The organism is Thalassolituus hydrocarboniclasticus (genome assembly GCF_025345565.1).
GTDB classification, from domain to species: domain Bacteria; phylum Pseudomonadota; class Gammaproteobacteria; order Pseudomonadales; family Oceanobacteraceae; genus Venatoribacter; species Venatoribacter hydrocarboniclasticus.
Genome location: NZ_CP054475.1, coordinates 2,825,314 through 2,882,984, shown reverse-complemented (window position 1 = coordinate 2,882,984; position 57,671 = coordinate 2,825,314). Strand labels below are relative to the sequence as shown.

Here is a 57,671-nt window from a genome sequence, read left to right as displayed (position 1 = left end):
GCCGCCGATCTTAATGCTGATCACCGCCGGGCACTGGAGGCAACGCTGACAGCCTGCCGGCCTTTACCCGGCCATCCGGTGCAGCGAATTGCCAGCTTCGAGGTGGTGAGCGCAACCGGCTGGAATCCGGCCAGTGCTGCTTTTAACCCCAATTGCTATATCGCACTGAGTGAGCAGGACTGGAATAAAAAACAGGAAGCTCTGCAGTGTTACGATGCGGAAATGCGGGCATATCCTCATTATCGTTCCTATCAGGCGGTCGATGCGCTGGCGCAGATGCGCGGAGCCAGTGCGGGGGTTGAGCGGGCAGAGGCATTAACTATTTTACGTTGGCTGGAGAACTGAGTATGACGGATCAAAAAACTATCTGCCCGGTGTGTGCCGGCGAACAGTCAGAAACTCTGTTAACACTGAAAAAATTTCCGGTGTATCAGCACCCGGTTCCGGTCGGTGCAACACTGCAGCCACCTTTTGAGGTCGATATTGAATATGGATTATGCTGTGATTGCGGTCAGGCTTATCAGCGGCATTACGATAAATCTGTGCTGGAAAATCTGTATAAACAGCATTACTACACGCCACGACCAGGCCATATAGGAACAAAATTTACTCAGGATTTTGTCGGCTTTTTTAAGGAATTTGTCACCGGGCAGGAGCAACGCTTTCAGAGCGTGCTGGAAATCGGTTGTTCTGCTGCAGAGGTGCTGAGTGAGATTCGCACACTGTATCCGCAGATGGAGTATCTGGGGATCGAGCCAAATGATGAAACACGGGAACAAGCCGAGGGGCAGGGGTTTTGCGTTTATAACAGCTTTTTCAATCGCTCATTTGCAGAAGCGCTGGGGCGGAAAGTGGATATTATTTACAGCCGCCATGTGATCGAACACGTCTTTGACTTTGATGACTATATCGCTGCGGCGTCCATGCTGCTGAATCCCGACGGTGCAATGTTTATTGAAACCCCGGGTCTGGACTGGGCAATCGAACATGAAAGCCGGGCGCCTTTTCATGTTGAGCATGTAAGTCTGTTTTGCAAGCATTCGCTGCAGGTTCTGCTGGCCCGGCATGGCTGGTTTATTCAGAAATATCAGGTATCCGATGTTGGCAACCTTATTGCCTTCTGTACCCGTGACCGTGAGCAGGCACTGAGTTTTTCGGTACCAGAGAATATTGGTCATTTTCAGCAGGGTATTGATGCGCAGAAGCAACGGCTGGCTGAGCAGATTTCCGGACGGAAGATTGCAATGTGGGGAGCGGGTGCCGGCGGCCGGGCATTAATGAGTTTTCTGGATTTTGTCCCGGACGTTATTCTTGATGGTAACCCGAATAAATCAGAAAGAATTTTTGCCGGTTATGAACAATGCCGGATTCAGCCGGCGGAAGAATGGATTGCTCAGAATAAAGACGACGCCAGCCAGTGGATTATGGTGGTCGCGTCGTCCTTCTATGATGAAATTGCACAGTCATTACAGGCTTATGGCTGGCATGGCGATGCAACTTATCCTTATCGTTATTAATACTTATGCTGGAATAGTTCAGCTGTGAACCATAGCCCGGTGGCTATGGTTCATATTCCGGACAATCCGGATCATCAATCGCGGTATGAATCCATGGATCTGAGTCGTTAAATTCTTTGCTGACGACGTTATGTACATGATCCGGAACGGTATTAATAAAGTGGCGGAAATTGGTTTCCCAAAGCTCTATATATTGCGCCATTTTTTCCGGTGAATCCTGAAGTTTAAGTGCAACTGAAGCACCGGCATGCAGGTAATGCCAGATGGCTCCGCGGATCAGGAACTGCAGAGCACCATAGCGGCTCAGGCCAAACGACAGATACTGACCGACGATATGCAGATTCTGATAATGCTGCGTCAGGTTTTTCTGGCCGCTGCCCATCATATTCAGAATGTCATCGGCGATCTTTCTCAGATTGCTTTCCAGCTCGTCAGTCCGTTGCTGCAGGAATTCTGGTGAAAAGACAGCTCTTTTCTTGTTTTCCATAAGCTGAAGATCGCTTTCTTTTTGCGCGCTCGATGATTCCATCAGTGAACAGAAGTGAGATTTTTCCATATGCTGGGCGTTTTCGATCTTTGCACCGTTCGCACAGTTATAAACCTCGATGGTTCTGTTTTTCAGAAAATAACTGATATCGGACTCAAGCCGGCGCCTGGAAGCGTTATAAATCATGGTTGTCTGCATTGGTGAGCCATCAACCGATTCAATCTCAATCAGATCCTGTTGCTGGTAATTGGTGGATTGCTTCACCAGATCAGAGCGCTGCTCACTGTAATAAATCGAATTCTTGGAGTGGTGTGAACCGGTATTACGGAAACCGTAGTCAGTGCCAAACAGGAATACCTGTTGGTGGTTCAGGTGATAACAGATGGCCAGTGCAGCGTTGGTACAGGTCGGGGTTGTGCCACGGATCTGGTCGGTTAAGTCTTTGGTCAGCTCATGAATGGCGGTGGAGTCTTTGGTAAAAAGCATTACCTTGCCAAACATCGGCGGAATTTTCGGCGTTGTCTGAGCCGAGCAGATCAGGGTGATGTCCTGCAGGTATTCCGGGTCATTTATTTCACTGATCACCCGGAAAGGCTCATAGTGTGATTCAATTTCGATATGGAAATCCGGTTTAATACCCTGTTTGTATAATGCGCGCAGTGCCGTCCCGGCCGAATAGAGCACGGCTTTGCCCTGATATTTGCGGATATCTTCGATGCGGTCATCGAGGGATGGGCCGGAGCCGATGATAAATGCCGGGCAATTCATGGCTTGCTCGTCTGCCAGCGGCAGCAGTTCGTTCCCTGCGCGGAAATTATGCAGGGCATTATTCATCTGATTGATTTCATCGTCGTAATAACCCCAGAGCGAGAGATACACCTTCAGATCTTTCTGGATTTTTTTGATGACCTTGCGGTACTTATCCTGGTTGCGGTGATTATATAAATAGGTACACAGGGAAAAACTGGGCGGATGATCAATCAGCTGATTCCAGAGTACCGCATACTGGTCGGTGGCCAGCTTAAAGTCGCCAATCACCAGCTGGATGGATTTTCCGCGCTCGCTGAATTTCAGGAAAATGGCTTCCCAGTCGATGCAGTACAGGGAGGTGACAAATTCTTCCGGATCGGTTTCATAGATAATCAGGGCGAGTATTTCCCGCCGGTTGACCAGCTCTTCTATATGGAATCCGGCGCCAATCCCCATGATGGCCACCAGGGCGAGAAAGTCCGGGATCTGGTAATCCTCGGTCTGATCAACCGGCGTGTCCTGGTACAGGCGGGTGATTGAGCGGGAGAAATAGCGTTGTGCCTTAAAGGCGTTCGCGCCATGGGGCCTGAGGCCATGGATGGCATTGCCCGGAGCGACGATCGTGTTGAACTGTTCGGCTTCTTGCCGGGCGAATGCTCTGGCATCACCGTTATAAAAGTAAGCATTACCGCTGTGAATATCGACCCGGCCATGATCGTCCATATCCAGTGTCAGCTTCCGCAGGGGCGTGTTCTGCGCCAGATTGTAGAGATAGGGGTAGTGCTGCTGCAGGTAAGCGATGTTCTTGTTGAATCGGATTTCGGCAGGGTGCGTCATAAAAGCCTCTCTTTTCATTGAACAAAGCAATATACATGCCTGTGAAGCCCCGGGAGCCATCGCTGCGGGAGTGATGTGTCGCGGTTTTTATTCTGGCTGATTTTTTGTCGTTTTTTTGACATTCGGAATAATTTTCAATGGTTTCAAGCGCTTAAGAATTCCGTGCTGGTTGGAATTGTGTCGTGATATTGGCGCAAAAAAAATTCTAAAGATCCTGCCGGGTGTGCCGTTAAAAGGTATGACAAAGACAGAGGGAGTGCAGCAACGTTGCTACTACAGCACAGCGCTGGCTCTGTAACGCAGGTACAGGAGAAACACCATGCCTCAAATTATTAATACCAACATTGCCTCTATTAACGCGCAGCGCAATCTGGATAAATCCCAGTCTGCCAACCAACAGGCTCTGCAACGTTTATCTTCTGGTCTGCGTATTAACAGTGCCAAAGATGACGCCGCGGGTCTGGCGATTTCTACCCGTTTCACATCTCAGATCAAAGGTCTGAATGTGGCCGTGCGTAACGCCGGTGACGGTATCGCACTGGCTCAGACGGCTGAAGGTGCGCTGGGTTCTATGAACGACAACCTGCAGCGTATCCGTGAACTGGCGGTACAGTCTGCTAACGCCACCAACTCTGACGTTGACCGTGAAGCCCTTCAGGCTGAGGTTGATCAGCTGGTTGCTGAAATTTCACGTACTGCTGATGAAACCGACTTCAACGGCCGTAAGCTGCTGGACGGTTCTTTCAAAGCAACCTTCCAGATCGGTGCTAACGCTGGTCAGACAGTGGACGTATCCATTGCCGAACTGACAGCCAGCAAGCTGGGTTCCAGCAAAGAAAGCGGTATCAGTGCCATCGGTACTGACAACGCGCTGGCTAACGGCGACCTGATCATCAACGGTGTGGCGATTACCGCTTCCCGTGCAGAAGACGATTCTGCTTCCACCAGTGGTGCGGATGCTTCCGCTATCTCCAAAGCGGCAGCCGTAAACCGTCACTCCGCAGAGACCGGTGTGTCTGCGCAGGTGAATGAAAACACTGTTTCCGGTTCTGAAATGACGGCTTCTGCTGCCAGCGGAACCATCAGCCTGAACGGTGTGAACATTGATATTCAGACCTCTAACGATGGCTCTACTACCCGTGCCTCGGTACTGGAAGCGATTAACGCTGTGTCTGATCAGACCGGTGTTGTTGCGGTTGATACCGGTTTCGATAAAGGTGGTGTGCAGCTGGTTGCCGCTGATGGCCGTAACGTTGACATCAACCTGGGTACTCTGAGTGCCGCTCAGACTGGTCTGGCTGCTACCGGCGTGTACGAAGGTGGTTTCACCCTGATCGCTGACGGTGACGTAAAAGAAATCGTGATCGAAGGTGGTAACGGTACCGGTAACGGCGACCTGTCCAATGCTGGTCTGGTTGCAGGTACTTATGAGTCAGGTCAGGCCAGTGTGGTCAGTGACGCCCAGACTCAGGATATCTCTGCCTCGAACGCAACCCCTGCCGGTACCTTCGTCAGTGTTGCCAGCGCAGCAGCATCCGGTTTCGATACCACCACTTCTATTGGCTATGAAGTAACCGTTAACGGTGCTACTTCCATCGGTACTATGGCCAGTGGTGGTTTCGTGAACAACCTGGCAGCAGCCATCTCCAATGTGGCTGGTGTAACCGCTTATGAAAGCGTGAAACTGACTGTCACCATGGCCACTACCGCAACTGCTATTGAGCTGGGTACCGGTGCCAGTGGTTCTATGGTCAGCTTCACTGCGGGTTCAACCGCAACCGTTGCAGCGCAGAATGCTGCCGATGCGATCAACGCCCGTGACTTCTCTGCTGAGAATCTGGATGTAAGCGCTACCGTAAACTCTTCCGGTGAACTGGTTCTGGATGTGAAGAACTTCTCCACAACCACAGCAGGTTCTGCGGGTCTGGTGGTGTTCGATACTTCAGGCGCGATTGGTAACGTTGCGGTGGGCACTAACGCTGCGGCAGCCTTCCAGGCTTCAGGTACCAATAACTATGTTCAGGGTTCTCTGGCCTTCCAGTCTGACGACGGTACCAAAGTCACTGTTGCTCTGTCTGATCCGGATGATGCCGGCCAGTTACTGGCATCGGGCACCACCAGTGTGACCACTGCTTATGATGGTGTGAATGGTCTGAAAGATGGTGACCTGACCATTAACGGCGTCAGTATCAAAGCGGCAGAAACCAGCGAAGATAAGGCCAGTGCCGAGTTCGCATCTGATGGTTCCCGTATCCTGTCGTCCAACAAAACCTTGTCCGGTATCGCTGTCGCCGCCGCGATCAATGAAGTATCGGATGAGACTGGTGTGCAGGCGACTGTGAATCCAACCGAAGTTGTTGGTGGTACCGCTGTGACCCAGGCAGAGGCGAATGCCTTCGAGAATGGTGACCAGGCTGGTATCTACATCAACGGTGTGTCTCTTGGTTCGGTGACTCTGCAGGCAGATTCCGGCGGTAACATCGATTATGCCAAGTCCCGTGCTGATGCGATCGCACTGATTAACCAGAGCTCAGGTCAGACCGGTGTGACTGCAATCGATAACGGTGAGTCTATCTCTCTGACCGCTGCCGATGGCCGTAACATCTCGATCGCGATTGATGATAAGTCTGGTTCTTCATCTTCAATCGGTCGTGTATTCGGTCTGGACGCTGCGGTAGAGGGTATCGGTGAAGCGACTTTCGGTCAGGGTGGTACAAGTACTAAGTCTTCTGTTGAAGCAGATACTTACGAAACTACTTACTCAACCGTGAAACTGACTTCTGCGAAAGAAATTGAAGTCAACGTCGGCAGCAACGGTAATACCGAGCTTGAAGCTCTGGGCTTCAACACCGGTACTTACGGTGGTGGCGAAAACGGTCAGTTCCTGACAGAGATCGATATTTCGACCTTCGAAGGTGCGACTGCTGCGATCACTGCGATCGACAACGCGATTGGCCAGGTGGCCAGCCAGCGTGCCGACCTCGGTGCGATCCAGAACCGTATGAGCTCTACTGTAAGCAACCTGCAGGTGACCTCTGAGAACCTGAACTCCGCGAACTCACGGATTCAGGATGCGGACTTCGCGGCTGAAACCGCCGAGCTGTCCCGTACTCAGGTACTGCAACAGGCAGGTATCTCGGTTCTGGCTCAGGCGAACGCTGCCGGTCAGCAGGTTCTGTCTCTTCTGGGATAATAGCGGACTGATGGGGAAGGCCAGCCTTCCCCTGGCTGCTTAACCAAGAACCTGAGAGGTGACTTATGAACGAGCTGAAACTGAATGTGGTAGATCATACAGCTGTATCACCCTCAGCTACCGCCGGCAGAAAAGCTTACGCCAAGGCGGCAAGTGATCCGGTTGCAGGTTCCGACAGCGGCAAGTCATTGCCGGTTGGAACTGAGAAAGTTGCGGAACTGAATAAAGATCAGGTCAGAGAAGCAATTTCCCGTATCAATGAGTATGTACAGCAAACAGAAAGAACACTGGATTTCCAGCTGGACGAAGATAGCGGTAAAACCATTATCCGCGTCTATGACCGGGCATCATCGGAACTGATCCGACAGATTCCCAGTGAGCTGGCTCTGGAACTGGCGCAGAAATTGAATGATGAGGAACCATCTTTATTGTTCAGCGCGCAAGTTTAGGTGATCAGTGTATGGGTTAGGTAAACAACCCTTCAGAAAACCCTGCATTGGCCGATAAAGCCAGTACAGGGTTTTTTGTTTCAGGGCCATCTAAGCTTGATACAGACCGGATGGTTCGGTAACACGGGGGAACAGGTATGGCGTCGATAGAATCACTGGGATTAGGGTCAGGAGTTCTGACTACGGATCTGGTGGAAAAAATCATCAGTGCAGAGAAAGAGGCAACATCGCTGCGTCTGGATAGCCGTCAGCAGCTGGTGGAAGCCAAAATCACCGCCTATGGTGAAATTCAGTCGATGATGGCGAAGGTACAGTCTGCGGCTAACAATTTGTCCAGCCCGAGTCTGGTAAGCTCAACCACGGCGACGTCGTCTGATGAAGATATTCTGACCGCAACAACCTCCAGCCTGTCCGAGCCGGGCACCTATAATGTCGAAGTGCTGAACACGGCTAAATCCCATTCCCTGGCAACACAAACCTACAGCAGCTTTGACGAAATTATTGGTATCGGAAAACTGGTATTTACCTTTGGTGATATCACCTATGGCGCCGGCGGCAATTTTGTCAGCCAAGACCTGAATCCGGATCGTCTCGGCAAAACCATTACTATCGACGACTCCAACCGCACCCTCAGCGGTATCCGCGACGCGATCAATAATGCCGATATGGGTGTAACCGCCAGTATCATCAACGATGGCAGCGGCTATCGTCTGCTGATGACCTCGGAAGAAACCGGGGCTGAAAATGCCATGCGTATTGTCGCGCTGGACGAGTCCGGCGCGATGCTCAGTGGCGGGCTGGGTGCACTGGCCTTTAATGAAAACCAGAATACTGCCGCCAATATGAGCCAGACCAGCCGCGGCGAAGACGCGCAGCTGAATGTTAACGGCCTGACCATCACCCGCAGCAGTAACTCCGTAGATGAAGTGATTAAAGGGGTGACCCTTAATCTTAAAAATGCCGATGTCGGTAAAAACATCAGCGTTACAGTCAGTGCCGATACCGACAAACTGTCGGAAAGTATTCAGGGTTTTGTCGATGCCTATAATGAGCTGAAAACCTTTGTTGATGATCTGTCCGGTTATGACGTGGACAAGCAACAGGCGGGCCTGTTACTGGGTGACTCTACCATCCGTACGATGATGTCGCAGATCCGCGCGATGATCAGCGAACCTATCGTTGGCTTAACCGGTAAATACCGCTCACTGACCGAGCTGGGGGTTGATACCAACCGGGATAATGACTACCAGCTGGATTTTAATACGGCCAAATTCAAAAAAGCGATGACAGAAGACCGGGCGTCTATTGTGGGCCTGCTGGCTAAATCCGGTACCACCACCGACAGCCAGATTACTTATGTCAACGACTCGATTAATACCAAGCCGGGCACCTATGACGTCAATATTACTCAATTAGCGAGTCAGGCTAAATACGTTGGTGGATCACTGTCTTCGCTGGATTTTTCTTCGCCGGTTGTGATTGATGAAAGCAACGATAATTTCCGTATTAACGTAAATGGTCAGACCGCCAGTATTGAGCTGACCCATGGCAGTTACAGCTCTGGTGAGGATCTGGCCAAGCAATTGGCGCTGCAGATTAACAGCAGTGAAACCCTGTCTAAATATGGGCACAGTGTTTCGGTTGATTACAGTGCTACGGATAAAAACTTTTCCATTACCTCAAACAAATACGGCTCCGAGTCACAGGTGTATTTTGCGGCTGTCGATCCTAATCTGGCCAACACGCTGGGCTTTAATAAGCTTGGTCAGGGTACCTATCAAGGCGTCGAGCTGACCACGCTGAATGCCGAAGCTTTTAATGGTAAAGGTGCGACTACTCAGATTGGTAATACCTCAGTTTCTGCCAGTACCGGAATCAATTTTTCGGTCAGTAACGCGAGCTTTTCTCTCGACGTTGATGGTAATGGTCCGGTAGCTGTTGTGGTTAATCAGAATGCCAATGGCCAGGATCTGAATGGTGATGGGGTATTTGGTGACAGGAAAGATACCCTGCAGGCTATCCAGACTGCTATTGATGCAACCGCACTGAATGGCCAGGTAACGGCGTCCTTTGATGACAACGGCTATCTGATTTTTGAAACCGTGGCCGAAGGCACGGCGCGCAGTATTGAGCTGACTGCGGTTGGCACTAATACTTCGGATGTGCAGCTGGGCCTTAATGGTACTCAGGGCGTACAGACTAACGGTAAAGATCCGGGGCTGACCTTTGGCTCACCGGTAGAATTTAACGTACAGGTCGATGGTATCGAAAGTGCCACCAAGGTATCTGTTCCGGCCGGTACTTATGCAACAGGCGATGCGTTAGCGGCAGAGATTCAGAATCAGTTAAATATTACGCTGGCCGCTGATGCTAATTTTGCCGGTGCGGTTAAAGGCGCGGAAACTGCAACGGCAACCCGTGATATCAGCACCAACATTGATTTTTCGGCGACTAATGCCGGCTTCCGCCTGAATGTGTCGGGTGTGGAAAAAGATGTGCTGGTGAACAGCGACTCCGGTGACAACATCGTCGATATTCAGACCGCCCTGGATAATGCTTTTGGTGCAGGTGTGGTCAGCGCCAGTCTGGACGGAACCGGGTTGAAATTAACTACGGTAGCAACCGGACACGAAGAATATATTGAAGTTGTCAGCGACGGCCGTGGTGCACAAAGCAGCAGTTTTGCCGATATTTCTGCCGGTATTGATTTCAGTGGCGGGCAGAATGCAACCTTCACCCTGACACTGGATGGCGTCGACATCAATGTGGATGTAAGCGGTGATGGCACAACGGGCAGTAATAATGCCGATTCTAATCTGATTGTTATTCAGCAGGCGCTGGATACGGCACTGGCTGCGACCGGGCAATTTGCTGCCGGAGATGTGAAAGCCCGCGTTGATGACAGCGGTCAGCTGTACTTTGAAACCCAGAGTAAAGACGGTGTTAAAACCGCTGCGACCTTTGGCTCCGGTGCCGCTCTGGAAATTAAAAACCTTGGCGGTACAGCGCTAAGCTCGCTGGGCCTTGCGGCTGAAACCGTCAGTAATGGTTACGACGGACTCGGCCTGACCGACACCTCCAGAACCTTTGGCTACGATCTGGATGCCGTGGTTGATTATGTTTACGATCCGGAATCAGATCTGGGCTCCCTGAATATCACCATTGGTGGTCAGGGCACAGCTGTTGGTTTTACCGGACTGGACAGCTCATCCATCGCTTTCCTCGGCCTGCAGGATGTCAGTCAGTACTCGCCATCAACGGCTAAAGGCAAAGACGTTGCCGGTACCATCAACGGTATTGAAGCAACGGGTAGCGGCCAGTTCCTGCGAGCGGTAGATGGTAATGTGAAAGCCAGTAATGGCTATTACATCGGTAATGAAGCGGCGGACTTTTCGACCCCGGTGAATATCGATGCAACCAATAACACCTTTAAAATTAAGATCGATGGTGTTGAAGCCGAAGTAACATTAAATCAGCCTGCGACCTACAACAGTGGTGCAACTCTGGCTCAGGCACTGCAGCAGGCGATTAATGATACCGCAGCATTTAAAGATGAAAGTATTGCTGTAAAAGTAGAATTTACAGATGACCCTGCATCCTTTGCCAATAATAAATTCGGCATTATTTCTGCTTCAACCGGTGCGTCATCGTCTGTTGAAATAATGGATTTTTCCAATGAAGCCGCTGCTGTTTTTGGTTTTGTCCGGGGCGCGGGTGATGGCGAGCCGGGTAAAGACCAGGTGGGTACGATCGATGATGCTTCCGGTCTGCGTCTGAAAGTGACCGGTGGCAATGTCGGCGAGCGTGGCAGTGTGACCTATATCACCGGCTTCGGCGATCAACTGAAAGATATTATGGACAGTTTCCTTAATGGCCAGAAGAGTGTCATCGGGGTTAAACAGTCGGGGCTGGATGATGAACTGGAAGCGGTTGATGAAGATCGCAGCCGTATGGAAGCGCGGATTTCTGCGCAGGAGGCGCGGCTTAAAGCCCAGTTCCTGTACAACGACTCCATTATTTCCACTCTTAATACTACTCTGGATTATGTGAAGCAGCAGTTTGAAGCAATGAATAACTCCAAGAAATAAACCGTGATCACTCCATAGCGGGGTGATCGCGCATTGTTGTGCGAGATATCTTACAAAATATTAGAGTGGAAAATTACGTCACTGTGACCCAGAATGTCCGAGACATAGATAAGCAGGCTGACAGTGGCTTGTTTAAAGGAATGTTCACTGTGTAAGGCAAGGATCCGCCATGTCAGAGCGCAACAAACAACTCGTCGAACACTTTATTAATCTGTCCTGGAATACCGGCCGTTTCAATTTGCTGCGTCAGATTGCGACTCCCGATTTTGTTTACCACACGACCTTTGCCGAAGGTTTTAAAGACATTGATACCTTCGTTGAATACGTCAAACAAATCCGCACTTCGATTGCCGATCTTGATGTGTCGGTTGAAGACATCATGGCTGAAGATGATCGCGTTATAACGATATCGACATTCAGCGGCTCCTTTCAGAAACCCCTGTTCGGTTTTCCTCCCAATAATAAAGTGATTAGCTTCAGCGCAGTGTCTACCTGGGAAATCCGCCGGGGCAGAGTCTGCAGCCAGAATACACTGGTCGATCTGGCCGGGCTGCAGCGTCAGATGGCTCAGGACTGGGGAAATGGTCCGGTACGGGCAGCCGGATAAAGGCTCAGTGTTGTCCTTGTCAGCCAATAAAAAAGAGCGCCCAGGGCGCTCTTTTTTTGCATCTGAATGTCAGTTTTCTCAGCTGGCTACTGCGAACTCGCAGGGCGGCAGGCGGGATGTATGCTCACGGATCATCTGCTTGGCGCTCTGGCCACAGCAGCCGCAGTCAGTACCAACACCCAGCTTCTGACGGATCTGGGCGTAGCTGTCGCCTTGCTCGACGGCCTGCTCAATCTGTTGTTGGGTAACGGCTTTGCACAAACATACGTACATGGTAATCAAATCCGGATGCGAATCAGTTTGATTTGCAATGTAATCTTAATGCGAAGGATTTGCAATAGCCTTATTGTATATTTCCTGTCTGTTCCATAAACGGTGGCAACATCCACAGCGGGATGGTCAATCATTGCCTGTAGCCGCTGTGTTCTTCAGGCCCCGGCTGAGCCGTCTTGCTGCGCTGACTCCCCCCGAAACACACTCGCATCCGGCGCCTGACTTCTGTAAAATGCTGCCTCTTTTTTGTCGTCAGCGCCCTGAGTGCTGGCCGTACTGACTCCGACCGGCCTGTCTGCCGGATGACAACAGGGTATTACATTGGAAATTAATCCGATCCTCGAAACCATCAAAGACCTGACAGCGCGCACCGACGTGCTTAGGGGGTATCTTTGACTACGCCAACAAGCTTGAGCGTCTGGAAGAAGTAGAACAGGAACTGTCACAGGGCGACGTCTGGGATAACCCGGAACGCGCGCAGGAGCTGGGCAAAGAACGCTCTGCTCTGGAAAATGTGGTCAAAACCATTGATACCCTGGATACCGGCCTGAGTGACGCCCGTGACCTGCTGGACATGGCCGTTGAGGAAGAAGACGAAAACTCGGTAGAAGATATCCGCGCCGAACTGGCTGCCCTGCAGAAAGAACTGGAAGTGCTGGAATTCCGCCGTATGTTCTCCGGCGAACTGGACCCGAACAACTGCTACGTTGAAATCCAGTCCGGCTCCGGCGGCACTGAAGCCCAGGACTGGGCGAACATGATGCTGCGTATGTACCTGCGCTGGATCGAAGCGCATGGCTTCAAAGGCGAGCTGATGGAAGTGTCTGAAGGCGAAGTCGCGGGCATCAAAGGCGCTACTATCCGCGTCGAGGGTGAATATGCCTATGGCTGGTTACGTACCGAAACCGGTGTACACCGTCTGGTACGTAAGAGCCCGTTTGACTCCGGCAACCGTCGCCATACGTCATTCTCATCGGTGTTCGTATCGCCGGAAGTGGACGACAATATCGATATCGAGATTAACCCGGCCGACCTGCGTATCGACGTTTACCGCGCCTCCGGTGCCGGTGGTCAGCACGTTAACCGGACCGAATCGGCGGTGCGTATTACCCACATGCCGTCCGGTATCGTGACTCAGTGCCAGAATGACCGTTCGCAGCACAAGAACAAAGACCAGGCGATGAAGCAGCTGAAAGCCAAGCTGTATGAGCTGGAAATGCAGAAGCGTAATGCTGAGGCTCAGGCGCTGGAAGATACCAAGTCGGATATCGGCTGGGGCAGCCAGATCCGTTCTTACGTGCTTGACGATGCCCGTATCAAAGACCTGCGTACCGGGGTTGAAACCCGTAATACCCAGGCGGTACTGGACGGCGATCTTGACCAGTTTATCGAAGCCAGCCTGAAAAAAGGCCTGTAACCACACGCTTCGTATCATCTAATTTTTAGGGTAACACCATGACAGACAACAAAGTGACCGAGCAGCCAGCTCAGGATGAGAACAAACTGATCGCCGAGCGCCGTGCCAAGCTTGAACAGCTGCGCAGCAACTGTAAATCAAATGCTCACCCGAACGATTTCCGTCGTGAACATCTGGCCGGTGAACTGAAAGCCGAACACGGCAGCAAGAGTCAGGAAGAACTGGCTGCTGCCGGTATCCGTGTTGCTGTTGCCGGACGTGTGATGCGTCGCGGTGGTCCTTTTGTGGGTATTCAGGACAGCACCGGCTCGATCCAGATTTACATGGCCAAAGGCATGCAGAAAGAAAGCGAAGCCTGGCAGATGCTCGATCTGGGTGACATCGTTGCCGGCTCCGGTACGTTACACCTGTCCGGCAAGGGCGAGCTGTATGTCGATATCGACGAGCTCAGCAACTTCCGCATCCTGACCAAGGCACTGCGTCCGCTGCCGGATAAATTCCACGGTCTGGCCGACCAGGAAATGAAATACCGTCAGCGCTACGTTGACCTGATCATTAACGAAGATACCCGCCGTACCTTCCTGATCCGCTCAAAAATTATTGAAGGTATCCGTTACTTCCTGTCGCAGCGCGGCTTTATGGAAGTGGAAACCCCGATGCTGCAAACTATTCCCGGTGGTGCATCGGCCAAGCCGTTTGAAACCCACCACAATGCACTGGGCATCGATATGTTCCTGCGCATTGCACCGGAGCTGTACCTGAAGCGTCTGGTGGTGGGCGGTTTTGACCGCGTGTTCGAGATTAACCGTAACTTCCGTAACGAAGGTCTGAGCACCCGTCACAATCCTGAATTCACCATGATCGAGTTCTATCAGGCCTATGCCGATTACCGCGATATGATGGATACCACGGAAGCCATGCTGCGCTTCCTGGCGGAAAGCGTACTGGGTACCACTACGCTGGAATACGGCGATGCGACCTACGACTTTGCCCAGCCATTTACCCGTATGAGCATGGTCGATGCCATCCTCAAATATAATCCGGAAATGGACGCGGCTGTTCTGCGCGATGCTGAAAACAACATCGAAACCCTGAAAGAGTATGCCCGCAGCGTGGGTATTCATCTGGGGCCGAAAGAAGCAGGCTGGGGTGCCGGTAAGCTGGTGTGTGAAATCTTTGAAGCCACCGCCGAAGAGAAGCTGGATCAGCCGACCTTTATTACCGAATATCCGTGGGAAGTGTCACCACTGGCGCGCCGCAATGACGACAACCCGTTTGTGACCGACCGCTTTGAATTCTTTGTCGGCGGGCGTGAGCTGGCCAATGGCTTCTCTGAGCTTAATGATGCCGAAGATCAGGCTGCCCGTTTCCGTAAGCAGGTTGAAGAAAAAGACGCCGGCGATGATGAAGCGATGCACTACGACGAAGACTACGTGCGCGCGCTGGAATACGGTCTGCCACCAACTGCTGGTGAAGGTATTGGTATCGACCGTCTGGTGATGCTGTTTACCAACAGCCACACCATTAAAGACGTTATTCTGTTCCCGCACATGAAGCCTCTGGTGGATTAAGCGCTGAGCAGACGATAACAACAGGCAGCTTCGGCTGCCTGTTTTGTTAGGGCCTGTTGCCACAGACAACCCGGACAGTTAACAGACAGTTTTTAAGGATATTCATCATGGGAAAAGCCGGAGAATTACATCCATCCTGGCAGGCAGTGCTTGGTTCTGAACTGGAGCAGCCTTATATGCATAATCTGCGCGAATTTCTCAAGGCAGAGAAGGCGGCGGGTAAGGTTATTTTTCCACCGGGTCCGCAGATTTTTAATGCCTTTAATCACACGCCCTTTCAGCAGGTGCGTGTGGTGATTATTGGTCAGGACCCGTACCACGGTCCGGGGCAGGCTCATGGTTTAAGTTTTTCGGTGCAGCCTGGGGTAAAAATTCCACCGTCGCTGGTGAATATTTTTAAAGAAATTGAAGGTGACCTTGGTCTGCATATGAGTGGCAGTGGTGATCTGACCCCGTGGGCTGATCAGGGCGTTTTATTATTGAATGCAACGCTGACGGTGGAACAGGCCAATGCCGGATCACATCAGGGCAAAGGCTGGGAGCAATTTACCGATGCGGCTATCCGTGCACTGAATGAACAGCGAGAAGGGTTGGTATTTGTACTCTGGGGCAGTTATGCGCAGAAAAAAGGTGCCGTCATTGATCCGCAGAAACACCTGGTGCTGAAGTCGGTGCATCCTTCACCGTTATCCGCGCACCGCGGATTTTTCGGGAATCACCAGTTTTCACGTATTAACGATTACCTTATTTCCCGTGGTGAAGCACCGATACAGTGGCAGCTGTAATTCCTGTTGCTGCAGAGAAATTAAGGCTTACGTGCATAAAACTGGTACATGCCGGCAAAGAGTTGCGGGTTGTTCTGTTCCAGCGTGTGCCATTCTTCGGGGCTAATCCGGCTGCTGTGTTTACCTGTAAGGCTGAGTAATTCCTGCGAGTCGGGCGGTGGCAACATGCCAATCCATTCCAGTCCGGCTCCGGCCAGAAAGTCTTCTAATTCCAGTACATCAAACACATGCTCCTGCTCATGAAACAGCAGATCACGACAGGCGCTCAGGCTGTAAAAATCCGGTGAATTATAGATCTCTTTCCAATCACCTTCGATAGACCCCTGCAGCAGAGCTTCCCTTATCAGACGCATTTCTGCAGGTTTCCCTGGTAGTTTATTTCCCCAGAGTTTACGCAGCTCACTGATTTTCTGGCGCGCAGTGGCACTGTAAAGCGCAATTTTGATTACGCCGCCGGATTTCAGCTGTTGTGCTAATGCCCGCAGACCGGTGATGGGGGAGTGCATATGATGTAAAACACCTGAGCACTCTATTACGTCAAAAGTTTCACGCAGATTATCAAGTTGCAGAATATCACCCTGCATAAAGTGAATATTATGGCAGTGGCGTTTCTCCGCCTGATATTTGGCATAAGCCAGTGCGCTATGGCTCAGGTCCAGAGCGCTGACTTTTACCTGCGTGAAATATTGCGCAAGGCGAATAGCATGGCGGCCTGTGCCGCAGCCTGCTACCAGAATGTTCAGGGTTCCATTGTCTGTTTGGGGCAGAAGTTCATGTTGTGGAAAAGCAGACTGTAGCGCAGTTTTATAATTGCCCGGCTGGCTGTAACCGATATCGGTCCAGCGTGGATAAGGATTCTGATTATACTGTTGCTGAACTTTCTTTGAGGTACTGTCGGCGCAGATGCCAATCGTTGGAATGGTATCAAGAAGGCGACTCAGGTTCTGCTGTTCAGTGACTGCCGAACGAACCAGACTATCCATCATTTTTGGCCATTGCAGTTTCTTCTGAGTCAGTGCCTGAAAAAACTCACAATGAATTAGCGGCTTGTACATTTGCACCAGCAGCATAGCCGGATAAATATCGGTTGCCTGTAATTCATCGATGTTCAGCATTTTACTGCACAGCATTTCCAACTGCTGTACCAGAGCTTCTTCCTGAGTAGTTGTATACCATACGGACTCATTCAGCGAACACTGGTGCGCCAGCGAAGTTACCAGAGGTAGCAGGTCTTTTTTTATTGCAAGATTGCTGCTGCAGGATAATAACAATGATTTTCTCAGCGTCAGCAGCAGACGTTCAATCAGCGGGTCGCAAAAATAAAAACGGGTCAGGGATTTTAACAGCAGGTTATCGCTGGCAATGGTTTCCAGCTCAAGCGGACATCCGGCTTCAGATAGCCGTAATTTATGTTTCAGCAGTGAGGTGGTCAGGCTGCGTAACTGGCTGTGATCGGTATCAGTAAAGTCGAGGTAGCGTAACAGATCCTGTTCCAGCTCTTCCGAATAAAAATCTGCAATAACCTGTGAGGCGGATTCAAATAATTTACTGCGGATCTGTTTGTCGCGTGACTGGGTTTTGACCAGTTCACGATAATGACGGAATGCTTCAACATAATCGCCCTGTAATAATTTAACGTGGGCAAGAAAGTTGGCTGCTTTAGTGGCCACCCGTGAGATACGGCTGGAGCGGGTGAAATAATCCTCGGCTTTATCCAGCTGTTGCTGGCTCAGCGCAATATGGCCTGCACTGTACAGCAGGCTGGCGCTGTCTGGTTTAAGTGCCAGACCACGGTTTACCCAGTATTCCGCGGCCGCCAGATGGTGCTGCTGTAATTCAATCCGGGCAAGAAGATTTAATCCGGCAAGGTTGTCGGGGCGCAGCTGCTGTGCTGCTTCTGCCAGCGCACAGGCTTCCTGCAGCAGGTGTTCATCCTGCTGTGCGACCGCATCGCTGTACAGCTTGCTCGCCAGTTCATACAGGTGGCGGTATTCACCTGTACCGTTGCGGGCGACGGTCTGTAGTTGTGCGCTAGCCATAATTGAAGCCTCATTAAAAAATGCACTGACAATCCGGCTATCAGCACAATGCGTGCCATTTCCTAACTCATTGAATACTAAGGACTTTGAGAATATCTATAGCGGCAATCGGGGGTGTTACAGGTTGCCGTCCGGCGAGGTCTTGCCGTTTTTATGGAATACTGGGCATGGCCGTCTGTTAAATCAGAGGCTAAAGAAATTCTCCGTACGGCCGTAATACTGGTAACAGGCCTTTGTGAATTCAGGAGACGTGACATGTATAAGAGCGGTGCGCAGCAATATCAGCAGGTAAACGTGACTTCCGAGGTGTTGGATGCCGATCCTCATCGCCTGATTCAATTGTTAATGGAGGCAGCGCTGACGCGTATGTCACAGGCGAAAGGAGCCATCGAACGCAAAGAGATGGACACCAAGGCCAATCTGCTGGGACGGGTAATGGAAATTATCCAGACATTGCAGGGCAGTCTGGATCATTCGGCGGGTGGTGAGTTGTCGCAAAACCTTGACCGTCTTTACGACTATATGAACCGGCGTCTGCTGGAAGCCACCAGTCAGAATGATCTGGCCATGATTGATGAGGTCATGAGTTTATTGCTGGAAGTTAAACAGGGCTGGGATGGTATCCGTCAGGAATATCTGCAAGGTCTGAATGGCAGCGCATCATCGCCTTCTGTTACAGCTGTCAGCGATGCCCGTCTGGAAAGTCATATTTCTGTCTGAAAATTAATCATTTCCCTCCAGAATTCCGGCACAATTTGTCATGGATAGACGGATTGTGCCTTGTCTTTTGACGACACATTCAGCTATAAATGCCCCCGGCGTGAGCGCTTAACAACAAATTATTATTTAACGTCAGAAGTTTGACTTGCTTGTGGATTGCTACTTAACTTACGTAGTTCCAGTCAATCTTATGACGTTATAAAAAGAAGAATTGACCGATAGTCACATTGGGAAGGAAAGGCTGACCACCATGTGGAGAGAAATTAAAGTACTGCTGGTAGACGATGATGCGCAGCGGCGACACGACATGAAAGTCATTCTTGATTTTCTTGGCGAAGAGGCCATTGTTGCTCAGACCACCGACTGGCGCAGGGAGGTGGAAGGTAAAATTGAAGACAGTACAGAAATCAGCGCCGTCCTTCTTGGTGACAGCAACTCTGTTGCGCTGGAAGATGTTATTGAAGGTTTGCTGAGCTGGGATAAAGGAATTCCGATTCTTTTTATGGGTGACAGCTCACTGCCCGATAGCATGCCAGAACATATTCACCGTGCGTTGTTGGCTAATGTGGAAATGCCACCGAGTTATAACAAGCTGCTCGATAGTCTGCACCGCTGTCAGGTGTACCGCGAACAATACACACATAACCGCAGTCGTGGAGAGCGCCGTGAAGTGCAGCTTTTCCGCAGTCTGGTCGGAACCAGTCGTCAGGTTCAGCATGTTCGTGAGCTGATTATGCAGGTTGCCGATAAAGATGTCAGCGTGATGATTCAGGGTGAATCCGGCACCGGTAAAGAAGTGGTTGCGCGCAACCTGCATTACCATTCCCACCGCCGGAACAAGCCTTTTGTACCGGTGAACTGTGGTGCTATTCCTGCCGAATTACTCGAAAGCGAATTGTTCGGACATGAAAAAGGTGCCTTTACCGGAGCCATTAACAGCCGTCCCGGCCGTTTCGAAATGGCTGAAGGTGGTACGTTGTTTCTCGATGAAATCGGCGATATGCCGCTGAATATGCAGGTGAAAATACTGCGTGTTCTGCAGGAGCATACGTTCGAGCGTGTGGGCAGCAATAAAACCATTGAGACGAATGTGCGCATCATTGCGGCGACCCATAAAAACCTTGAGCAGATGATTGAAGACGGTACGTTCCGGGAAGACTTGTACTATCGTCTCAATGTTTTCCCGATTGATATGCCCTCCCTGCGGGAGCGCGTCGAAGATCTGCCGTTATTACTGAATGAGCTGATCTCCCGCCTGGAAAATGAGAAGCGTGGTTCTATCCGCTTTAATTCTGCCGCTATTATGTCGCTGTGCCGCCATGACTGGCATGGAAACGTGCGGGAACTGGCCAATCTGGTGGAGCGACTGGCGATTCTGCATCCTTATGGCGTGATAGGGGTGAATGAACTGCCGAAGAAATTCCGTCATGTGGACGATAATGACGAAAGCCTGTCGGCGCCGGTTATTGCCGATGTAACTCAGAATGATGGCCGTCTGGCGGGTATCGACTCTCCCGCATTACTGCCGGTTAATGGTCTGGACTTACGTGAATATCTGCAGGATCTGGAGTGTTCATTAATTCAGCAGGCGCTGGATGATGCGAACGGCATCGTGGCCCGTGCTGCTGAGAAATTAAATATCCGGCGTACGACTTTGGTCGAGAAAATGCGCAAATATAATCTGCAGCGTAAAGAAAAAGATTTTGCCTGAAGGTGTCTTCTTTTTTGAATAGTCCGCAGATACGCCGCGCTTTGCGCGGCGTTTCTCTTTCCTTCTGTACCCCCATCCTCCGAATCTTCTTATTTTATTGACGCTTTTCTTTATGAATCGCGCTAAAAAAACGGCACGCTAATTGCTCAACCCATGTTCAGACTGTTTTTTTGTCGGTTTTTCGACAAGCAACTGAGGTGGATATGGCAAATGCAGCGTTGAGTCAGGTGAGAGAGCATCTTTCGCCAGCGTCAGGACATATGGATCAGGCAGAGTTACGCCAGGCCTTTGTGCTGTTCAGTGAAATGTCTCAGCAACTGACGGACTCCTACAGTTTTCTGGAAAATAAAGTTGAGCAGCTCAGTGGTGAGTTAGCCAATGTCTCGGCGCAGCGTATGCAGGAGCTCGCGGAAAAAGAGCGGCTCGCGCACCGCCTGGAAAGTCTGCTGCAATTATTACCGGCCGGCGTTCTGCTGTTGGATAAAAACGGTTATGTCCGCCAGAGCAATCCGGCCGCAGACGAGCTGCTGTTAGCTGCTTCCGGAGCTGCATCTTTGTGTGGCCAGCGCTGGCGCACGTTAATTCAGAAATGTTTTAAGCCGCGCCGCGATGATGGCCATGAAATTTCTCTGGTTGACGGTCGCCGTGTACACCTGCGTACAGCCCCGATGGCCAATGAGCCGGGGCAATTAATTCTGTTAACCGATATGACCGAAACCCGTGCCCTGCAGGCGCAGCTGAGTCAGCACGAACGCTTGTCAGCGATGGGCAAAATGGTCGCATCGCTGGCCCATCAGATCCGTACACCACTGGCGGCAGCCACGTTGTACGCCGGACATCTGGCCGGTGAACAGATCGCCGAAGATACCCGTATCCGCTTTGCCGGAAAACTGCAGGAACGTTTGCGTCACCTGGAAAATCAGGTGCGCGACATGCTGATTTTTGCCCGTGGTGAAGCGCCATTAAATGATGAAGTGACCCTCGAACAATTAATGCAGGGTGTGGCCGCAGCGATGGAGGTGCCGCTGGCGAATTTTGCCGCGACCTGTCATATCGACAATCAGATTCCGCATGTCCGTATTGTCTGTAACCGTGATGCACTGATCAGTTCGCTGATGAACCTTGTGAATAACGCGCTGGAATCCAGCAGCAACCCTGTGCATCTGGAAATTCTGGTCAGTGCCACCCGCGAAGGCCGTGTCCGTATTCAGGTAATGGATAACGGTCCGGGTATGAGTGCGGAGCAGAAACAGAAAATCATGGAGCCTTTTTATACCACTAAAGCCAATGGTACAGGTCTTGGTCTGGCTGTCGTTCAGGCAGTTGCCCGTGCTCATCGGGCAGACTTTTTATTAACAGACAGTCCGGCCGGTGGCGTGTCGGCGGAATTAATTTTGCCGGTTTAAGCCGTCAGAACGGAGGAAATGATTATGCGTTTATTGGTAGTGGAAGATGATCCGCGTCTGCGCGAAGCTATTGTTGATACCCTGATGCTGAAAGGCCATGAGGTGTGTGAAGCGCCGAATGGTGTCGAGGCGATTGCCATTGTCCGCAGCCAGAATCTTGATCTGGTTCTGTCGGATATCAATATGCCGGGCATGGACGGGCTGGAATTACTGCAGACCATTAAGCAGGAGCATCCCTGGCTGCCGGTAGTGCTGATGACCGCCTATGGCGATGTTGGCCAGGCAGTTAAAGCCATGCAACGTGGGGCCAATGATTATTTAATGAAACCCTTCGAATTGCAGGAGCTGGATGCTTTGCTGCGTCCGTTTAATAACGATGCGCCGGTGGCCGATGACTCCGAACCTGTATGTGAAGCGCTGGCATCGCAGCAGTTATTCCAGCTGGCGCAGAGAGTCGCGCAGACCGATTCTACCGTGCTTATCAGCGGTGAAAGTGGCACAGGTAAAGAAGTACTGGCGCGATATATTCACCAGCAGTCAGGGCGTCGTCACCAGCCTTTTATAGCTATTAACTGTGCCGCGATTCCGGAAAACATGCTGGAAGCCATGCTGTTCGGTTATGAAAAAGGTGCATTTACCGGTGCTTATAACGCCATGCCGGGTAAATTCGAGCAGGCAGAAGGTGGCACCTTATTGCTTGATGAAATCACGGAAATGGACCTTGGTCTGCAGGCCAAATTATTGCGTGTATTACAGGAGCGTCAGGTTGAGCGTCTGGGCGGAAAAAAAGTGCTCGATCTGGATGTGCGTATTGTCGCCACCACCAACCGTGAACTGGCCGACTATGTTGCCGAAGGAAAATTCCGCGAAGATTTATATTACCGCCTGAGTGTTTTCCCGCTGCAGTGGCTGCCATTGCGTGAACGTAAAGACGATATCCTGCCATTGGCCGGACGCTTGCTGGCACACCATGCGCGTAAAATGAAACGTCCTGTACCGCGTCTGATGGCAGATGCTGAGCAGAAATTGCTGGCCCATCCCTGGCCGGGCAACGTCCGGGAGCTGGATAACACCATGCAGCGCGCGTTAATTATGCAAACCGGCCCGCAATTATTCGCCAATGATTTTATTCTGACTCCGGTGCCGAAAAACCGTCAGGAAAATACCAGTGTAGTAACACCTGTAATGGCGGAAGTGATCGTGGATGATGGCGAGCTGGGGAGTGACCTGCGCCACCGCGAGGTGGAATTGATTGTGCGCGCCTTGAAAGAAGAGCCAAGCCGCAAAGAAGCCGCTGACCGTCTGGGAATCAGCCCGCGTACCCTGCGTTATAAAATGGCGAAACTGCGTGATGAAGGTGTGGATGTCGAGGCCATGCTGGTTTCCTGATTCTTCTTTATAAACTGGCAAGGCTATTGCAGTGTCAGTAAAAGGAGTAAGAAAAGTGACTAAAAGCGTCAAATTTCTGAAGTAACAGGCAGACCATCATTGCAGTGCTGAGGGTAACAACATGGTTGATCGCGTAGATATTAATTCGGTTCTGATGCAGATGCGGCAGGTGAAAAACCAGCTGCGCAGCCAGAATGCCAATGCACCGCAGTCAGTCAATCCACAAACCACACTGAATCAGGTTCGACAGGCAAAGCTGAACGAAAATGAAACCGCAGTACGGGGTGATAATACCGTACCGGATTTTCAGAGCATGTTTAAAAATGCCATCGACAGTGTGAATGCCAATCAGAAAGTTGCCGGTAATCTGGCAACCCGTTTTGAGCAGGGTGATCCTTCCGTTGATTTACCGGAAGTGATGATTGCCCTGCAAAAATCCAGCGTTTCTTTTCAGGCTATGACCCAAGTGCGTAATAAACTGGTCGAAGCTTATAAAGACGTTATGAATATGCCGGTTTAATTCTGGTACTGACTTATGGATAACGCAGCCGCATCAACGACCGACGATCTGGAAGTTTCTCCGCCTGCCGCGCAGGAAACGGCAGAGGCTGGTCACCCGGTTTTATCGGGTTTTAATCGTCTTTCTATTGTTCGTCAGATCGGTGTTATTGCCGGTATCGCGCTGGTGATTGCCTTGGCGATTGCCATTCTGATGTGGTCGCGTGAACCAAGCTATAAACCGTTGATTCATCGTCTGCAGGATCATAATGCGCAGGACATTATTGAGGTACTGCAGCGCGAAAGTATCCCCTTCGAAATTGATCCCACGACCCAGATATTAATGGTGCAGGCCGGGGATCTGCATGAAGCCAGAATGAAACTGGCCGCCGCCAGCTTAATTGACGATAAAACCGTTGGTCTTGAAGTGCTGGATAAAGACAGCACACTGGGGACCAGCCAGTTTATTGAAAATGCCCGTTATCGCCGTGGCCTGGAAGGTGAGCTGGCGCGTACTATTGCCAGTGTGAAATCGGTGCGTAATGCCCGTGTGCATCTGGCATTGCCAAAACAATCGGTGTTTGTTCGCGATCAGCGCAAGCCGCGGGCGTCGGTCTTTGTTGAATTATATGCCGGTCGTGATTTATCCCGCGATCAGGTGGAAGCCATTGTTAATCTGGTGGCATCCAGTGTCAGCGAAATGGATCGGGCCGATGTGTCGGTGGTTGATCAGCAGGGTAATCTGCTGTCAAAAATAGAAGAGCAGAGCGGCGAAATGCTGGCTCACAAACAGCTTGAATATACCGAAAAAGTTCAGAGCTCAATTACCCAGGCGGTGAATAATATTCTTAAGCCGGTGCTGGGCAGCGACAACTATAAAGCAGAGGTCTCGGCCGATGTTGATTTCACGGTACAGGAGCAAAGTGAAGAACTGTACAACCCGGATTTAATTGCCCTGCGCAGCGAGCAGTTACTCAACGAAGAAAATGCCGATAAAACCAACGGCGGAATTCCGGGAGCCTTGTCCAATCAGCCGCCGGCTGCGGCCAATGCACCGGAAGTCGCTAATGGTGGTGCCGGAGGCGCTGGTGCAGCGGTTAACCGCCGCTCTGAATCGACCCGTAATTACGAAATTGACCGCACTCTGAGTTATAAACAACAGCAGGTTGGCCGTATCCGCCGCCTGACCGTTGCTGTGGTGGTGAATGACCGCGCGAGTGTGAATGCCGAAGGCGAAACGGTTTATACCCCCTGGACGGATAACGACCTGCAGCGTCTTGAAGTACTGGTAAAAGATGCCGTTGGTTTTAATGCCTCCCGCGGCGACAGCGTCAACGTCATTAATTCACCCTTTATGGGCAAAGGCGAAATTGAACTGGGTGATCCGGATTTCTGGACCCAGCCATGGTTCTGGGAAATCATGAAACAAATTCTTGCCGGCCTGTTTATTCTGGTGCTGATCTTTGGTGTGATCAGGCCTACTATCAAGAGTATTGCCAACCGTGGACGCGACGAAGCTTCGATCCTGCTGGATGAGCTGGAGGACGCTGAAGCCGGTCTGGATGATGACAAAGTCACCCTGGCGGGTATGGATGAATTCCTGCTGCCGGGGGCGTCAGAAAGTTTTGAGCGCCAGCTGGATGCACTGAAAGGGCTGATTGCCGAAGATCCGGCGCGGGTAGCTCAGGTCGTAATCAAGTGGGTGAACGAAGATCATGGCAAATGAGAACACACCAGCGGAAGCTGATAGCGGCCTGACCAAACTCAGCCGGCTGGAGCGTGCTGCCGTACTGCTGATGAGTCTGGGCGAAAAAGATGCGGCCGAAATTCTGAAGCATATGGGGCCGAAAGAAGTACAGCGCGTCGGTACCGCGATGGCGACTCTGAATAATATTAACCAGACCCAGGTCGAAGGGGTTGTGGCCGAGTTCCTTGAAGCGGTGAGCGGTCAGACCGGTATGGGGCTGGGCTCGGATAATTACATCCGTAACATGCTGACTCAGGCGCTGGGGAATGATAAGGCCGGTGCGCTCATCGACCGTATCCTGCTGGGCGGTAACACCACCGGTCTGGACTCGCTGAAATGGATGGAATCGCGTCAGGTGGCTGACCTGATCCGTCATGAGCACCCGCAGATTCAGGCCATTGTGGTCTCGTATCTGGACGCCGATCAGTCGGCGGAAATCCTCTCCAATTTTGATGAGAAAGTCCGCCTCGATATCATCATGCGTGTCGCCGCACTGGAAGCGGTACAGCCGGCAGCGCTGCACGAACTGAACGATATTCTTGAGCGTCAGTTCTCCGGCAAAGCGGGCGCGCAGACCACCAGTATTGGTGGTGTCAAAGTGGCGGCCAATATCGTCAACTTCGTCGACAGTACTATGGCCAGCGATCTGCTCGAACAGATCAAGGAAGTGGACGAAGATCTGGGTATTCAGATCCAGGACCTTATGTTCGTTTTCGACAATCTGGTGGATGTCGACGACCGCGGTATTCAGGCTCTGATGCGCGAAGTTTCTACCGATCTGTTGGTGGTTGCGCTGAAAGGCGCCGACCCGCTGGTACAGGAAAAAATCTTCAAAAATATGTCCAAACGTGCAGCCGAACTGCTGCGTGATGACCTTGAGGCCAAAGGGCCGGTCAAAGTCAGCGAAGTGGAAGGCGCACAGAAAGAAATTCTCACCATCGCCCGTCGTCTGGCCGATGCCGGCGAAATCGTGCTGGGCGGTGGCGGTGAGGCCATGATGTAACATGACAGAACTTCATCAGAAGCATCATCTGCCGCCCATTCCTGCTAAAGAAGCCAGGGAGGTAAAACCCTGGCGCCTGCCATTCTGGACCGAGCCTCCGGCCTGGCTGGTGGAGAAGGAAGCGGCTGAAAAAGCAGCGGCAGAACAGTCCTCCGATGAGGGCGATGATATTGCTGATGTCAGTCTGCCGACGGCCGAAGAGCTGGAAAATATCCGCCGCGATGCTTATAACGCGGGTCTTGAGCAGGGGCTTATCGAAGGGCGTCAGCAAGGGCAGCGTGAAGGCTATGACACCGGACATGCCGAAGGCTATAAAGCAGCTTTTGATCAGGGCCATGCCGAAGGCCGGGAAGAAGGCTTTGGTGCCGGTGAGGCGGATGGCAAACGCAAAGGCCAGGCCGATATCAATGCCGTGGTCGGGCGTCTTGAGCGGGTTATAAAACAACTGCAGAGTGCACTGAACGAGCGGGATCAGCAGTTGCCGGAGGTTCTGGCGGCACTGGTGGCCGGAATCTGCGAACGGGTTATTGGCTCTCAGCTGGCCGATGGCGCCGTGAATATTCACCGCTTTGTGCAGCATGCGCTTGCCGAGTTACCGTCAGGCGAGGAAGAGATCAAAGTGTTTGTTGGTCCGGATGATGCCCGTCATCTGCAGGCCAGTCTGGATGTTACCGGCCAGGAACTGCATTACAGTGTGGATGATAAACTCCCGGCTGGTGCTTGCCGTATCGAAAGTGAACACTCACTGGTGGAATATTCCGCGGCTGACCACCTTAATCAGTTGCTCGACAGTGTGTTACCACAACTGATGCATCATGCAGCCAGTTTTCCGGATGAGAGTGAACAGCAACAGTTGCCGGAAGCAGAGTCTGCTCCTGCAGCGGCTTCAGTGGCTGAGCAATTGCCGGCGGATGTATCTGAATCTGCTGGTTCCGAAATCAACACCGCCTTCAGTACAGCGCTTAATACAGGCGGCGATAGCCAGAATGATGCGCCGGCTGGTCAGGATGACGCAGATAATGCTGAGCCTGATGAGGATCACGGATATGAGCCTGAGTGAGCGCTGGCAGCATATTCAGTTGCCGGAAAAACCCTATCAGCCGAAAGTAGCCGGACGGCTTGTCCGGATGGTTGGCCTGACCCTGGAAGCGGTAGGGCTGAGCGTGCGGGTGGGTGACCGCTGCATGGTCGAGCGTAAGCAGGCCGAGGATATCGAAGCCGAAGTCGTTGGCTTTGACCGTGAACGTATTTTCCTGATGCCGATTGAGCAGGTCGATGGCCTGCGCGCCGGCGCCCGGGTATGGCCTCTGTCGGTTGCTGCTGATGTTCCGGTGGGGTTTAACCTGCTTGGCCGCGTGCTGGACGGCACGGGGCGGCCGCTGGACCAGAAAGGGCCTTTACAGGATGTTGATCAGGGCAACCTGCAGGGACGCCCGATAAACCCTCTGCACCGTGCTCCCATTCGCGAAACCCTGGATGTTGGTATCCGTGCAATCAATGCCTTGCTGACCGTTGGCCGCGGCCAGCGTATTGGTTTATTTGCCGGTTCCGGCGTCGGTAAAAGCGTGTTGCTCGGTATGATGACGCGCTTTACTCAGGCCGACATTATTGTGGTCGGGCTGATCGGTGAACGTGGCCGTGAGGTGAAAGAATTCATTGACGAAATTCTTGGTGAAGAAGGCCTGAGCCGCTCTGTGGTGGTGGCTTCTCCGGCGGATGACTCACCATTAATGCGCTTACGTGCCGCGCAGTATTGCACCTCGGTTGCCGAATATTTCCGTGATCAGGGGCAGAACGTTCTGCTGCTGATGGATTCGCTTACCCGTTATGCCCAGGCGCAGCGTGAAATTGCTTTGGCGGTGGGCGAACCGCCCGCGACCAAAGGTTATCCGCCGTCGGTGTTTAATAAATTGCCTAAATTGGTTGAACGCACTGGTAACGGTCAGGAAGGTGGCGGTTCTATTACCGCGTTTTATACCGTACTGAGTGAAGGCGATGATATGCAGGACCCGATCGCCGATGCCAGCCGGGCAATTCTTGATGGCCATATTGTGCTTTCACGTAAGCTGGCCGAAGAAGGCCATTATCCCGCCATTGATGTTGAAGCATCGGTCAGCCGGGTAATGCCGCAGATCGTCAGCGAGCAATGGCTGCGTAAGGCGCAGCTGTGTAAACAACTGATGTCTCATTACCGTCAGAATCAGGATCTGATCAGTGTTGGCGCTTATCAGCCTGGCAGCGATAACCTGTTGGATGTGGCGATTGAACGGCTGCCAAAAATCAAAGCGATGCTGCGCCAGAGCTTGCACGAAGGTGCTGACATGGCGGCGAGCGAAAAACAGCTGAACGATTTATTCCCGTCTCCTCCGCAGGCTAAACAGTGAGAAAGCATCCGCGTGCCCGCCGTCTGCAGGTGCTGCTTGATATGGCAGAAAAAGCCGAGCAGCAGGCACTGCAGGAATGGGGCCGGTTGCAGCAAAAGCTACAGCAGGAAGAGCAGCAGCGGGCACAACTTACCGGATATGCCAACGAGTATCAGCAGCAGTTGTCGTCACCGACAGGCAAAGCGCTCAGCTCTGGCTTTCTGCACAATACGCTGGGCTTTATTGGCCAGATTGAAACCGCACTCCGGACTCAGAATGAACAGATCAGACTGCTGCAGGATCGCACAGATGCTGCGCGTCGCCAGTATCTTGAGCATCATGGCAAGGTCAAAGCGCTGTCCGGATTAATGGACAGGCTGGACAGAGAGTACGAGCAGCAAGCAGATAAAGAATTACAGAAACAGTCTGATGAATGGGCAAACCGCGCCGCATTCCAGCGCACTTCTGTTAATAAAGATTAACCCCCATTACCTAATGCATAAGACTGACAAAGAGCTCCGCTATCCGTTTGTTGCCCCCTGCAACTAACGCGGCTGAAGTGATCATTTTTCCGTCATATTGCAGCAGTTTTTATCTTTCACGCATTTTTCCTCCACAGAATATCCCCTGAATAAGCTGTTATATGCAGAATCTCTAGCAGCTTTGTAATCAGCGTCTAATCTTAGTTATCAGACATTATGTAGGGCTTTGCTATGACTGATAGCGTCACCATCGACTGCGGCGAACGGCTCAGTATTGAACAGGTTGAAAAGCTGTATGCCAGCGCCGAGCAGGCATTGGCCACCGCTGGAGATATCAGTCTGATAGCAGGTCAGGTGCAATATTGTGATACGGCGGGTCTTCAGCTGGTGCTGTCGCTGCAAAGAACGCTGGAAAAAACCGGCCACAGAATTCACTGGCAAAGTGTCAGCGATTCGGTGCGGGAAATCTCTGCTTATCTTGGGCTGACCAGCGAATTAAATCTTAGCGAATAAGATTAACCTGCCGGGCCTTGAACGATTTTTAAACAACAGGAGCTGTAATATGGCGAGTATTTTAGCTGTCGATGACTCTGCATCCATGCGACAGATGGTGTCTTTTACCCTTCGTGGTGCCGGGCATGATGTGCAGGAGGCCTGCGATGGCGTACAGGCGCTGGAATTTGCCAGTAAGAAAAAATATGACCTGGTGCTGTCCGATGTGAACATGCCGAATATGAATGGCATCGAATTAGTTAAGGAATTACGCCAACTGGCCGATTATAAGTTTGTGCCCGTACTTATGCTGACGACTGAATCGGCTGGAGACGTAAAAGCACAGGGAAAGCAGGCCGGAGCAACAGGGTGGATTGTAAAACCTTTTAATCCGGAACAGCTTCTGAGCACGATCAAACGCGTTCTGGGGTAACCGGTATGAGCATCGATCTTTCGCAGTTTCATCAAATCTTCTTCGAAGAAAGCTTCGAAGGACTCGATGTGATGGAGAGTCAATTGCTGGACCTGCAGCCGCAGGAAGTCGATGCGGAAAGTGTTAATACTATTTTTCGTGCTGCTCACTCAATTAAAGGTGGTGCCGGTACCTTTGGCTTTATGCAGGTTTCGGAATTTACCCATGTCGTAGAAACACTACTGGATGAAATCCGCAGTGGCAGCCGCAGTATGCAGCGTGATTATATTGATCTTTTTCTGCAGTCAGTTGACTGTCTGCGGGCGATGCTTGGTAGTCTTCAGGCTGGCTCGGAACCGGATGGTGAACGCGCAGCTGCGTTAAAATCCAGCTTTGAAAAAATACTGAAGCAGCCTTCGGACGCTGAGCAGCAAGTACCTTCAGAACGGCAGGAACCGGAGGAAACATCAGCAGACAGTAGCATTCAGGGCTGGCGCATTATTTTCCGTCCGGCAGAAGATATTCTGCAAACCGGTAACGAACCATTCCGTATGTTCCGCGAACTGCAGGAACTGGTCGGTGCCGACAATCTGAGCGTAACCCCGGTAACCGATAATCTGCCTGAGTTTACCAGCCTGCATCCTGAACAATGTTACCTCAGCTGGATTCTGGAAGTGCGTGGCGATACCAGTCGCGATGATATCTCCGGTGTATTTGAATGGGTTGCAGATGATTGTGAGATTGAATATCAGCCGTTATCAGCCGTTGCCGCCGATGACGGTACTGCGCTGGCAGACCAGGCGGAGGCAGAAACAGAACCCTCTGACATCAGTGCGGAGCTAACTGCTCCGGCAATACCGGATAAAGTTACAGAGGCACTCAGCGCATCTGCAGCTAATAAACCCGCACCTGCTGCGACTCCCCGTGCGGCTGTTAAATCTAATGAGCCTTCATCTATCCGGGTATCCATCGATAAAGTCGACAGTCTTATTAATATGGTCGGTGAGCTGGTTATTACTCAGTCTATGCTCGGACAATTGGGGCAGGATTTTGATATGAGCCGTCTTGCCCGCCTGCAGGAAGGACTTGCGCAGTTAGAACAGAATACCCGAGAGCTGCAGGAAAGCGTGATGAAGATCCGCATGATGCCGATCAGTTTCGCGTTCAGCCGCTTCCCGCGTCTGGTTCGTGACCTGGGCGGACAGCTGGGAAAACAGGTAAATCTGGTCATGCTGGGTGAAAATACCGAGCTGGATAAAACCGTGATGGAAAAAATCGGCGATCCATTGGTACATCTGGTACGTAATTCTCTTGATCATGGTCTGGAAACAACGGAACAGCGTCTGGCTGCCGGTAAACCTGCAGAGGGGACTATCACTCTGAACGCTTATCATCAGGGCGGTAATATCGTTATTGAAGTAAAAGACGATGGCGCCGGGCTGAATGAAGAGCGGATTTTAAATAAAGCCAGGCAGAAAAAACTGATTCCGGAAACTCAGGAACTCAGCAGTGAAGAGATCCATCAGCTTATTTTCCTCCCGGGGTTTTCTACCGCCGATGTCGTTAGTGATATCTCCGGTCGCGGTGTCGGAATGGATGTTGTCCGGCGTAATATCACTGAGCTTAATGGCAGTATTGAGGTGAAATCCAAACTTGGTAAAGGATCTACCTTCATCATTCGTTTACCGCTGACCCTGGCGATTCTTGATGGTCAGCTGGTTAAGGTGAAAGACGAAACCTATATTTTCCCTCTGGTTTCTATTGTTGAGTCCATTCAGCTGCAGAAGCGCTCGCTGAATCATGTGACTGGCAGTCAGTATGTGATGAAACTACGGGATGAATACATCCCAATTGTTCGCCTTGATGAACTGTTCAATCTTCGCGCTACTGAGGATGAGTTCGAAAACCCGATGCTGGTCGTGGTCGAGGGTGATAATGAAAAGATAGGCATTGTTGTTGATGATCTTCTCGGCCAGCAGCAGGTTGTTATTAAAAGTCTGGAACAAAACTATCAGAGAGTTACCGGGGTATCTGGCGCTACTATTCTTGGTGATGGAACCGTTGCATTAATTATTGATGTTTCTGACGTCGGTAAAAATCTGGATAAATCTGTGACGGGCCATGCCCGGCCAGATCAGGCAGCATAGGAAATATTATGGATGTTGTAACAAGTTCAGGAAAAAGTGAATCGGGTACTGCCGATGAACAGCAATATCTTACTTTCATGATGTCAGATGAAGAATATGGTGTTGATATTCTTGCTGTTCAGGAAATACGGGGCTGGGAAGAATCAACCCTGATACCCAATGCGCCTGAGTACATCCGTGGTGTTATTAATCTCCGTGGAACAATTGTACCGATTATGGACTTGCGTATCCGTTTTGGTCTTAAACGTATTGAATACAGCCCTGTGACGGTTGTCATTATTCTGAAAGTTGAACGCGATAGCGGTGAGCGGGTTATGGGAATCGTGGTCGATGCTGTGTCTGATGTTTATACCATTGCAGATGCATCCACACGTAAACCGCCGGAACTTACCGAAGACAAAAATTCAGGATTTATAAAAGGGCTGGTTAACGTTAACGAGAAAATGGTCATTCTTCTTGATGTAGGCAAGCTCTTGTCTATCCAGGGCAGTTTTGAAGATGGCGCTATTTTAAGGCATGAATCTTATCAGGGATCTGAGGCCGAATAATATGAACAATGCAATGAAAAATCCGTTTCTATCTGTTGCCATACCACTTTCTCCGGTGATTCTGGCGTTGTTATATTTATCGGTTAACCGCACTGACGACACGGTTGTAAATCTCCTTGTCAGTTTGATTGCCCTGGCCGTAAGTGCCGGTATCAGTTATCAATCCGGGCGAGGAGGAATTTCAGGTGCTTCTGCAGAAGAATCTGAGCGTCTGAGTAAAGCTCTCGAAGTATGCAATACCAATGTAATGATTGCAGACTCTCAGAATAACATCCGTTATCTGAATGATTCGGTGAAGGAAATGCTGAATGCAGCCGAGAGTGATATTCAGAAGGATCTTCCTGCATTCTCTGTAAGGACTCTGCTGGGAACGAATATGGATGTATTTCATAAGGATCCTTCGCACCAGAAATCCATGATTGCATCACTCAAAACGAAATATAACGCCAACATCAAAGTTGGTGGCCGGTCTTTTAACCTGATAGCTACACCTCTTTTTTCATCTTCAGGTTCACGTCTCGGAACGGTTGTTGAGTGGCTGGATCAGACAGAAGCTTTACGTCAGGAGGAGCGTGAGCAAAGACTCTCTCAGGAAAATCAGCGTATTAAGCAGGCATTGGATGTGTGTCAGGCCAATGTCATGATGGCTGATGAGAACAACAATGTTATTTATCTTAACGGCTCTGTTCAGGAAATGCTCAGTCAGGCGGAATCAGATCTTAAGAAGGATCTTCCGCATTTCTCTGTCGATAAGGTGCTGGGATCGAATATCGATATATTCCACAAAAACCCTGAACATCAGCGTGCAATGCTGAGCAGTCTGAAAAGTATTTATCAGACCAGAATTTCTGTAGGAGGCCGGACTTTTAACCTTGTCGCCTCACCGGTATTCAATGAGAAAAGTGAACGCCTTGGCACTGTCGTCGAATGGCAGGATATGACTGCAGAGCTTGCCCGCCTGGCGAGTGAAAAGCAGATGGCTGACAGTAATGCCCGTGTTAAGCAGGCGCTGGATGTTGTCACTACTAATGCGATGATCGCGGACAATGACTTGCACATCGTATACATGAATCAGGCTGTAAAAAGCATGATGAAGAATGCCGAATCTGATTTACGGCTGGATATCCCCGGATTCGATGCAAGTCGCTTGGAAGGACAGAATATTGATGTCTTCCATAAGCGGCCGGAGCACCAGCGCACTATGCTGGCTGCCTTGCAGAATACCTATAAAACCCAGATCACTGTCGGTGGCCGTACCTTTGGTCTGATTGCTAACCCAATTTTCAATGATGAAAAAGAACGCATCGGCACTATTGTCGAATGGAAAGACCGTACCGATGAGGTATCGGCTGAACAGGAAATTGATCGTATTGTAGAAGCAGCAGCTTCCGGTGATCTCTCCCGTCGTATTGATCTGAGCGGCAAGGAAGGATTTTTCCTGAACCTTGGTCAGGGGCTGAATCGTCTGCTGACCATCGCCGATAGTGTTATCAGCGACACAATCCGTGTATTTGATGCACTTGCACATGGAAATTTAACGCGAAAAATTGACGATGATTATCAGGGGGCATTCGATAAGCTCAAGCAGGATGCTAACGCTACCGTTGATCGTCTGACCGATATTATTACGCGTATCCGTGAAGCGGCATCAACGGTTTCAACCGGTGCCAGTGAAATCGCTCAGGGTAATGCCGATCTGAGTAAGCGGACAGAATCGCAGGCATCCAGTCTGGAAGAAACCGCTTCCAGCATGGAAGAGATGACCAGTGCTGTGAAGCAAACCAGCGAAAACTCAGTACATGCCAATGAGCTGGCCAGCTCTGCGAAACAAAAAGCTCAGGTCGGCGGGGATGTTGTCAGCAAAGCTGTGGTCGCAATGGATGAGATTAATGCGGCCAGTAAAAAGATCGCAGATATTATCAGTGTGATTGATGAAATTGCCTTCCAGACCAACCTTCTGGCTCTTAATGCTGCGGTTGAAGCAGCAAGAGCAGGTGAGCAGGGCCGTGGCTTTGCGGTAGTTGCGGGCGAAGTCCGTAATCTGGCGCAGCGCTCAGCAGGTGCCGCCCGTGAAATTAAAGATCTGATCCGTGACAGTGTTGATAAGGTTGATGCGGGTACATCGCTGGTTAACGAATCAGGGAAAACACTGAGTGAAATTATCCAGGCTGTGGATCGGGTGTCGGTGATGATTCAGGAAATCAGTACGGCAGCCAGAGAGCAATCGTCCGGTATTGAGCAGGTAAACAGTGCCGTCGCTCAAATGGACGAAATGACCCAGCAAAATGCTGCATTGGTTGAAGAGGCTTCGGCTGCAGGTGAGGCTATGGCTGAACAGGCTCAGTCCATGCTGCAGATGATGGAGTTCTTCAGTGTTGATGGCCACCCGCGTCAAATGGCACCAGCATTAACTCCGGTTTCAGCGCCTAAACCTGCAGTTGTTGCTCAAAACGGAGGGCACACTCATGGTCAGAAAAACATGGGCTTGTCTGTTAAGGATGACGATGATGAATGGGCAGAGTTCTGATTGCTGATTTATGACTATGCAAATTGTAGCGCCGGAGGCTGGCAGCGAAGTCCGTGAATTCCTGATGACCGATGAGGACTTCGCACAGATCGCTCATCTGGCGGGAGAACTCACAGGTATTGTTCTGGGAAACCATAAACGTAATATGGTCTACAGCCGGATTGCCCGACGTGTTCGGGCGTGCGGCTATTCTACCTTTCGTCAGTATCTTGATTATCTGGAGAAGAATCTGGATGCTGAATCCACAGAATTCATTAATTCGCTGACAACGAATCTGACTTCTTTCTTTCGTGAAGAACATCATTTCACTTTTCTGAAGGAAGCGCTGTTTCCGCAGTTGAGATTTGCTAACAAAGAGCGCAAGCGATTACGTATCTGGTCGGCAGGTTGCTCTATCGGACAGGAAGCCTACTCAATTGCAATTACTCTCCGGCAGGTTGGTTTTCCGTCAGACTGGGATATCAAAATTCTGGCTACGGATCTGGACTCTAATGTACTGGACACCGGCCGCTCCGGAGTATATCCGGCATCTCATGTTGAAGGGCTGGAGCAGGGGTTAGTTAAGAGATTCTTCCTGCGTAGTCGTGATGAACGCTCGGTTCAGGTTAAAGATGAAATCAGGAGTCTGGTTTATTTCAAGCGCCTGAACCTTCTCGAAAACTGGCCTGTTAAAGGCCCGTTTGATGTGATTTTCTGCCGTAATGTTGTTATTTATTTTAATAAAGATACACAGCGGATTCTTTTCGACCGGTATGCCGATCTTCTGCCCATCGGAGGACACCTCATGATCGGGCACTCAGAAAATCTATCTGGGATAACTGATCGATTTGAATCATTGGGAAATACTATCTACCGGAAAATAAAATGACCATGATTCTATCCGGACGTCCGGTTCAGCCACCTGTCAGTGCAGGGTTTGAGCATGTTAACCGTTACTGGGATAACGTTCATCAGACCTGGGCTGCAAAAATCCTTCCGGGAGAATTCTATGTCTCAACACATGGTGAAATGATCGTAACAGTGCTTGGTTCATGTATTGCAGCCTGTATCCGTGATCGTGTCCGTGGTATTGGTGGGATGAATCATTTTATGCTTCCTGAGCAGGGTGAGCATTCATCAGATGTATGGGGAACAAATCCATCAACCCATGCTTCCCGCTATGGCAACTGGGCTATGGAATATCTGATTAACGAGATACTCAAGCGGGGCGGCCGGCGCGAAAATCTGGAAGTAAAACTGTTTGGTGGTGGACAGATGATTGCTTCGATGAGTGATATTGGGCAGCGTAATATACTGTTTGCCTATAACTATCTGGCAAATGAGAACATTACCGTGGTTGCTTCAGATGTTGGTGATGTATTTGCCCGGAAAGTTCTTTATTTTCCTGATACCGGATCTGTAAAGGTGCGGCGTATCAAACAACTGCAGAACGATACACTGATCGTTCGGGAAGAAGCATACAAAAAAGCGGTTTCGCAATCATCTGAACCTGATGCTACCTCTGTTGATCTGTTCTGAGAGGAATTATGAGCAATAAGATCAGATTGTTAATCATAGATGACTCGGTGCTCATCAGAAAAATGCTTAAAGAAGTGTTTGATGCCACTGAGGATATCGAAGTGATCGGCATGGCGGCTGATCCCTTTATTGCACGGGAGAAAATCAAGCAGCTGAATCCGGATGTTCTGACTCTGGATGTTGAAATGCCAAGAATGAATGGCCTGCAGTTCCTGAATAACCTGATGCGGCTGCGACCGATGCCTGTGGTTATGGTCTCTACTCTGACTGAAGCCGGTGCTCCCGCTACGCTGGATGCTCTGGAAATGGGGGCGGTAGATTACATAACTAAGCCGCAGGCGCACAATGAAGAAAGCTTTCTGTCCTTCGCAGCGGCTTTGACCGATAAAGTCCGCATGGCATCCCGTGCCAGAGTGCAGCCCCTGAGTAGTGCAAAAGTATTAAGGCCTCTGCCCGTAGTGCAGGCGTCTGTTAATTATCGTCGCTGGATTGTGATCGGATCATCTACCGGAGGAACTGAAGCGATCCGGGAAGTGTTGAGCCGCTTGCCGGCTCATTGCCCTCCTGTTGTGATTACGCAGCATATACCGGCTGTATTCAGTGCCTCACTGGCGATGCGTCTCGATCGTACGATGGAGATAGAAGTCCGTGAGGCCTGTGACGGTCTGGAGGTTCGGCCTGGCCGGGCGATCATTGCCCATGGTGATTACCATCTGCGTTTCCGTCGTGAAGGGCAGAGTTATTACTGTATTCTGGATGATGGTGAAAAAGTAAATCGCCACCGGCCATCGGTTGAGGTTATGTTTGATGATCTGGCTGAAAAAATGGATGGAAAGCGTCTGGTTGCTGTCATGCTTACAGGCATGGGGGCTGACGGTGCCAAAGCGATGCAGCGGTTGCATGACGCTGGTGCTTACACTCTGGCCCAGGACGAAGCCAGCAGTGTTGTCTGGGGCATGCCTAAGGCCGCAATTGACCTTGGCGCAGTCGATAAAGTCGCGCCTCTGTCGCGAATTGCTGAGCTGATGCTGGAGGCAGCGGTATAAGAATTTTATGTGGCAGGCTGTGATAAGCGACAATGACAAAAGACATCTTTGTGCTAAACCTATTGAAGGAATCATGCGATAACGACAGAATCAGATAATCCTGTAAATTGTAGTCAGGCAAGTATTACAAAACTCAGGATAATGTTCTTGTTGCATAACCAAAGACGGAAGAATCCCGTTTGGTTTAAGGAATCATTATTATCCGGTGGAGAAGAACAGATGACTGTACAAGCATCTCTTGCAGGGAATGGGCGGGAACTGACGATTAAAGTCGACGGACGTTTTGACTTCAGTGCACATCAGGAATTCCGTGATGCTTATGAAAACATGGCGGCGGATGTACAAAGCTATGTTGTTGATCTCGGTGGAACATCCTATCTGGATAGTTCGGCGCTGGGAATGTTACTACTGCTAAGGGATCATGCCGGTGGTGATAACGCCGACGTACGCATTGTGAACTGTAACCAGGATGTGCGGAAAATACTGACGATTTCAAATTTCGAACAGCTGTTCAAAATACAGTAAGTTAACATTGCATGGATGCCATTAAAGTTCTGATTGCGGATGATAATCAGATTGACCGGATGGTGCTGTCGCGCATAGTGCGTAATCAGGGTTATCAGGTGCTGGAAGCGGAAAATGGTGTTGAGGCAGTTCATGCCTTTGACCAGCACCGGCCGGATATCATTCTGATGGATGTTATGATGCCGGTGATGGATGGCCGTGAGGCTGCTCGTCGAATTAAGGCGGATGCCGGAGAGGATTTTGTTCCGGTCATCTTTCTTACCTCTCTTACTGATGCACAGAGTCTTGCTGATTGTCTGGAATCCGGCGGCGATGACTTTCTCAGCAAACCTTATAACCACATTATTTTACAGGCAAAAATCAGCTCGTTTTATCGTATGCGGGAGATGCACCGCACCGTTCAGCGCCAGCGGGATACCATTGCCAGTAATAATGAACACCTTCTGCATGAGCAGCACGTTGCCAAGGCAGTTTTTGACAATGTTGCTCATGCCGGCTGCCTTTCGGCCCCGAATATCCGCTATATGTTATCTCCTCTGGCCGTTTTTAATGGCGACGTATTGCTGGCTGCACGCAAGCCTGCAGGTGGTATGCATGTTTTATTAGGGGATTTTACCGGGCATGGACTGCCCGCCGCGATTGGCGCTATGCCATTGGCTGAAATATTTTACGGCATGACGGCGAAGGGCTTTGCGCTGCGCGACATTCTGCGGGAAATTAATCTGAAGTTAAAAGGCATTCTGCCGGTTGGGTTCTTTTGCTGCGCCGTGGTTGTTGATCTGAATTTTGACCGTAAATCCGCCAGTATCTGGATGGGCGGCGTGCCGGATTGTTATATGTTACGCCAGCAGGATACGAAGATAGAGATTCTTAAATCGACTCATTTGCCTCTGGGCGTGCTCAGTAATGAACAATTCAGCGACACCCTGACAGAATATTCTATGGATCACGGTGACCGGTTGTTTGTATGGTCAGATGGCATTATCGAAGCCCGGAATCCCGCAGGCGAAATGTTTGGTGAAGAACGTTTAAAAGCTGTGTTCCGCGAGGCTTCGGCTCCAGCGCATGTATTTGATGATATTCAGCATGCTTTGGCTGACTTTGTCGCTGACAGTGCCCGCGATGATGATACAACGTTGCTTGAACTGCGGATGATCGAAGAGCATGAACTTGAAGATGTTTCTCTGCAGCTGGCATCAGGACCTTTATCCGGCCCGGTTGACTGGCAGATGTCTTACCACCTTGGCTCTGAAACCCTGAAAAACTTTAACCCACTGCCTCTGATGATCCATATTATGATGGAAGTTCCCGGGTTGCGTTTAATGGGGGGGCAGCTGTATACCGTCATGGCAGAGCTGTTTTCCAATGCTTTTGAGCATGGCGTGCTGGGGCTTAAGTCGGAATTGAAGCGTTCATCGGATGGTTTTATGCAGTACTACCGTGAGCGTGAAGCGTGCCTTGCAGAGCTGCGTGAAGGGTATGTCATTATCAGTATGAATCATCAGGGGGATGGACGCAGTGGCCGGTTGATACTGAGGGTGGAAGATAGTGGGCCGGGCTTTGATTATTCTTCCGTGGCCGGGCAGCAGCGTGAAATCGCCGCTGAACCTTACTGTGGACGTGGAATCCCTTTGGTCAATCAGATTTGTGAATCACTGGAGTACAAGGGCAGAGGCAATATCGTTGAAGCAGTGATACGATGGCCACAAATGTTGGATGGGAGACGATGATGTCACTGGCAGAGCACTTTGACCCTGAGTCACTGGATATGCTCCGGGAAGTTATGGATGATGAATTCTCAGACCTGATGCGGGTATATATTGATGATTCCCGGCAGCGTCTGCCGTTGCTGACACAGGCGCTCCAGCAGCAGGATGCCAGGCAACTGCGCGAGCTGGCCCACAGTTTCAAAGGTGCCAGCAGTAATGTCAGTGCCAATGCTCTGGCTCAGCTTTGCTTTCAGCTGGAAATGGCCGCCCGGGAAGGACAACTGCAAGGCGCTGAGGAGCTTATTGCTCAGATCGAGGCTGAATATCTGGCTGTTGAAACTCTTTTGCAGGATATGCTGTAAGTCATTTTTGCTGTGCCTTTGGCACAGTACCTCTTTTGCTGGTCTGTTTTTTCCTTTCTTTTTCAATCTGGCCCGGGCTTTGCCTATAGCTACAGGTAAGCCTTTACAGGTCTGAGTAACGGAGATTGGAATGAACGCGACGGGATCAGCTTCCAACGCAACGGGTATTCTGCTGTCACTTGGTATGACGACAGAGCAGGGTTTGTCTGGTCTGGGCGGTGAGAGCGGGGGCAGTGACTTTTCATCGATGCTGTCACAGTTGCTGCCGGATGCTCCGGGGGGGGGCAATGCTTTGCTGCTGCCGGAAATGGATGGCATACAGACCTTGCCGCTGGGGCAACAGACTTTGCCGCTTGCCGTGCCGCCGGATACTGCAAGCGCAGATGTGAATGAGCTGCTGGGGCAGATTGGCTTTACCATCGAGGTTCGCGCTGCAACAGATACAGCCAGTGCTAATGCTATGCCACTGACGTCGCTGTTGAGTGAGCGCGTAGAGGTGCAGGATATGCGCCCGCTGGACGAGGATGACGATGCTGCACTAACAGGAACTGACTCCGGGAATGACACTCCGGTGGCGGTGCTTGCTCCGCTGATGCCACTTCCCCCTGCCGAACCTCAGGCTGTCCGTGATCTGCGGCAACAGCAGGCGGGTGTCAGTGTAACGTCCCATTCCACGCCAGCAAAAGCAACGAATTCCCGGCCTCTGGTGGCGGAGGCTGCACAGGCCGGTGGGGATGAAGCGCTGATTGATGAAGAGGGTGGCTTTCTCCTGCCTGTCGAAGAACGTCCTCTGCAGCAGGGGAGTCAGTTATCCGCTCAGCAGGGATCTGCAGGAATTCAGGGAATGACAACGTCACCACAGGGTGGCACTAATGCCCAGCTTCCTCCTGCTCTGGCTGCTACGGTTGCCGCAACCGTTGATGATGGCAGCAGCGACAGCAGTTTTGTCACGGAAAGTACAGATACACAAACAGACACTGAGCTGCATGCACAGCGTCTGCAGGTGGCCCGGGATAAGCTGGAGTTCGGACAGGATCGCCGCGAATGGGGCGGTGCGTTGGGTGCCCGCATTATGACCATGGTGGCTGAGGAGGTGCAGCAAGCACGGATTCAGCTTGATCCGCCGGAGTTGGGTAGCCTGGAAATTAAATTGCACGTCAGCCAGGATCAGGCCAGCGTTCAGGTTCAGGCGCAACATGCTCATGTGCGTGAGGTTCTCGAAGCTAATGCTCATCGTCTGCGCGATGCGCTTGCGGCTCAGGGGATTGTGCTGGACGGATTTGACGTCAGCGAGCGCGGTCAGGGCGGTGCTGATTCGGGTCAGTCCGGTGATGGTGCGGATGCTCAGGGCGGCGACGACTGGCTGGCGGACGATGCATTAACTGAAGACAGGCCTCAACCTCAGGTCAGCAGTAATAACCTGCTCGATACCTTTGCCTGATAATACGCTGCCAGCGCCTTTCAGCGGCGCTGGTTTTTCTTTCTTCTGCTTTATGCCGTGGCGGATGCTGCGCTGCGTTATCGTATTTTTCCTTTCTTAATTTAGCTGCAGCACTACCTGAGTATCGCCGTATTTCCGGCACCTGCGGCAGAACCTTCTAGACTTACAGCAGCTTTCACGGGTTATTGGCCGTAATGCGATGGATTTTTGACGAAAATCTATGGCACAGCTATTGCTAAATTGACATTCAAAGGGGAGATATTCCGATATGGCAGCAGAACAAGATCTGAAACTCGAAGGCGGTAATGCAGCAGCAGAAGCGCCGGCCGCCGGCGGTAAAAAGAAGCTGGTCCTGATTATTGTGGCTGTTGCATTACTGGTTACGGCAGCGGTTGGTGTGACACTGTTTCTGGTCAGTGGTGACAGCAGTGGCGATGAAGACACTGCTGCAGCAGAAGAAAGTGTGGTCGAAGAGCCATTGCTGCCTGCACAGTATGTGATCCTTAAACCCGAATTTGTAGTGAGTTTTCAGGTTGGTTCACGACAGCGTTTTCTGCAGGTGAGTATTGATGTGATGACCCGTAAACAGGCGATTGTTGATGCTCTTAATCTGCATGAACCCATGATCCGTAACGATATCATCCGGGTCATTGGTGAACAGAATTTTGATCGTCTGCGCACTGCAGAAGGACGTGTTGAATTGCAGGAATTATTACTGCAGCAGGTCCGGCAGATCGTACAGCGTGAATCGGGTGTTGAGGGTGTCGAAGCCCTTTTATTTACCAATTTTGTAATGCAGTAAGGGACACAGAGCGTGCAAGATTTACTGTCGCAAGATGAAATTGATGCGTTATTGCACGGTGTCGACGAAGGCGATATTGAGCCGGAAGATGACATTGATGCTGCAGGGGTCAAAGCCTACGACCTGACCAGCAACGACCGTATTGTCCGCGGTCGTATGCCAACGCTGGAAATGATCAACGAACGCTTTGCACGCTATACCCGCATCAGCATGTTTAACTTTTTACGCCGCAGCGCTGATGTTGCATCCGGCGGTGTTCAGATTATGAAATTTGGTGAGTACGTACACACCCTGTACGTACCAACCAGTCTTAATCTGGTAAAAATGCGGCCGTTACGTGGTACCGCATTATTTATTATGGATGCCAAGCTGGTATTTAAACTGGTCGATAACTTTTTTGGCGGTGATGGCCGTCACGCCAAAATTGAAGGACGCGAATTCACACCAACAGAAGTGCGTGTGGTACAGCTGGTTCTGAGCCAGATGTTCAGTGACATGATCGAGGCCTGGGGGCCGGTCATGAAACTGGAATTTGAATATGTCGGCTCCGAGGTAAACCCGGCGATGGCTAATATTGTCAGCCCGAGCGAAGTGGTTGTGGTCAGCACATTTCATATCGAACTCGATGGTGGCGGCGGTGATCTGCACCTGACCATTCCTTACTCGATGATTGAACCTATCCGCGAAGTACTGGATGCGGGCGTACAGAGTGACGTGGATGACGTAGATGAGCGCTGGTTGCAGTCATTGCGTGAAGATATTCTGGATGCCCGTGTACCGGTTCATGGCACGCTGGTTGATCGCTATATCACCCTGCGAGAGGTCGCTGCGCTGAAAGCCGGTGATATTATTCCCGTGGATTTACCGGATGAATTTATTCTACAAGCCAATGGCGTACCTATTTTCCGCGGAAAAATGGGTATTTCAGATGAAAATTTAGCGGTCAAAATTATTGATCAGCTCAAAAGCAGACGGCGCTGACAGGAGAAAAATATGAGTGATGACAACGAGAAAGACCTGCCAGAAGAAGAAACTTCTGCGATGGACGCTGATGCTCTGGCGAATGAGGTTGCGGCTGGTGTTGCTGATGCCGGTGATGATGAAGAAGCGCTGGCCGATGAATGGGCGGCAGCGATGGAAGAGGCTGGTGAACTGGATGGGGATGACGGCGCTGATGCCGCTTCCGATATTCGCCAGGTCGAACTGGATGAGCTGCATGATGACAGTAAGCCAACCGGTGATAATGGCATTGGTCCGGAGCTTGATGTCATTCTGGATATTCCGGTCCGTATTTCCATGGAAGTCGGGGCAACACAGATTCCTATCCGAAATTTATTACAGCTGAATCAGGGGTCAGTGGTAGAGCTTGACCGTCTGGCGGGGGAGCCTCTGGATGTAATGGTCAATGGTACACTGATTGCCCACGGTGAAGTGGTAATGGTGAACGATAAGTTTGGTATTCGTCTGACGGATGTGGTGAGCCAAAGTGAACGTATTCAGCGCCTGCGTTAAGGCGGGCTTAATTGCCACGACACTTCTGAGTGCAGCATTTGCTCAGGCTGAAGCGGCGCTGCCGTCGGCACCAGATCCGTTATCATCGGTTGGCAAAGTTGTCATTTTTCTTCTGCTGATTGTTGGTCTGATTCTTTTTCTGGCCTGGCTGGTCAATAAAACTCAGGGACAGCGGTTGGGCGGTGGTAACGCAAAACTTAAAATGGTTGCCGTTCTGCCGCTGGGAATGAAAGAGAAGATTGCGGTTGTGCAGGTCGGTAATAAGCAACTGCTGGTGGGAATTACACCGCAACAAATAACCACCTTAGCGGAACTGGATGAGCCATTGACGCTGGATGAGGGAGCTGGCTCTGTCAGTTTTCAGGATCTGCTGAAAAAAGCGATACGCTCATGAAAATAACAGCCCTGATTAAAATCCTGTTGGGCAGTAGCCTGCTGATGCTTCCATTGCTGAGTATGGCGGCTGATCCGCAGCCATCTTATCTGGGCATTCCGGCGGTTGTGTATAAATCGACGGATAGCGGTGGCGAATATACGGTCACCATTCAGATTCTGGCGATCATGACCATGTTGTCGGTGTTGCCGTCTCTGCTGATTATGATGACGTCATTCACCCGCATTATTGTCGTTATGGCTATTCTCCGTCAGGCGATTGGCCTGCAGCAGACACCGTCAAACCAGGTGTTATTAGGACTTTCTTTATTTCTGACCATTTTTATTATGATGCCGATCTTCCGCACGATTAATGCGGAAGCGGTTCAGCCCTACCTGGCCGAAACGATTACACCATTGGAAGCTGCAGAGCGTGCAATTAAACCCCTGCATGAATTTATGCTGATGCAAACCCGGGAAAATGACCTGCAGATGTTTATGCGCATCAGTGGTCGTGATGATATTGCCGGGCCGGAAGAAACACCGATACATATTCTGATTCCGGCGTTTATTACCAGCGAGCTGAAGACCGCTTTCCAGATCGGATTTCTGATATTTATTCCCTTTCTTATTATTGATCTGGTGGTGGCCAGTATCCTGATGGCGATGGGTATGATGATGCTGTCACCCATTATTATCTCTCTGCCATTTAAAATAATGTTGTTTGTACTCATTGATGGCTGGGTTTTGATTATGGGCACCATGGCCAACAGTTTCGGAACGGTTTAGGGGGCGCTATGACACCATCTGAGATTGGCGATCTGTTCACCCATGCGCTTTACCTGGTGCTTGCAATCGTGGTTGCAATCATTGTTCCCAGCCTGATTATTGGTCTGATCGTCAGTACTTTTCAGGCTGCAACCCAGATCAACGAACAGACACTGAGCTTCCTGCCGCGCCTGGTCGTTACGCTGCTGGCTATTATTGCTTTTGGTCCCTGGGCGGTGAATGCGGTACTGGATTTCACCAAAGAAATTTACACCAATATTCCCTTTATTATCGGATAACCTGTGCTGGAACTGGATGCGCTGGATGTCAGTCACTGGATAAGCCGCTATGTTTATCCGTTCGCGCGGATTTCCGGGCTGTTAATGGTAATGCCGCTGATCGGCACGCGTATGGTATCGCAGCGCGTACGTCTGATTCTGGCGATCACCATCACGCTGGTGGTTGTTCCTGTACTGCCTCCTTTTATCAAAGTCGATGCACTGTCGCTTGCTTCGCTGATTATTATTCTGCAGCAATTGCTGATCGGTATTCTTCTCGGTTTTGTCGTCGAATTACTGACGCAGGTTTTTGTTATCGCCGGACAACTGATTGCGATGCAAACCGGTCTGGGGATTGCGACGACGGTCGATCCGTCGCAGGGCGCATCGGTGGTTGTTATCAGCCAATGGCTGTTGTTTATGATCAGTCTGGTGTTTTTGTCACTGAACGGGCATCTGGTTCTGATCGAAATACTGATCGACAGTTTTTATACCATGCCGATAGGCTTTGATGGCTGGACACAAAAAGAGCTTGGTCTTGTAGTAACCTGGAGTGGCTGGATGTTTGCGGCAGCGCTGGTTATTGCTTTGCCGGCAATGACCGCCCTGCTGATTGTTAACCTGGCATTTGGCGTGATGACCCGCGCAGCACCACAGCTGAATATTTTTGCATTGGGTTTTCCGGTCACCATGATTGTTGGTTTATTTATTTTATGGCTCAGCATGGGAGAGATGGCACAGAGTTTTCAAGGCTATATGGACACGCTGTTTGAATTCATCAAAAAATTGACGGAGATGTCCTGATATGGCGGAAGATTCCGGTCAGGAGAAAAGTGAAGAACCCACGGCGCGAAGGTTAGACAAAGCCCGTGAGGAGGGTCAGGCTCCCCGTTCGAAAGAGCTGAATACCACCATGGTGTTGTTATTGGGCGCTTTGGGTTTATTGGCTTTTGGCCCCTGGATGGCCGAGCATATTAACCATATTGCCCGCTTCAGTTTTTCTCTCGAACGTGAAGCGGCCTTTGATCAGAGCGTTATGTACGCCCACTTGGGCGCGTCATTATGGCAGGCGACGCTGGCGCTGACTCCCTGGCTGATACTGGTGCTTCTGGCGGCCTTATTCGGACCGCTCGGTGTTGGCGGCTGGATTTTTTCCACTAAAGCACTGGCTCCCAAGCTTGATCGTCTTAATCCGTTAAGTGGTCTTAAGCGCATGTTCTCTATGAATTCATTGGTTGAGCTGGTGAAATCCTGGGCCAAGGTTCTGGTGGTTGGGCTTATGGCCTGGCTGGTGCTGTCGGCCTATTTCGAGGATGCAATGCTGTTGCAGCATAAGGAAGCTGAGCCGGCGGTAAGTGGCGCTGTTCATATTATTATCTGGAGCGTTATTTTTCTTTGTCTGTCTACCGTGGTAATCGCCATCGCCGATGTTCCCTGGCAGATATACAGTCATACCAAAAAACTGCGTATGACGATGCAGGAAATTAAAGACGAATATAAAGAGAGCGAAGGTCGTCCCGAAGTTAAAGGACGTATCAGACAGTTGCAACGGGAAGCATCGCAGCGCCGCATGATGGCAGACGTACCGACAGCCGATGTGGTGATTACCAACCCGACACATTTCGCTGTCGCTTTAAAATACGAATCGGACATGATGCGCGCCCCGACCTTAGTCGCTAAAGGCTCTGATCAGGTAGCGATGAAAATCCGTGAGATCGCCAAAGAAAATAACGTGCCACAGATGCAGGCCCCGCCACTGGCCCGGGCGCTCTATACACACGGTAAAATCGGTGAAGAAATTCCCGAAGGTCTGTATGTCGCGGTGGCCCAGGTTCTGGCGTACATTTATCAGATGGATCTGTATATCAAAGGGCGTGGGCCCAGACCCGAGCGTAAACCGGATATGCCGATTCCGCGCGACCTCAGGGTTGACCCTGAACCACAATAATCCCTTTAAGAGCCGGCAATGCCGGCTTTTTTTATCGATATTTTTCTGCCATTGGAAAAATGGGAAAGGTTTTTGCAATACCCTCTGCCAATGATGTTTTTCTGACGGATGTGGTCATGGCAGTAGCCTCAAAAAATCAGGTGATGGGTCAGCTTAAGGGTGGTATGTCACTGCTGGCTCAGGGGAATTTAAGCATTCCCGTGATGCTGCTGGTGCTGTTGGGCATGATGACGCTGCCGCTGCCACCGTTCCTGCTGGATACCTTTTTTACATTCAATATTGCCTTATCCATTGTCGTGTTGCTGGTGAGTGTCTATGCCCGCCGGCCGCTGGATTTTGCTATTTTCCCGACCATTCTGCTGGTCGCTACTTTGTTGCGTCTTGCGCTGAACGTTGCATCGACGCGGGTGGTATTGCTCTATGGCCACGAAGGTGGCGATGCCGCGGGTAAGGTGATCGAGGCGTTCGGTGAAGTGCTGATCGGCGGTAATTATGCCGTGGGTCTGGTGGTCTTTATGATCCTGATGATCATCAACTTTGTGGTGGTTACCAAAGGTGCCGGCCGGGTATCGGAAGTCAGTGCCCGCTTTACCCTGGATGCGATGCCTGGCAAACAGATGGCGATTGACGCTGACCTGAATGCCGGACTGATCGATGCAGATCAGGCGAAGATCCGTCGTGCCGATGTTGCGGCAGAAGCTGACTTTTATGGTTCGATGGATGGTGCCAGCAAATTCGTAAAAGGTGATGCGGTCGCCGGTATCCTGATTCTTATCATCAACGTCGTCGGTGGTTTTGGTATCGGTATGGCTCAGCATGGTCTGAGTTTTGGTGATGCTGTCTCTGCTTATACCCTGCTGGCCATTGGTGATGGTCTGGTTGCTCAGATTCCGTCGCTGCTGCTGTCAACAGCAACTGCCATTATGGTGACCCGTAATGGTGGCGACGAAGACATGGGGCAACAGGTCTTCGGGCAGATGTTTGCTTCTTCGCGCGCTCTGGCGGTCGCTGCCGGGCTGATGTTTATGATGGGTATCGTGCCCGGTATGCCGCATGGCGTATTTCTGGGTGCCGCCCTGATTGCCGCCAGCGTTGCTTATTTTATTCACTGGCGCAAAGACGGCGGTAAGCTCGGAGATGCGATTGCCCAGCGTATCGGCGCTCAGCCGAAGGCGGCTGAAGCGTTGCCGGCGGGCAGTGGTAATGCACTGGCGGCGCCAAAAGAAAAAGCCGAAGCCGCAATCAAGCAAATGGAAGTGAAAGAGCTTGGCTGGGATGACGTTGAGCCGGTCGATCGTGTTGGTCTGGAAGTCGGCTACCGTCTTATTCCGCTGGTTGATAAAAATCAGGGCGGCCAGCTGCTGAACCGGATTAAAGGTGTGCGGCGCAAACTGTCGCAGGAAATGGGTTTCCTGATGCCTTCTGTTCATATCCGCGACAACCTCGATCTGCTGCCTAATCAATACCGCATCACCCTGATGGGCGTCACCCTGGCGGAAGCCGAAATCTATCCGGAGCGTGAAATGGCGATTAATCCGGGCCAGGTGTTTGGCAAAATCGACGGCCTGGCAGCTAAAGATCCGGCTTTCGGGCTGGATGCTTTCTGGATTGATGCAACCCAGAAAGATCGGGCCCAGACCCTTGGCTATACCGTGGTGGATGCCAGTACGGTTGTCGCTACCCACCTGAATCAGAAATTGCAGCGCCACGCGCATGAGTTGCTGGGTCATGAAGATGTGCAGCAGCTGGTTGATATGCTGGCCAAATCGTCACCGAAACTGGCCGAAGAGCTTGTACCTAATACCTTAAGTATCAGTCAGTTACTGGCGGTATTGCAGAACCTGCTGCGTGAGCACGTACCTATCCGCGATATGCGCTCTATTGCCGAGTCTTTGGCGAATAGTGGCAGTCAGAGTCAAGATACCGCCGCTATGACAGCTGCTGCACGCCTTGCCCTGAGCCGCATGATTGTCCAGAACATCTTTGGTAATGCGGATGAACTGGTGGTTATGACGCTGGATCCGGGGCTGGAACAGTTGTTGCTTAAAACCCTTCAGCAAAGCGGACAGCAGGCCGGACAGTATGGTCTGGTGCTGGAACCGGGAATGGCCGATACCCTGCAGCGTTCTCTGGCTGAGGCGGTACAGGCGCAGGAAATGGCAGGTAATCCGGCGGTGCTGCTGGTCACCAGCCAGCTGCGTGCGGCGATGGCCCAGTTTGTACGTAACAGCATTGAGCAACTGCAGGTGCTGGCGTATCAGGAAGTTCCGGACAACAAAAGTATTACCATTGTCGCCAGTATTGGCGGCAAATAGGCCCTTACGAATCATGAGTGCTGACTATGAAAGTTAAACGCTTCACCGCAGCCAATATGCAGCTGGCACTGCGTCTGGTCTCCCAGGAACTGGGAGCGGATGCGGTCATTCTGTCGAGCAAGAAAGTAGCGGACGGATTTGAAGTGGTCGCCGCTCTGGATTATCAGCCGGGCCACGAGCAGGAGCGTGCGGAAATTGAGCGCCAGCTGCGCCTGCAGCAGGAGCTGGAACAGGCGAAAGCGGCATCCCGCGAACCACAGCCAGCGCTGAAAAAACGTGATGAGCGCTATGAAGAACGTATGGCCTTTGCTGGCCAGAGCGACCTTTCCAGTACCGAATCGCTGTCTGCAGTATTAAGCGGCCTGAAAAATGATGATTTCCGTCGTACGGCGCCTGCCAGTTCCGGCAAGTCCAGTGCTGACAATAGCCGCAATGCCACTGAAGACAGTATGTTGCGCCAGCGTGCGGATCAGGAAGGCGAGTGGTACAACAACGTTATTCAGCAAATGAGCGGGGAGCTGCGCGAGCTGAAAGACTGGATGGTCAGCCATCAGGGCAGTGCCTGGGATACCCACCGGCCACTGACCTGGCAGCAGTCACAATTGTGGCAGCGCTGTCAGGATGTCGGGCTGGAAGCGGCCTGGGCGGATCGCGTTGCCAGTCGTATTGATGGTGATGTCCCGCTTGAAGATGCGTGGAAAAAAGCGCTGAAGCTGATTGCCTCTGATCTGCCGGTAGCACCGAACGGATTGCTGGATCGCGGTGGCATTTATGCTCTCGTCGGCCCGACCGGTGCAGGAAAAACGACAACCATCGGTAAGTTGGCAGCACAGTTTGTGATCCGCCACGGCGCTGAATCGGTGGCTTTGATCACCCTCGATAATTACCGCGTAGCAGCACACGACCAGCTGCGCACCTTTGCCCGCATTCTTGGTGTAACCCTGCATGTTGTGCCGGTCAATGGTGACCTGAGTAAGGTACTCGACAGCGTACGTGATAAAAAGCTGGTGTTGGTTGATAGCGCCGGACTGGCAAGTCAGGATCCACATTTTGCTGCGCAATTGTCTATGCTTAAACAGGCCGGAGCGCGTCTGAAAAAGCTGCTGGTATTGCCTCTGACCAGTCAGGGGCGTTGCCTGCAGGAAAACTATGAACATTTTAAAGCAGCAGGTTTGGCGGGTTGTGTGTTTACCAAGCTGGATGAGTGTTTCAGTCTTGGGCCTGCCATGAGTGTGTCGGCGCTGACCCAGCTGCCGGTCACCCTGGTGACTGATGGTCCGCACATCCCTGACGATGTGCATTATCCGGATGCTGAAAAACTGGTGAAACTGGCGGAGCAGATGGCGCGTATGGCGCGTACCCGCTGGCAGGCCGCCGAAGCCATGAGCTTCGCCACTCAGCATTCCAGTATTCAACACGGAGTATAACGACTAATGGCAAGGCATCCTGTGCAGGTCATCGCGGTCACCGGCGGTAAAGGTGGTGTCGGCAAGAGCAATGTCTCGGTCAACCTGGCTATCGCCCTGGCCGAAATGGGACGCAGAGTGGTGGTTCTCGATGCGGATCTGGGGTTGGCGAATATTGATATTCTGCTGGGTATCAGTTCTAACAAAACCATCGAAAATGTTCTGTCGGGCGAATGTGATCTGCGTGATGTGATGGTTAAAGGACCGGGCGGCATCCGTGTTGTTCCCGCGTCTTCCGGTACACAGAAACTGTCACAGCTGAATGCACTTGAACATGCCGGCCTGATTCAGGCTTTCAGCGATATTGGCGATGATATTGATGTGCTGATTATTGATACCGCGGCCGGAATTTCCGACAGTGTGATGAGTTTTGTCCGTGCTGCGCAGGAAGTGCTGATGGTGGTCACCGATGAACCAACCTCAATCACCGACGCTTATGCGCAGATCAAACTGCTGAATCGTGATTATGGGCTGTTCCGCTTCCGTATCGTTGCCAACATGGTTCGTACACCGCAGGAAGGTAATGCTTTATTTGCCAAACTTACTAAAGTGACGGATCGTTTTCTGGAAGTGGCTATGCAGTATGTCGGCGCCATTCCCCAGGACGATGCGCTTAAGCGTGCTGTGCAGCGCCAGAAAGCGGTGATCGATGCCTACCCGCGCTCCAAAGCGGCGACAGCATTCCGTGCGCTGGCTAAAAAAGTAGATTCATGGCCACTGCCTTCAACCCCCCGGGGGCATCTGGAGTTTTTTGTAGATCGGTTGGTTCAGGAAGCCGGGGCATAACGAGTGTCAGTAGGAAGTTGTCTGGTGTATTCCGACGTACAAAAACACGATTATGAACAACTGGTGCGTGAGCATGCGACGCTGGTAAAGCGTATTGCTCACCATCTTATCGGCCGCCTGCCTGACAGCGTGCAGCTCGATGACCTTATTCAGGCCGGTATGATTGGCTTGCTGGAGGCTGCACGTAAATACGACGGTGGCAAGGGTGCCAGTTTTGAAACCTACGCCGGTATCCGCATCCGTGGTGCCATGCTGGATGAAATCCGCAAAGGTGACTGGGCACCACGCTCGGTTCACCGCAATTCCCGCCGTATCAGTGAAGCCATTAAACAGATCGAAAGCGCAAAAGGCCGTGATGCTGAAGACAGCGAAGTCGCGGGCTTTCTTGGCATCAGTCAGGATGAATACCACGCGATTCTGAAAGACAGTGCCGGCTGTCGGCTGTTCAGCTTTGAAGAGGTTGTGGAGAAGAGCGAATCAGGCTTCGATGTCTTTGAGGATGAATCTCCGAATCCACTGGATGGCATCGAGCGTGAGTCCTTTCAGCGTCAACTCGCCGACGCTATCCGTCATTTACCCGAAAGAGAGCAACTGGTACTCGCACTCTACTATGACGAAGAACTGAATCTGAAAGAAATTGGCGCTGTGCTGGGTGTCAGTGAATCAAGGGTCAGTCAGCTGCACAGTCAGGCAGCTCATCGCCTGCGTGCCCGTCTTGGCGGCTGGTTGTCCTAACTCCTTCCTGTTATTGAAAAAAATCTTTTCTGAGCGCTTTGTTTCTGGATAAAGCGATAACTGTGTCTACACTAAACCTTAGGAACGACTTGGAATATAGAGAGTCGATTACTGGAGGTCGTTTTGGACAAAAACATGAAAATTCTGATCGTTGATGATTTCTCAACGATGAGACGAATCGTCAAAAATCTGTTACGCGACCTGGGGTTTACCAATACCCAGGAAGCTGACGATGGCACAACCGCACTTCCCATGTTGCAGAATGGTGATTTCGACTTCTTAGTGACGGACTGGAACATGCCTGGCATGACAGGTCTCGACTTGCTGAAGAAGGTCAGGGCCGATGATCGCCTGAAAACTCTGCCGGTACTGATGGTGACCGCGGAAGCCAAACGTGACCAGATTGTGGCTGCTGCGCAGGCAGGAGTTAATGGTTATGTTGTGAAGCCTTTCACCGCTGCAGTGCTGAAAGAAAAGATCGATAAGATCTTTGAACGTGTCGAAGGTTAACCAGGAAGACAACTTGATGGCCGGGATCAATCTGGATACCGATAACAGCGCTGTCGGCTCTGAAATCAAAAGCCTTGCAGAAAGCATGCTCAGGCAGCTTGAGCTTGGTGATCTCAGCAAGGCGGTAGCATTGGTTAATAACCTCAACGAGGTTCGTGACCGTACGCTGTACAATGAGATTGGCCGGCTGACCCGCGCTCTGCATGAAGCGATCAAAAATCTGCGGGTCGACTCGGTGGGCGCGGGATCTGAGATCGATAATGCAAGCGATAAGCTGGCCTATGTTCTGGAAATGACAGATAAATCGGCCAACCGCACTATGGACCTGGCCGATGCCGGTATGCCACTGGCAACCGACATCCATGACCGGGCCAGTGCATTATCGGTTGAGTGGCAACGTTTCCTTAATAAAGAATTAAAGCCGGATGAATTCCGTGCTTTAACCAAAGATATCAATCAGTTTCTGATCGACAGTGCGAATCAGTCCCAGAGATTGCAGGGACAGCTATCTGATATCGTGCTGGCACAGGATTTTCAGGATTTAACCGGTCAGGTTATTCATAAAGTCGCCGCATTGGTAACGGATGTGGAAAGCCGTCTTGTACAGCTTGTTGCGATGGCCGGTAACGTCGATTCCATTACCGGAATAGTTCATGCCGATCTTGAAACGGCTGAAAAGCCGACGGAAGGCGCCAATATCGCTGCGGAGGGACCGCAGATTAATAAGTCCAGTGAAGACGTAGTTGCCAGCCAGGATGATGTTGATGACTTACTGTCCAGTCTTGGTTTTTAAAGGAGCTAACGGATGAGTTTCGATGCTGATGAAGAGATTCTCCAGGATTTTTTGGTTGAAGCCGGAGAAATTCTTGAGCTGCTCTCTGAACAACTGGTCGATCTTGAACAACGCCCACACGATAAAGATCTGCTGAATGCTATTTTCCGCGGCTTTCATACTGTTAAAGGCGGTGCAGGGTTTCTGCAACTTAATCCGTTAGTAAACTGCTGCCATGCTGCGGAAAACGTTTTCGATACGCTGCGTAATGGCCATCGTACCGTTAATTCAGATCTTATGGATGTGGTGCTGCAGGCATTAGACAGCGTTAACGAAATGTTCGAAAGCGTTCGTTCCGGTGCCACACCAGAAGAAGCCGATCCGGAATTAATTGAACGGCTGCATAAACTCGCATTGCCTGAATCGGAAGACGAGGCAGCAGCTGATACACCTGTAAGTTCAGAGACTGATGTGGTCGCGGAAGAGGTCGCCGAGCCAACAATGGCAAGTGAACCTGTTATGTCAGCTTCTGGTGATAATGGCGATATCACTGACGATGAATTCGAACTGTTACTGGATGCACTGGACGAAGAAAAAGCGAATGCCGGGGCTTCTGATACAGCACCATCCGCACCTGCTGATGACGACTTTTTTGATATCGGCTCAGACACTACAGACACCAGCAGCGACGAAATAACCGAAGATGAATTTGAAGCATTACTGGATCAGATTCATGGCAAAGGAAAGCATGCTGCTGCGCAGAATAACGACACCGTACAATCAGAACCGGAGCCCGCTGCTCCGGCAGCAGAAGTATCTGGCACCGGTACAGGTGGTGATGATCTTATCAGTGACTCTGAATTTGAAGAATTACTGGATCGTCTGCACGGAAAAGGCAAGCACTCCAGTGCTCCGGGGGCTGCTGAAGTGGATGCGTCTGCTGATGCTGAAGTACCTGCAGCACCGGTAGCGGCAGCAGCTCCGGCGGCAGAGGTTAAGCCGGCTGCAAAAGCAGAAGCAAAGCCAGCACCTAAACCAGAAGCGAAGCCCGCAGCTGCCAAGGCACCCGCAGTGCCGGAAGAGAATAAACGCCAGGATAAAGATGCCGCTGCATCTGAAGCCACTGTGCGTGTTGATACCAAACGCCTTGACGACATCATGAATATGGTTGGCGAGCTGGTACTGGTCCGTAACCGTCTGGTTCGTCTGGGACTGAAAAGCACAGATGAGTCGATGGCCAAGGCTGTAGCCAATCTGGATGTGGTTACCGGTGATTTACAGGCATCCGTTATGAAAACCCGGATGCAGCCAATCAAGAAAGTATTTGGCCGTTTTCCGCGGGTTGTACGCGACCTGGCCCGCCAGCTGAAAAAAGAAATTAACCTGGAGTTGCGCGGCGAAGAAACGGATCTGGATAAAAATCTGGTCGAAGCTCTGGCCGATCCACTGGTTCACCTTGTACGGAATGCGGTGGATCATGGCGTGGAAATGCCGGATGTGCGTGAGAATAATGGTAAACCACGGGTTGGTACTGTTGTCCTCTCAGCAGAGCAGGAAGGTGATCATATTCTGCTGATTATTCAGGATGACGGCGGCGGTATGGATGCTGATGTTCTGCGCCGTAAAGCCGTAGAAAAAGGCGTGATGGATCAGGACGCTGCAGACCGGCTGACTGAAAATGAATGTTTTAACCTGATTTTTGCCCCTGGTTTTTCCACCAAAGAGCAGATATCCGATGTATCCGGCCGTGGCGTCGGTATGGATGTTGTTAAAACAAAAATTTCTCAGCTGAACGGGACTATTAACATCGATTCCCGTCCCGGTGTTGGCACCAGTATCCGCATTAAAGTACCGCTGACGCTGGCGATTATGCCAACACTGATGGTTATGCTGAAAAATCAGGCATTTGCATTCCCATTGGTCAGTGTGAATGAAATTTTCCACCTTGATCTGACTAAAACCAATATTGTTGATGGTCAGGAAGTGGTGGTTGTTCGGGAAAAACCGATACCTTTATTCCATCTGAAGCGCTGGCTGATCAAAGGTGAAGCTTATGCTAAAGCCGATGAAACTGCGCATGTCGTTGTTGTTTCTGTGGGTACCAAACGTGTTGGCTTTGTAGTCGATCAGCTGATTGGCCAGGAAGAAGTGGTGATTAAACCTCTGGGTAAAATGCTTCATGGTACTGCAGGTATGGCTGGCGCAACCATTACAGGGGATGGCCGGATTGCATTAATTCTTGATATTCCAAGTATGCTTACCCGCTACGCATCCTCCCGGCACTCAAGCGCAGCATAAAGTATTAACGACTAAGGAAGAGTTGATTTCATGAGTATCCGTGTTCTGGTCGTTGACGACTCAGGATTTTTTCGTCGCCGGGTAACCGACATTATCAATGCCGACGGCCGGATGGAGGTGGTTGGTGTTGCTTCCAATGGCCGTGAAGCCATTGAGATGAACGAATCGCTGAAGCCGGATGTTATTACCATGGACTATGAAATGCCGGTTATGGATGGCATTACAGCGGTGCGCAATATTATGCAGCGTCGTCCGGTTCCGGTATTAATGTTTTCTTCACTTACGTTCGAAGGCGCACGGGTTACGCTGGATGCGCTGGATGCCGGCGCCCTGGATTTTCTGCCCAAGAACTTTGATCAGATCGCCAAGGATGCTGTTCAGATAAAGCGCGCTCTGACGGATAAAATTGCTGGTGTGGCACGCAGTCAGACTAAAGTTGCTCCGTCACCGGTTGCCCGTCCGGCAGTCCGTGGACGTCTGACCCAGACTGAACTGGTTGTTATCGGAACCTCAACCGGTGGTCCTGCTGCTTTGCAGACTTTATTCAAAACCATTCCGGGCAGTTTCAAAACGCCGATAATTATCGTTCAGCATATGCCTGGCTCCTTCACAAAAGCCTTTGCTGAGCGTCTGAATTCTCTTAGTCCTCTGATTGTTAAAGAAGCAGCGGATGGCGACAAAATAGAACGCGGACATGTTTATGTTGCGCCTGGCGGTATGCAGTTGATGGTTGATCGTCGTGGTGGTGGTGTGATTCATATCCGGGAAAGCGATGAGCGGGTTAATTATCGCCCCAGTGTCGATATTGCTTTTGCTTCTGCTGCTAAACATTATGGCAACAAAGCATTGGCTATTGTTCTTACCGGGATGGGAGCTGATGGTCGTGAAGGAGCTCGCCTGCTGAAACAGGGTGGGGCCACTGTCTGGGCTCAGGATGAAGAGAGTTGTGTTATTTTCGGTATGCCGCTGGCCGTTATCAAGGAAGGGTTGAGTGATGAGGTATTGCCCCTTAAAGATATCGGACCGAGGCTTGTAGAAGAGGTCGGCTAG

Annotated in this window: 51 protein-coding genes (2 of these 51 only partly in view); 48 read left to right on the top strand and 3 right to left on the bottom strand. The window is 51.0% G+C overall.

The annotated features are described in order from the left end of the window. Nucleotides 1-345, top strand: partial view of a PIG-L deacetylase family protein gene (locus tag HUF19_RS12905; RefSeq protein ID WP_260996997.1) — the 3' portion only. The gene continues 324 nt to the left of window position 1, outside the view; only the last 345 of its 669 coding nucleotides appear in the window; the start codon falls outside the window, past its left edge; the stop codon is at nucleotides 343-345. A 2-nt stretch (nucleotides 346-347) separates the two neighbouring features. Further along, nucleotides 348-1,517: a class I SAM-dependent methyltransferase gene (locus HUF19_RS12900; RefSeq protein WP_260996996.1), complete on the top strand. Its 1,170-nt coding sequence runs from the start codon at nucleotides 348-350 to the stop codon at nucleotides 1,515-1,517. A gap of 43 nt (nucleotides 1,518-1,560) precedes the next feature. Here the strand turns inward: HUF19_RS12900 and HUF19_RS12895 are convergent, their stop codons facing one another. Continuing rightward, complete coding sequence (locus tag HUF19_RS12895; protein WP_260996995.1) at nucleotides 1,561-3,591, bottom strand: motility associated factor glycosyltransferase family protein; 2,031 nt, start codon at nucleotides 3,589-3,591, stop codon at nucleotides 1,561-1,563. A 319-nt stretch (nucleotides 3,592-3,910) separates the two neighbouring features. On the opposite strand from HUF19_RS12895, the gene HUF19_RS12890 reads away from it, so the two are divergent. The 4 genes from HUF19_RS12890 to HUF19_RS12875 all read left to right on the top strand — a co-directional run bounded on the left by HUF19_RS12890 (nucleotide 3,911) and on the right by HUF19_RS12875 (nucleotide 11,928). Then, the gene (locus HUF19_RS12890) at nucleotides 3,911-6,784 is read left to right on the top strand and encodes a flagellin N-terminal helical domain-containing protein (protein ID WP_260996994.1); all 2,874 of its coding nucleotides are present in this window, start codon (nucleotides 3,911-3,913) and stop codon (nucleotides 6,782-6,784) included. Nucleotides 6,785-6,849: 65 nt separating this feature from the next. Further along, nucleotides 6,850-7,233: a flagellar protein FlaG gene (locus tag HUF19_RS12885; protein ID WP_260996993.1), complete on the top strand. Its 384-nt coding sequence runs from the start codon at nucleotides 6,850-6,852 to the stop codon at nucleotides 7,231-7,233. A 137-nt stretch (nucleotides 7,234-7,370) separates the two neighbouring features. Continuing rightward, a complete protein-coding gene (fliD, locus tag HUF19_RS12880; protein ID WP_260996992.1) occupies nucleotides 7,371-11,321 on the top strand; it encodes a flagellar filament capping protein FliD in 3,951 nt (1,316 codons plus the stop codon). 169 nt (nucleotides 11,322-11,490) lie between these two features. Then, nucleotides 11,491-11,928: an ester cyclase gene (locus HUF19_RS12875; RefSeq protein WP_260996991.1), complete on the top strand. Its 438-nt coding sequence runs from the start codon at nucleotides 11,491-11,493 to the stop codon at nucleotides 11,926-11,928. Between the two features lie 78 nt (nucleotides 11,929-12,006). On the opposite strand, the gene HUF19_RS12870 is transcribed toward HUF19_RS12875, so the two are convergent. Further along, nucleotides 12,007-12,201, bottom strand: coding sequence for a (2Fe-2S)-binding protein (locus tag HUF19_RS12870; RefSeq protein WP_145465811.1), 195 nt, complete (start codon nucleotides 12,199-12,201; stop codon nucleotides 12,007-12,009). A 321-nt stretch (nucleotides 12,202-12,522) separates the two neighbouring features. Here HUF19_RS12870 and prfB point away from each other — a divergent pair. The 3 genes from prfB to ung all read left to right on the top strand — a co-directional run bounded on the left by prfB (nucleotide 12,523) and on the right by ung (nucleotide 15,974). Then, nucleotides 12,523-13,618, top strand: a protein-coding gene (prfB, locus tag HUF19_RS12865; RefSeq protein WP_260996990.1) for a peptide chain release factor 2 whose coding sequence is annotated in 2 segments (ribosomal slippage) — nucleotides 12,523-12,594 and nucleotides 12,596-13,618 — 1,095 coding nt in all. Because the reading frame shifts where the segments join, the coding sequence is not laid out codon by codon here. 38 nt (nucleotides 13,619-13,656) lie between these two features. Then, nucleotides 13,657-15,189 (top strand): lysine--tRNA ligase, encoded by a 1,533-nt coding sequence (lysS, locus tag HUF19_RS12860; protein WP_260996989.1) that lies wholly within the window; start codon nucleotides 13,657-13,659, stop codon nucleotides 15,187-15,189. 107 nt (nucleotides 15,190-15,296) lie between these two features. After that, nucleotides 15,297-15,974 (top strand): uracil-DNA glycosylase, encoded by a 678-nt coding sequence (ung, locus tag HUF19_RS12855; protein ID WP_260996988.1) that lies wholly within the window; start codon nucleotides 15,297-15,299, stop codon nucleotides 15,972-15,974. A gap of 20 nt (nucleotides 15,975-15,994) precedes the next feature. Here the strand turns inward: ung and HUF19_RS12850 are convergent, their stop codons facing one another. Then, nucleotides 15,995-18,013, bottom strand: coding sequence for a class I SAM-dependent methyltransferase (locus HUF19_RS12850; protein WP_260996987.1), 2,019 nt, complete (start codon nucleotides 18,011-18,013; stop codon nucleotides 15,995-15,997). A 255-nt stretch (nucleotides 18,014-18,268) separates the two neighbouring features. Between HUF19_RS12850 and fliS the strand changes: the two genes are divergently transcribed. After that, entirely contained in the window at nucleotides 18,269-18,733 is a 465-nt protein-coding gene (fliS, locus tag HUF19_RS12845) for a flagellar export chaperone FliS (RefSeq protein ID WP_260996986.1), read from the top strand. A gap of 250 nt (nucleotides 18,734-18,983) precedes the next feature. Next, nucleotides 18,984-20,444 (top strand): sigma-54 dependent transcriptional regulator, encoded by a 1,461-nt coding sequence (locus tag HUF19_RS12840; RefSeq protein WP_260996985.1) that lies wholly within the window; start codon nucleotides 18,984-18,986, stop codon nucleotides 20,442-20,444. 260 nt (nucleotides 20,445-20,704) lie between these two features. Next, complete coding sequence (locus tag HUF19_RS12835; RefSeq protein WP_260996984.1) at nucleotides 20,705-21,850, top strand: sensor histidine kinase; 1,146 nt, start codon at nucleotides 20,705-20,707, stop codon at nucleotides 21,848-21,850. A 24-nt stretch (nucleotides 21,851-21,874) separates the two neighbouring features. Further along, entirely contained in the window at nucleotides 21,875-23,239 is a 1,365-nt protein-coding gene (locus tag HUF19_RS12830; RefSeq protein ID WP_270049424.1) for a sigma-54-dependent transcriptional regulator, read from the top strand. Between the two features lie 121 nt (nucleotides 23,240-23,360). Next, nucleotides 23,361-23,759, top strand: a complete 399-nt coding sequence (gene fliE / locus HUF19_RS12825; protein ID WP_260996982.1) for a flagellar hook-basal body complex protein FliE — start codon at nucleotides 23,361-23,363, stop codon at nucleotides 23,757-23,759. A gap of 15 nt (nucleotides 23,760-23,774) precedes the next feature. Next, complete coding sequence (fliF, locus tag HUF19_RS12820; protein ID WP_260996981.1) at nucleotides 23,775-25,463, top strand: flagellar basal-body MS-ring/collar protein FliF; 1,689 nt, start codon at nucleotides 23,775-23,777, stop codon at nucleotides 25,461-25,463. After that, on the top strand, nucleotides 25,453-26,487 hold the full coding sequence (gene fliG, locus HUF19_RS12815; protein WP_260996980.1) for a flagellar motor switch protein FliG: 1,035 nt from the start codon (nucleotides 25,453-25,455) through the stop codon (nucleotides 26,485-26,487). The genes fliF and fliG overlap by 11 nt, the downstream gene beginning before the upstream one ends. A gap of 1 nt (nucleotide 26,488) precedes the next feature. Continuing rightward, the gene (locus HUF19_RS12810) at nucleotides 26,489-27,547 is read left to right on the top strand and encodes a FliH/SctL family protein (protein ID WP_260996979.1); all 1,059 of its coding nucleotides are present in this window, start codon (nucleotides 26,489-26,491) and stop codon (nucleotides 27,545-27,547) included. Then, nucleotides 27,534-28,871: a flagellar protein export ATPase FliI gene (gene fliI / locus HUF19_RS12805; protein WP_260996978.1), complete on the top strand. Its 1,338-nt coding sequence runs from the start codon at nucleotides 27,534-27,536 to the stop codon at nucleotides 28,869-28,871. The genes HUF19_RS12810 and fliI overlap by 14 nt, the downstream gene beginning before the upstream one ends. Beyond that, the gene (gene fliJ / locus HUF19_RS12800) at nucleotides 28,868-29,332 is read left to right on the top strand and encodes a flagellar export protein FliJ (protein ID WP_260996977.1); all 465 of its coding nucleotides are present in this window, start codon (nucleotides 28,868-28,870) and stop codon (nucleotides 29,330-29,332) included. The genes fliI and fliJ overlap by 4 nt, the downstream gene beginning before the upstream one ends. A 231-nt stretch (nucleotides 29,333-29,563) precedes the next feature. Then, the gene (locus HUF19_RS12795; RefSeq protein WP_260996976.1) at nucleotides 29,564-29,845 is read left to right on the top strand and encodes an STAS domain-containing protein; all 282 of its coding nucleotides are present in this window, start codon (nucleotides 29,564-29,566) and stop codon (nucleotides 29,843-29,845) included. Between the two features lie 49 nt (nucleotides 29,846-29,894). Further along, complete coding sequence (locus HUF19_RS12790; protein ID WP_260996975.1) at nucleotides 29,895-30,257, top strand: response regulator; 363 nt, start codon at nucleotides 29,895-29,897, stop codon at nucleotides 30,255-30,257. Nucleotides 30,258-30,262: 5 nt separating this feature from the next. Beyond that, complete coding sequence (locus tag HUF19_RS12785; protein ID WP_260996974.1) at nucleotides 30,263-32,383, top strand: chemotaxis protein CheA; 2,121 nt, start codon at nucleotides 30,263-30,265, stop codon at nucleotides 32,381-32,383. An 8-nt stretch (nucleotides 32,384-32,391) separates the two neighbouring features. Then, nucleotides 32,392-32,931: a chemotaxis protein CheW gene (locus HUF19_RS12780; RefSeq protein ID WP_260996973.1), complete on the top strand. Its 540-nt coding sequence runs from the start codon at nucleotides 32,392-32,394 to the stop codon at nucleotides 32,929-32,931. A 1-nt stretch (nucleotide 32,932) separates the two neighbouring features. Further along, a complete protein-coding gene (locus HUF19_RS12775; RefSeq protein WP_270049423.1) occupies nucleotides 32,933-35,458 on the top strand; it encodes a methyl-accepting chemotaxis protein in 2,526 nt (841 codons plus the stop codon). Nucleotides 35,459-35,468: 10 nt separating this feature from the next. Beyond that, nucleotides 35,469-36,326 (top strand): CheR family methyltransferase, encoded by an 858-nt coding sequence (locus tag HUF19_RS12770; protein ID WP_260996972.1) that lies wholly within the window; start codon nucleotides 35,469-35,471, stop codon nucleotides 36,324-36,326. Beyond that, complete coding sequence (gene cheD, locus HUF19_RS12765; protein WP_260996971.1) at nucleotides 36,323-36,976, top strand: chemoreceptor glutamine deamidase CheD; 654 nt, start codon at nucleotides 36,323-36,325, stop codon at nucleotides 36,974-36,976. Before HUF19_RS12770 ends, cheD begins: the two co-directional genes overlap by 4 nt. Before the next feature lie 8 nt (nucleotides 36,977-36,984). Then, nucleotides 36,985-38,022, top strand: a complete 1,038-nt coding sequence (locus HUF19_RS12760; RefSeq protein WP_260996970.1) for a protein-glutamate methylesterase/protein-glutamine glutaminase — start codon at nucleotides 36,985-36,987, stop codon at nucleotides 38,020-38,022. Between the two features lie 219 nt (nucleotides 38,023-38,241). Further along, nucleotides 38,242-38,547 carry an STAS domain-containing protein gene (locus HUF19_RS12755; RefSeq protein ID WP_260996969.1) on the top strand — a complete coding sequence of 102 codons (306 nt, stop codon included), beginning with the start codon at nucleotides 38,242-38,244 and terminating at the stop codon, nucleotides 38,545-38,547. Nucleotides 38,548-38,558: 11 nt separating this feature from the next. Continuing rightward, on the top strand, nucleotides 38,559-40,277 hold the full coding sequence (locus HUF19_RS12750; protein WP_260996968.1) for an ATP-binding SpoIIE family protein phosphatase: 1,719 nt from the start codon (nucleotides 38,559-38,561) through the stop codon (nucleotides 40,275-40,277). Beyond that, nucleotides 40,274-40,618, top strand: coding sequence for an Hpt domain-containing protein (locus HUF19_RS12745; RefSeq protein WP_260996967.1), 345 nt, complete (start codon nucleotides 40,274-40,276; stop codon nucleotides 40,616-40,618). The genes HUF19_RS12750 and HUF19_RS12745 overlap by 4 nt, the downstream gene beginning before the upstream one ends. 130 nt (nucleotides 40,619-40,748) lie before the next feature. Then, nucleotides 40,749-42,059, top strand: coding sequence for a flagellar hook-length control protein FliK (locus HUF19_RS12740; RefSeq protein WP_260996966.1), 1,311 nt, complete (start codon nucleotides 40,749-40,751; stop codon nucleotides 42,057-42,059). Between the two features lie 268 nt (nucleotides 42,060-42,327). After that, nucleotides 42,328-42,861 carry a flagellar basal body-associated FliL family protein gene (locus tag HUF19_RS12735; protein WP_260996965.1) on the top strand — a complete coding sequence of 178 codons (534 nt, stop codon included), beginning with the start codon at nucleotides 42,328-42,330 and terminating at the stop codon, nucleotides 42,859-42,861. A gap of 12 nt (nucleotides 42,862-42,873) precedes the next feature. Beyond that, nucleotides 42,874-43,842, top strand: a complete 969-nt coding sequence (gene fliM / locus HUF19_RS12730) for a flagellar motor switch protein FliM (protein WP_260996964.1) — start codon at nucleotides 42,874-42,876, stop codon at nucleotides 43,840-43,842. Nucleotides 43,843-43,854: 12 nt separating this feature from the next. Further along, nucleotides 43,855-44,373, top strand: coding sequence for a flagellar motor switch protein FliN (fliN, locus tag HUF19_RS12725; protein ID WP_260996963.1), 519 nt, complete (start codon nucleotides 43,855-43,857; stop codon nucleotides 44,371-44,373). After that, nucleotides 44,348-44,767: a flagellar biosynthetic protein FliO gene (gene fliO, locus HUF19_RS12720; RefSeq protein ID WP_260996962.1), complete on the top strand. Its 420-nt coding sequence runs from the start codon at nucleotides 44,348-44,350 to the stop codon at nucleotides 44,765-44,767. Before fliN ends, fliO begins: the two co-directional genes overlap by 26 nt. Then, entirely contained in the window at nucleotides 44,764-45,534 is a 771-nt protein-coding gene (gene fliP, locus HUF19_RS12715) for a flagellar type III secretion system pore protein FliP (protein ID WP_270049422.1), read from the top strand. Before fliO ends, fliP begins: the two co-directional genes overlap by 4 nt. Before the next feature lie 8 nt (nucleotides 45,535-45,542). Next, a complete protein-coding gene (gene fliQ / locus HUF19_RS12710; protein ID WP_260996961.1) occupies nucleotides 45,543-45,812 on the top strand; it encodes a flagellar biosynthesis protein FliQ in 270 nt (89 codons plus the stop codon). A 3-nt stretch (nucleotides 45,813-45,815) separates the two neighbouring features. Beyond that, complete coding sequence (gene fliR / locus HUF19_RS12705) at nucleotides 45,816-46,595, top strand: flagellar biosynthetic protein FliR (protein ID WP_225693526.1); 780 nt, start codon at nucleotides 45,816-45,818, stop codon at nucleotides 46,593-46,595. Nucleotide 46,596: 1 nt separating this feature from the next. Next, complete coding sequence (flhB, locus tag HUF19_RS12700; protein WP_260996960.1) at nucleotides 46,597-47,739, top strand: flagellar biosynthesis protein FlhB; 1,143 nt, start codon at nucleotides 46,597-46,599, stop codon at nucleotides 47,737-47,739. A 143-nt stretch (nucleotides 47,740-47,882) separates the two neighbouring features. Continuing rightward, nucleotides 47,883-50,054 carry a flagellar biosynthesis protein FlhA gene (gene flhA, locus HUF19_RS12695; protein ID WP_270049446.1) on the top strand — a complete coding sequence of 724 codons (2,172 nt, stop codon included), beginning with the start codon at nucleotides 47,883-47,885 and terminating at the stop codon, nucleotides 50,052-50,054. Nucleotides 50,055-50,080: 26 nt separating this feature from the next. After that, the gene (gene flhF / locus HUF19_RS12690) at nucleotides 50,081-51,481 is read left to right on the top strand and encodes a flagellar biosynthesis GTPase FlhF (protein ID WP_260996959.1); all 1,401 of its coding nucleotides are present in this window, start codon (nucleotides 50,081-50,083) and stop codon (nucleotides 51,479-51,481) included. A 6-nt stretch (nucleotides 51,482-51,487) separates the two neighbouring features. Next, nucleotides 51,488-52,306 carry a MinD/ParA family protein gene (locus tag HUF19_RS12685; RefSeq protein WP_260996958.1) on the top strand — a complete coding sequence of 273 codons (819 nt, stop codon included), beginning with the start codon at nucleotides 51,488-51,490 and terminating at the stop codon, nucleotides 52,304-52,306. Between the two features lie 3 nt (nucleotides 52,307-52,309). Further along, on the top strand, nucleotides 52,310-53,041 hold the full coding sequence (locus HUF19_RS12680; RefSeq protein WP_260996957.1) for an RNA polymerase sigma factor FliA: 732 nt from the start codon (nucleotides 52,310-52,312) through the stop codon (nucleotides 53,039-53,041). Between the two features lie 135 nt (nucleotides 53,042-53,176). Further along, nucleotides 53,177-53,551, top strand: a complete 375-nt coding sequence (gene cheY / locus HUF19_RS12675; RefSeq protein ID WP_436317714.1) for a chemotaxis response regulator CheY — start codon at nucleotides 53,177-53,179, stop codon at nucleotides 53,549-53,551. A 16-nt stretch (nucleotides 53,552-53,567) separates the two neighbouring features. Beyond that, nucleotides 53,568-54,344, top strand: a complete 777-nt coding sequence (locus HUF19_RS12670; RefSeq protein WP_260996955.1) for a protein phosphatase CheZ — start codon at nucleotides 53,568-53,570, stop codon at nucleotides 54,342-54,344. Nucleotides 54,345-54,356: 12 nt separating this feature from the next. Then, nucleotides 54,357-56,621, top strand: coding sequence for a chemotaxis protein CheA (locus tag HUF19_RS12665; RefSeq protein WP_260996954.1), 2,265 nt, complete (start codon nucleotides 54,357-54,359; stop codon nucleotides 56,619-56,621). 30 nt (nucleotides 56,622-56,651) lie between these two features. Continuing rightward, nucleotides 56,652-57,671 (top strand): protein-glutamate methylesterase/protein-glutamine glutaminase, encoded by a 1,020-nt coding sequence (locus HUF19_RS12660; protein ID WP_260996953.1) that lies wholly within the window; start codon nucleotides 56,652-56,654, stop codon nucleotides 57,669-57,671. Then, nucleotide 57,671, top strand: a 1-nt sliver of a protein-coding gene (locus HUF19_RS12655) for a motility protein A (protein WP_260996952.1). 740 nt of this gene lie beyond the right edge of the window; only 1 of the gene's 741 nt is visible here; only part of the start codon is in view: it crosses the right edge, with 1 base visible at nucleotide 57,671; the stop codon falls past the right edge of the window. The genes HUF19_RS12660 and HUF19_RS12655 overlap by 1 nt, the downstream gene beginning before the upstream one ends.

Coding starts and splice junctions, on each gene's coding strand:
- HUF19_RS12775 (WP_270049423.1), top strand. CDS start 32,933: ATGAACAATGCAATGAAAAATCCGTTTCTATCTGTTGCCATACCACTT.
- HUF19_RS12885 (WP_260996993.1), top strand. CDS start 6,850: ATGAACGAGCTGAAACTGAATGTGGTAGATCATACAGCTGTATCACCC.
- HUF19_RS12780 (WP_260996973.1), top strand. CDS start 32,392: ATGGATGTTGTAACAAGTTCAGGAAAAAGTGAATCGGGTACTGCCGAT.
- HUF19_RS12745 (WP_260996967.1), top strand. CDS start 40,274: ATGATGTCACTGGCAGAGCACTTTGACCCTGAGTCACTGGATATGCTC.
- fliG (WP_260996980.1), top strand. CDS start 25,453: ATGGCAAATGAGAACACACCAGCGGAAGCTGATAGCGGCCTGACCAAA.
- HUF19_RS12670 (WP_260996955.1), top strand. CDS start 53,568: ATGGCCGGGATCAATCTGGATACCGATAACAGCGCTGTCGGCTCTGAA.
- fliD (WP_260996992.1), top strand. CDS start 7,371: ATGGCGTCGATAGAATCACTGGGATTAGGGTCAGGAGTTCTGACTACG.
- flhA (WP_270049446.1), top strand. CDS start 47,883: ATGGGTCAGCTTAAGGGTGGTATGTCACTGCTGGCTCAGGGGAATTTA.
- cheY (WP_436317714.1), top strand. CDS start 53,177: ATGAAAATTCTGATCGTTGATGATTTCTCAACGATGAGACGAATCGTC.
- cheD (WP_260996971.1), top strand. CDS start 36,323: ATGACCATGATTCTATCCGGACGTCCGGTTCAGCCACCTGTCAGTGCA.
- HUF19_RS12760 (WP_260996970.1), top strand. CDS start 36,985: ATGAGCAATAAGATCAGATTGTTAATCATAGATGACTCGGTGCTCATC.
- HUF19_RS12900 (WP_260996996.1), top strand. CDS start 348: ATGACGGATCAAAAAACTATCTGCCCGGTGTGTGCCGGCGAACAGTCA.
- HUF19_RS12840 (WP_260996985.1), top strand. CDS start 18,984: ATGTGGAGAGAAATTAAAGTACTGCTGGTAGACGATGATGCGCAGCGG.
- HUF19_RS12875 (WP_260996991.1), top strand. CDS start 11,491: ATGTCAGAGCGCAACAAACAACTCGTCGAACACTTTATTAATCTGTCC.
- HUF19_RS12830 (WP_270049424.1), top strand. CDS start 21,875: ATGCGTTTATTGGTAGTGGAAGATGATCCGCGTCTGCGCGAAGCTATT.
- HUF19_RS12750 (WP_260996968.1), top strand. CDS start 38,559: ATGGATGCCATTAAAGTTCTGATTGCGGATGATAATCAGATTGACCGG.
- HUF19_RS12895 (WP_260996995.1), bottom strand. CDS start 3,591: ATGACGCACCCTGCCGAAATCCGATTCAACAAGAACATCGCTTACCTG.
- HUF19_RS12810 (WP_260996979.1), top strand. CDS start 26,489: ATGACAGAACTTCATCAGAAGCATCATCTGCCGCCCATTCCTGCTAAA.
- HUF19_RS12685 (WP_260996958.1), top strand. CDS start 51,488: ATGGCAAGGCATCCTGTGCAGGTCATCGCGGTCACCGGCGGTAAAGGT.
- ung (WP_260996988.1), top strand. CDS start 15,297: ATGGGAAAAGCCGGAGAATTACATCCATCCTGGCAGGCAGTGCTTGGT.
- HUF19_RS12755 (WP_260996969.1), top strand. CDS start 38,242: ATGACTGTACAAGCATCTCTTGCAGGGAATGGGCGGGAACTGACGATT.
- fliF (WP_260996981.1), top strand. CDS start 23,775: ATGGATAACGCAGCCGCATCAACGACCGACGATCTGGAAGTTTCTCCG.
- HUF19_RS12870 (WP_145465811.1), bottom strand. CDS start 12,201: ATGTACGTATGTTTGTGCAAAGCCGTTACCCAACAACAGATTGAGCAG.
- HUF19_RS12740 (WP_260996966.1), top strand. CDS start 40,749: ATGAACGCGACGGGATCAGCTTCCAACGCAACGGGTATTCTGCTGTCA.
- flhF (WP_260996959.1), top strand. CDS start 50,081: ATGAAAGTTAAACGCTTCACCGCAGCCAATATGCAGCTGGCACTGCGT.
- fliP (WP_270049422.1), top strand. CDS start 44,764: ATGAAAATAACAGCCCTGATTAAAATCCTGTTGGGCAGTAGCCTGCTG.
- flhB (WP_260996960.1), top strand. CDS start 46,597: ATGGCGGAAGATTCCGGTCAGGAGAAAAGTGAAGAACCCACGGCGCGA.
- HUF19_RS12835 (WP_260996984.1), top strand. CDS start 20,705: ATGGATCAGGCAGAGTTACGCCAGGCCTTTGTGCTGTTCAGTGAAATG.
- lysS (WP_260996989.1), top strand. CDS start 13,657: ATGACAGACAACAAAGTGACCGAGCAGCCAGCTCAGGATGAGAACAAA.
- fliQ (WP_260996961.1), top strand. CDS start 45,543: ATGACACCATCTGAGATTGGCGATCTGTTCACCCATGCGCTTTACCTG.
- HUF19_RS12795 (WP_260996976.1), top strand. CDS start 29,564: ATGACTGATAGCGTCACCATCGACTGCGGCGAACGGCTCAGTATTGAA.
- HUF19_RS12770 (WP_260996972.1), top strand. CDS start 35,469: ATGACTATGCAAATTGTAGCGCCGGAGGCTGGCAGCGAAGTCCGTGAA.
- HUF19_RS12785 (WP_260996974.1), top strand. CDS start 30,263: ATGAGCATCGATCTTTCGCAGTTTCATCAAATCTTCTTCGAAGAAAGC.
- HUF19_RS12890 (WP_260996994.1), top strand. CDS start 3,911: ATGCCTCAAATTATTAATACCAACATTGCCTCTATTAACGCGCAGCGC.
- HUF19_RS12665 (WP_260996954.1), top strand. CDS start 54,357: ATGAGTTTCGATGCTGATGAAGAGATTCTCCAGGATTTTTTGGTTGAA.
- HUF19_RS12660 (WP_260996953.1), top strand. CDS start 56,652: ATGAGTATCCGTGTTCTGGTCGTTGACGACTCAGGATTTTTTCGTCGC.
- fliS (WP_260996986.1), top strand. CDS start 18,269: ATGTATAAGAGCGGTGCGCAGCAATATCAGCAGGTAAACGTGACTTCC.
- HUF19_RS12735 (WP_260996965.1), top strand. CDS start 42,328: ATGGCAGCAGAACAAGATCTGAAACTCGAAGGCGGTAATGCAGCAGCA.
- HUF19_RS12850 (WP_260996987.1), bottom strand. CDS start 18,013: ATGGCTAGCGCACAACTACAGACCGTCGCCCGCAACGGTACAGGTGAA.
- fliN (WP_260996963.1), top strand. CDS start 43,855: ATGAGTGATGACAACGAGAAAGACCTGCCAGAAGAAGAAACTTCTGCG.
- HUF19_RS12790 (WP_260996975.1), top strand. CDS start 29,895: ATGGCGAGTATTTTAGCTGTCGATGACTCTGCATCCATGCGACAGATG.
- fliE (WP_260996982.1), top strand. CDS start 23,361: ATGGTTGATCGCGTAGATATTAATTCGGTTCTGATGCAGATGCGGCAG.
- fliI (WP_260996978.1), top strand. CDS start 27,534: ATGAGCCTGAGTGAGCGCTGGCAGCATATTCAGTTGCCGGAAAAACCC.